53 protein-coding genes (1 of these 53 running past the window's edge) are annotated in these 57671 nt (G+C 39.1%); 40 read left to right on the top strand and 13 right to left on the bottom strand.

Annotated features, from left to right (window positions below; all coding sequences use genetic code 11):
* A partial coding sequence (locus tag BUB77_RS25375) for a transposase (protein WP_170866751.1) occupies nt 1–325 on the top strand: 325 nt, incomplete at its 5' end.
* Between the two features lie 60 nt (nt 326–385).
* On the opposite strand, the gene BUB77_RS25380 is transcribed toward BUB77_RS25375, so the two are convergent.
* Both BUB77_RS25380 and BUB77_RS25385 read right to left on the bottom strand, forming a co-directional pair.
* Nucleotides 386–1297, bottom strand: a complete 912-nt coding sequence (locus BUB77_RS25380) for an AraC family transcriptional regulator (protein ID WP_073279982.1) — start codon at nt 1295–1297, stop codon at nt 386–388.
* 68 nt (nt 1298–1365) lie between these two features.
* The gene (locus BUB77_RS25385; protein WP_073279983.1) at nt 1366–2526 is read right to left on the bottom strand and encodes a DJ-1/PfpI/YhbO family deglycase/protease; all 1161 of its coding nucleotides are present in this window, start codon (nt 2524–2526) and stop codon (nt 1366–1368) included.
* A gap of 334 nt (nt 2527–2860) precedes the next feature.
* Here BUB77_RS25385 and BUB77_RS25390 point away from each other — a divergent pair, with 334 nt between their 5' ends.
* A complete protein-coding gene (locus BUB77_RS25390) occupies nt 2861–3181 on the top strand; it encodes a DUF7716 domain-containing protein (protein WP_073279984.1) in 321 nt (106 codons plus the stop codon).
* A gap of 142 nt (nt 3182–3323) precedes the next feature.
* On the opposite strand, the gene BUB77_RS25395 is transcribed toward BUB77_RS25390, so the two are convergent.
* Nucleotides 3324–3749 carry a flavodoxin family protein gene (locus tag BUB77_RS25395; protein ID WP_073279985.1) on the bottom strand — a complete coding sequence of 142 codons (426 nt, stop codon included), beginning with the start codon at nt 3747–3749 and terminating at the stop codon, nt 3324–3326.
* A gap of 132 nt (nt 3750–3881) precedes the next feature.
* Here BUB77_RS25395 and BUB77_RS25400 point away from each other — a divergent pair, with 132 nt between their 5' ends.
* The 8 genes from BUB77_RS25400 (at nt 3882) to BUB77_RS25445 (ending at nt 11980) form a co-directional block, all read left to right on the top strand.
* Nucleotides 3882–4415 carry a TetR/AcrR family transcriptional regulator gene (locus BUB77_RS25400; protein ID WP_073279986.1) on the top strand — a complete coding sequence of 178 codons (534 nt, stop codon included), beginning with the start codon at nt 3882–3884 and terminating at the stop codon, nt 4413–4415.
* Nucleotides 4416–4773: 358 nt separating this feature from the next.
* Complete coding sequence (locus BUB77_RS25405) at nt 4774–5448, top strand: hypothetical protein (RefSeq protein ID WP_073279987.1); 675 nt, start codon at nt 4774–4776, stop codon at nt 5446–5448.
* Nucleotides 5449–5642: 194 nt separating this feature from the next.
* Nucleotides 5643–6104 (top strand): hypothetical protein, encoded by a 462-nt coding sequence (locus tag BUB77_RS25410; protein ID WP_073279988.1) that lies wholly within the window; start codon nt 5643–5645, stop codon nt 6102–6104.
* Nucleotides 6105–6199: 95 nt separating this feature from the next.
* Nucleotides 6200–7669 (top strand): SMI1/KNR4 family protein, encoded by a 1470-nt coding sequence (locus BUB77_RS25415; RefSeq protein ID WP_073279989.1) that lies wholly within the window; start codon nt 6200–6202, stop codon nt 7667–7669.
* 606 nt (nt 7670–8275) lie between these two features.
* Nucleotides 8276–9244 (top strand): hypothetical protein, encoded by a 969-nt coding sequence (locus BUB77_RS25430; RefSeq protein ID WP_073279991.1) that lies wholly within the window; start codon nt 8276–8278, stop codon nt 9242–9244.
* Nucleotides 9245–9490: 246 nt separating this feature from the next.
* Nucleotides 9491–9934 carry a GNAT family N-acetyltransferase gene (locus BUB77_RS25435; protein ID WP_073279992.1) on the top strand — a complete coding sequence of 148 codons (444 nt, stop codon included), beginning with the start codon at nt 9491–9493 and terminating at the stop codon, nt 9932–9934.
* Nucleotides 9935–10022: 88 nt separating this feature from the next.
* Nucleotides 10023–11552, top strand: coding sequence for a Y-family DNA polymerase (locus BUB77_RS25440; RefSeq protein ID WP_073280030.1), 1530 nt, complete (start codon nt 10023–10025; stop codon nt 11550–11552).
* Nucleotides 11549–11980 (top strand): YolD-like family protein, encoded by a 432-nt coding sequence (locus BUB77_RS25445; RefSeq protein ID WP_073279993.1) that lies wholly within the window; start codon nt 11549–11551, stop codon nt 11978–11980. The genes BUB77_RS25440 and BUB77_RS25445 overlap by 4 nt, the downstream gene beginning before the upstream one ends.
* Before the next feature lie 203 nt (nt 11981–12183).
* Here the strand turns inward: BUB77_RS25445 and BUB77_RS25450 are convergent, their stop codons facing one another.
* Nucleotides 12184–12780 carry a hypothetical protein gene (locus BUB77_RS25450; protein ID WP_073279994.1) on the bottom strand — a complete coding sequence of 199 codons (597 nt, stop codon included), beginning with the start codon at nt 12778–12780 and terminating at the stop codon, nt 12184–12186.
* A 263-nt stretch (nt 12781–13043) separates the two neighbouring features.
* Between BUB77_RS25450 and BUB77_RS25455 the strand changes: the two genes are divergently transcribed.
* The 13 genes from BUB77_RS25455 (at nt 13044) to BUB77_RS25515 (ending at nt 30163) form a co-directional block, all read left to right on the top strand.
* Complete coding sequence (locus BUB77_RS25455) at nt 13044–13802, top strand: SMI1/KNR4 family protein (RefSeq protein WP_073279995.1); 759 nt, start codon at nt 13044–13046, stop codon at nt 13800–13802.
* A 139-nt stretch (nt 13803–13941) separates the two neighbouring features.
* Complete coding sequence (locus BUB77_RS25460; protein WP_073279996.1) at nt 13942–14286, top strand: hypothetical protein; 345 nt, start codon at nt 13942–13944, stop codon at nt 14284–14286.
* 206 nt (nt 14287–14492) lie between these two features.
* Nucleotides 14493–16364, top strand: a complete 1872-nt coding sequence (locus BUB77_RS25465) for an alpha-glucosidase (protein ID WP_139241322.1) — start codon at nt 14493–14495, stop codon at nt 16362–16364.
* 282 nt (nt 16365–16646) lie between these two features.
* Nucleotides 16647–17825, top strand: a complete 1179-nt coding sequence (locus BUB77_RS25470; protein WP_073279997.1) for a pectin acetylesterase-family hydrolase — start codon at nt 16647–16649, stop codon at nt 17823–17825.
* Nucleotides 17826–18014: 189 nt separating this feature from the next.
* Nucleotides 18015–19349 carry an alpha/beta hydrolase family protein gene (locus BUB77_RS25475; protein WP_073279998.1) on the top strand — a complete coding sequence of 445 codons (1335 nt, stop codon included), beginning with the start codon at nt 18015–18017 and terminating at the stop codon, nt 19347–19349.
* Between the two features lie 236 nt (nt 19350–19585).
* Nucleotides 19586–20155, top strand: a complete 570-nt coding sequence (locus BUB77_RS25480) for a TetR/AcrR family transcriptional regulator (protein ID WP_278277754.1) — start codon at nt 19586–19588, stop codon at nt 20153–20155.
* 434 nt (nt 20156–20589) lie between these two features.
* Nucleotides 20590–21519 carry an AraC family transcriptional regulator gene (locus tag BUB77_RS25485; protein WP_073280000.1) on the top strand — a complete coding sequence of 310 codons (930 nt, stop codon included), beginning with the start codon at nt 20590–20592 and terminating at the stop codon, nt 21517–21519.
* 30 nt (nt 21520–21549) lie between these two features.
* On the top strand, nt 21550–23910 hold the full coding sequence (locus BUB77_RS25490; protein ID WP_073280001.1) for an excinuclease ABC subunit UvrA: 2361 nt from the start codon (nt 21550–21552) through the stop codon (nt 23908–23910).
* Complete coding sequence (locus BUB77_RS25495; RefSeq protein ID WP_073280002.1) at nt 23907–24887, top strand: serine hydrolase domain-containing protein; 981 nt, start codon at nt 23907–23909, stop codon at nt 24885–24887. The genes BUB77_RS25490 and BUB77_RS25495 overlap by 4 nt, the downstream gene beginning before the upstream one ends.
* A gap of 253 nt (nt 24888–25140) precedes the next feature.
* A complete protein-coding gene (locus BUB77_RS25500; protein ID WP_073280003.1) occupies nt 25141–26316 on the top strand; it encodes a helix-turn-helix domain-containing protein in 1176 nt (391 codons plus the stop codon).
* Nucleotides 26317–26318: 2 nt separating this feature from the next.
* Nucleotides 26319–28061: an ABC transporter ATP-binding protein gene (locus BUB77_RS25505; protein ID WP_073280004.1), complete on the top strand. Its 1743-nt coding sequence runs from the start codon at nt 26319–26321 to the stop codon at nt 28059–28061.
* Complete coding sequence (locus tag BUB77_RS25510; RefSeq protein WP_073280005.1) at nt 28054–29817, top strand: ABC transporter ATP-binding protein; 1764 nt, start codon at nt 28054–28056, stop codon at nt 29815–29817. The genes BUB77_RS25505 and BUB77_RS25510 overlap by 8 nt, the downstream gene beginning before the upstream one ends.
* Before the next feature lies 1 nt (nt 29818).
* Entirely contained in the window at nt 29819–30163 is a 345-nt protein-coding gene (locus tag BUB77_RS25515) for a putative ABC transporter permease (RefSeq protein ID WP_073280006.1), read from the top strand.
* Nucleotides 30164–30324: 161 nt separating this feature from the next.
* Here BUB77_RS25515 and BUB77_RS25520 read toward each other — a convergent pair whose 3' ends face one another.
* On the bottom strand, nt 30325–31575 hold the full coding sequence (locus BUB77_RS25520) for a cupin domain-containing protein (protein ID WP_073280007.1): 1251 nt from the start codon (nt 31573–31575) through the stop codon (nt 30325–30327).
* Between the two features lie 469 nt (nt 31576–32044).
* Here BUB77_RS25520 and BUB77_RS30160 point away from each other — a divergent pair, with 469 nt between their 5' ends.
* The 6 genes from BUB77_RS30160 (at nt 32045) to BUB77_RS25545 (ending at nt 36619) form a co-directional block, all read left to right on the top strand.
* A complete protein-coding gene (locus BUB77_RS30160; RefSeq protein ID WP_170866752.1) occupies nt 32045–32218 on the top strand; it encodes a hypothetical protein in 174 nt (57 codons plus the stop codon).
* 51 nt (nt 32219–32269) lie between these two features.
* Nucleotides 32270–32722 (top strand): chemotaxis protein CheX, encoded by a 453-nt coding sequence (locus BUB77_RS25525; RefSeq protein WP_073280008.1) that lies wholly within the window; start codon nt 32270–32272, stop codon nt 32720–32722.
* A gap of 563 nt (nt 32723–33285) precedes the next feature.
* Entirely contained in the window at nt 33286–33888 is a 603-nt protein-coding gene (locus BUB77_RS25530) for a TVP38/TMEM64 family protein (protein WP_073280009.1), read from the top strand.
* A 35-nt stretch (nt 33889–33923) separates the two neighbouring features.
* A complete protein-coding gene (locus BUB77_RS25535) occupies nt 33924–34574 on the top strand; it encodes a glycosyltransferase (protein ID WP_278277755.1) in 651 nt (216 codons plus the stop codon).
* A 19-nt stretch (nt 34575–34593) separates the two neighbouring features.
* Nucleotides 34594–35205: a DedA family protein gene (locus BUB77_RS25540; RefSeq protein ID WP_073280011.1), complete on the top strand. Its 612-nt coding sequence runs from the start codon at nt 34594–34596 to the stop codon at nt 35203–35205.
* Between the two features lie 208 nt (nt 35206–35413).
* Nucleotides 35414–36619: a COG4705 family protein gene (locus BUB77_RS25545; protein ID WP_073280012.1), complete on the top strand. Its 1206-nt coding sequence runs from the start codon at nt 35414–35416 to the stop codon at nt 36617–36619.
* Nucleotides 36620–36726: 107 nt separating this feature from the next.
* Here BUB77_RS25545 and BUB77_RS25550 read toward each other — a convergent pair whose 3' ends face one another.
* The gene (locus BUB77_RS25550) at nt 36727–38502 is read right to left on the bottom strand and encodes an oleate hydratase (protein WP_073280013.1); all 1776 of its coding nucleotides are present in this window, start codon (nt 38500–38502) and stop codon (nt 36727–36729) included.
* Nucleotides 38503–38637: 135 nt separating this feature from the next.
* Nucleotides 38638–39213: a TetR/AcrR family transcriptional regulator gene (locus BUB77_RS25555; RefSeq protein ID WP_073280032.1), complete on the bottom strand. Its 576-nt coding sequence runs from the start codon at nt 39211–39213 to the stop codon at nt 38638–38640.
* A 373-nt stretch (nt 39214–39586) separates the two neighbouring features.
* On the opposite strand from BUB77_RS25555, the gene BUB77_RS25560 reads away from it, so the two are divergent.
* The 7 genes from BUB77_RS25560 to BUB77_RS25590 all read left to right on the top strand — a co-directional run bounded on the left by BUB77_RS25560 (nt 39587) and on the right by BUB77_RS25590 (nt 45966).
* A complete protein-coding gene (locus BUB77_RS25560) occupies nt 39587–40090 on the top strand; it encodes a hypothetical protein (RefSeq protein ID WP_073280014.1) in 504 nt (167 codons plus the stop codon).
* Nucleotides 40091–40107: 17 nt separating this feature from the next.
* Nucleotides 40108–40959, top strand: coding sequence for a hypothetical protein (locus tag BUB77_RS25565; RefSeq protein ID WP_073280015.1), 852 nt, complete (start codon nt 40108–40110; stop codon nt 40957–40959).
* Between the two features lie 65 nt (nt 40960–41024).
* On the top strand, nt 41025–41729 hold the full coding sequence (locus BUB77_RS25570) for an SMI1/KNR4 family protein (RefSeq protein ID WP_073280016.1): 705 nt from the start codon (nt 41025–41027) through the stop codon (nt 41727–41729).
* A 95-nt stretch (nt 41730–41824) separates the two neighbouring features.
* Nucleotides 41825–43078 (top strand): glycosyltransferase, encoded by a 1254-nt coding sequence (locus BUB77_RS25575; protein ID WP_073280017.1) that lies wholly within the window; start codon nt 41825–41827, stop codon nt 43076–43078.
* 195 nt (nt 43079–43273) lie between these two features.
* Complete coding sequence (locus BUB77_RS25580) at nt 43274–43870, top strand: MarR family winged helix-turn-helix transcriptional regulator (RefSeq protein WP_073280018.1); 597 nt, start codon at nt 43274–43276, stop codon at nt 43868–43870.
* A 143-nt stretch (nt 43871–44013) separates the two neighbouring features.
* The gene (locus BUB77_RS25585) at nt 44014–45435 is read left to right on the top strand and encodes a DHA2 family efflux MFS transporter permease subunit (RefSeq protein ID WP_073280019.1); all 1422 of its coding nucleotides are present in this window, start codon (nt 44014–44016) and stop codon (nt 45433–45435) included.
* Nucleotides 45436–45510: 75 nt separating this feature from the next.
* Nucleotides 45511–45966, top strand: a complete 456-nt coding sequence (locus tag BUB77_RS25590) for a MarR family winged helix-turn-helix transcriptional regulator (RefSeq protein WP_073280033.1) — start codon at nt 45511–45513, stop codon at nt 45964–45966.
* Between the two features lie 295 nt (nt 45967–46261).
* On the opposite strand, the gene BUB77_RS25595 is transcribed toward BUB77_RS25590, so the two are convergent.
* The 5 genes from BUB77_RS25595 to BUB77_RS25615 are packed head-to-tail and all read right to left on the bottom strand — an operon-like array spanning nt 46262 to nt 51429.
* Entirely contained in the window at nt 46262–47089 is an 828-nt protein-coding gene (locus BUB77_RS25595) for a carbohydrate ABC transporter permease (RefSeq protein ID WP_073280020.1), read from the bottom strand.
* Nucleotide 47090: 1 nt separating this feature from the next.
* Nucleotides 47091–47969 (bottom strand): carbohydrate ABC transporter permease, encoded by an 879-nt coding sequence (locus BUB77_RS25600; RefSeq protein WP_073280034.1) that lies wholly within the window; start codon nt 47967–47969, stop codon nt 47091–47093.
* A 58-nt stretch (nt 47970–48027) separates the two neighbouring features.
* Nucleotides 48028–49101, bottom strand: coding sequence for an ABC transporter substrate-binding protein (locus tag BUB77_RS25605; RefSeq protein ID WP_073280021.1), 1074 nt, complete (start codon nt 49099–49101; stop codon nt 48028–48030).
* Entirely contained in the window at nt 49089–49670 is a 582-nt protein-coding gene (locus tag BUB77_RS25610; RefSeq protein WP_073280022.1) for a response regulator, read from the bottom strand. Before BUB77_RS25610 ends, BUB77_RS25605 begins: the two co-directional genes overlap by 13 nt.
* On the bottom strand, nt 49639–51429 hold the full coding sequence (locus BUB77_RS25615; protein ID WP_073280023.1) for a sensor histidine kinase: 1791 nt from the start codon (nt 51427–51429) through the stop codon (nt 49639–49641). The genes BUB77_RS25610 and BUB77_RS25615 overlap by 32 nt, the downstream gene beginning before the upstream one ends.
* A 522-nt stretch (nt 51430–51951) precedes the next feature.
* Between BUB77_RS25615 and BUB77_RS25620 the strand changes: the two genes are divergently transcribed.
* Nucleotides 51952–53556 carry a glycoside hydrolase family 5 protein gene (locus tag BUB77_RS25620; protein ID WP_073280024.1) on the top strand — a complete coding sequence of 535 codons (1605 nt, stop codon included), beginning with the start codon at nt 51952–51954 and terminating at the stop codon, nt 53554–53556.
* 164 nt (nt 53557–53720) lie between these two features.
* Nucleotides 53721–54827 (top strand): DUF5104 domain-containing protein, encoded by a 1107-nt coding sequence (locus tag BUB77_RS25625; protein WP_084124728.1) that lies wholly within the window; start codon nt 53721–53723, stop codon nt 54825–54827.
* Between the two features lie 142 nt (nt 54828–54969).
* Here BUB77_RS25625 and BUB77_RS25630 read toward each other — a convergent pair whose 3' ends face one another.
* Nucleotides 54970–56709 (bottom strand): ABC-F family ATP-binding cassette domain-containing protein, encoded by a 1740-nt coding sequence (locus tag BUB77_RS25630; RefSeq protein ID WP_073280026.1) that lies wholly within the window; start codon nt 56707–56709, stop codon nt 54970–54972.
* Nucleotides 56710–57119: 410 nt separating this feature from the next.
* On the opposite strand from BUB77_RS25630, the gene BUB77_RS30165 reads away from it, so the two are divergent.
* Nucleotides 57120–57293 (top strand): hypothetical protein, encoded by a 174-nt coding sequence (locus BUB77_RS30165; protein ID WP_170866753.1) that lies wholly within the window; start codon nt 57120–57122, stop codon nt 57291–57293.
* A 138-nt stretch (nt 57294–57431) separates the two neighbouring features.
* A protein-coding gene (locus BUB77_RS25635) for a MerR family transcriptional regulator (RefSeq protein WP_073280027.1) crosses the window boundary here: on the top strand, nt 57432–57671 show its 5' portion. 618 nt of this gene lie beyond the right edge of the window; only the first 240 of its 858 coding nucleotides appear in the window; the start codon lies at nt 57432–57434; its stop codon lies off the right edge, out of view.

Here is a 57671-nt window from a genome sequence, read left to right on the forward strand (position 1 = left end):
TCATACAAAAGCCTCTCTCTATCAAACATTTCCGGCAGAGGAGGCATTTGAGTTGGCAAAACGGCTGGAAATTCATTATACCCCAAAGCATGGAAGCTGGCTCAATATAGCTGAAATAGAACTGAATGTCATGACAAGGCAGTGTTTAAAACGGCGAATATCAAAGATTGAAAAACTAAGCCAGCAGCTATCTGCTTGGGAACAAGAGCGTAACAGTAGCAAAGCAACTGTACAATGGCAGTTTAAAACAACAGATGCAAGAATAAAGTTGGCATCTTTATATCCAAAGCTTATAAGACCAGTTATCGATTTGGCTTCACACTAGTTTTGGTACAATAACAATAAGAGCCCTCTGGGCGTGTTTGCATACATTGACATTTATAGTTTACAGCATGGTGCAATGGATAGATCTATATTCAGAAGGAGAATAGCCAAAGTTTTTTTTGAACATCCTTCCAAAGTGTGTTATATCAGAAAAGCCAACCCTCTCAATAATCTCAGAGACTGGTAATAGAGTTTCTTTGAGCATTTTCGACGCTAAATACAGTCTTAGCCTAATAAGATACTCCATTACTGGATAACCTGTAATCTCACGAAATCTTTCTGTTAACGTGGTTCTGTTGATAAGAAATTTATTGGTAAGCTCCTGTATGGTTATTTTATTCATATAATTTGTGTATAAATACAGAATTATCTCTTTGATTTCACCAGGATCTTTATCAAGTTCTACGCTTTCAAGGGTTTCATCAATAATTAGTAATCTTGATAGCAAAAAAAGCATTTCTATTAGATAGGTTCTGCTCCTGCAGGGCCAATCATTATCCTTTTGTATATCCAAGGCATCTTTTATATTGTCAATAATGTTACTGATTCTGTGTGCATTGCTCGGACCAAGGTGCAGCAGACCCATAGATTCATTTGTTTTTCTTAAAAACGGGTTTAACCAGTATAGATCTTGTATTTCATTTACAGATAGCTGATTATAAGATGCTTTAAGTACAGGAAAATCGAAATGTTGATTGATAATTTGTGGATGAAAGAGGATAGCTGTACACTGAAGAGATACCTCTGATTCCAAAAAAAATGTATCTGTCTCATTCAGGCAGAGGGCAGAAGGAGCTACGATGATTTGCTTACGATTATTAAGAGTAAGTATTCCGGTACCAGAGATAACAAAAATCATTTTATAATGATCTCGCTTATTTGCACCATCTGAGAAACAATTTTCATTTGTATGGTAGATAGGAAGCTGATAGCCCTGATAAAATTTCCTACCCTCTGTAAAGTACATACTCATACGACACCTCCTGAGCAATGATATTTTTAATTATATCACTGCTCAGGAAAAAAATACAGGAATTTCTATTATTTACCAAGTATTTTTAACTCTTCACACAGCTTTAATCCGAAAGCTACTGAAGCATCTGGATTTCTTCCTGTAACAATATTGCCGGATACAACAACCTCTTTATCAACATATTTAACACCATTGTTTGTTAATTCCTTAATACCATCACTCCAGGGGAACATGGTTGCTTTTTTATCCTTGAGAATACCAGCTCTTGCCAAAATCGGCGGTGCTGCACATATTGCTGCTATAATCTTTTTTTCCTTATTGGCATCCTTCAGCAGGTTCCTGAGATCTTTATCATCCCACAGACTACCGATTACTCCCGTGCCACCAACGATAACGATTGCATCATAATCCTTTGCTTTTGCATTGGAAATCATAATATCAGTGGTACAGGTTGATCCATTTAACCCAAGCGCTTTTGAGGTAGTGCTTGCTACAGTTATATTAGCTCCATTTATCTCAAGCAACGTTTTGGGAATGTAGAACTCTACATCCTCAAAATCCTTTGGGGTTACTATCATAAGCACGTTTTTAGAGAACTTTCTAATTTTTAAAGCATCACAGACAGCCAGTCCGAAGCTTTTTGACGCAGCTGGATTCTTACCTGTCACGATATTTCCGTCGGTAACAGTCTCCTCATTAACATATATGGCACCTCTTGTGGTAAGTTCCTTTATTCCATCCTCCCAAGGAAACATGGTAACAGTTTTACCCTTCAATATTCCGGCCTTAGCGAGAGTTGGGGGAGCTGCACACATAGCTGCCACTATTTTGCCTTGAGAATTAAATTGCTGAATCAGTGTTCTCAGTTCTTCATTATCCCATAAATTACTTATAACGCCTGTTCCCCCTGGTAAAACGATGGCATCGTAGTCATCAGCCTTTGCATTACTAATTTTGATATCTGGTGTTATTTTAAATCCATTAATACCAATCGCTGTGTCAGTTGTAGTGCTGGCTATTGTTACCTTTGCACCGTTAGCCTTTAAAATAGCCATAGGTTCAACAACTTCACAGTCTTCAAAATCCTTTGGCGCAATCACCATGAGCACCTTTTTTTGTGTGGATGCTTCCTTTGCACTGACGGTATTGATTGGGCCACATATAAAAGCTCCAAGTACCATAGATAAACTCATTGTAAAACAAATCACTTTTATTAATACTTTCTTCATTTCTATTACCTCCTTTTGATATCCATAGTTTAGCAAATATGAATTTGATCTGTAATAGCGAATTGTCAGTGCTTTTCGGTGTATTAACAGGAAAATAAACTTAAGATATCCAAGATAAAATAGATAACAAGGGTGGCTATGAGTTGCTTTTATTTTTAGTTGTTTTTTATTGCGTATAGAACATATGTTGGATATAATTCATAAATAGAATCATTTTATCTTTTTGAATTAGCCGGACAAATAAGTAGCTAATATATTAGATATTTACAATAAAATATTAGAGCCCTTAGTTGAGTCATTTTCTCAAATTACTTATTTAAAAACAGGAGGAATTATGGAAACCTTACTAATGAAAGATGTTTTAGCCAATATTGATAAATATGACTGGTCTTACGCTCTTTTTCTCCCAGAAGATGAAGAGTGGGAGATTCAAACAAAATGTGCTATTTTAGACCCTGATGATGTTGAGGATGATGCTGATGAGGCTCCCAGATATGCCATTGATAATAATCTGATTTACGCTTTATCTATCCAAGATATACAGGGAATTGTCGAAAATGCATATGAGCAGAAATCGAATTGCGATGTAAAAGATTTACTGGAAGCCTTTTTATACTATTTTGATAATGATGCATTTATCGAATTTACAGATTGATGCCTCCTAATAAAATATGTAAGTGTATTATCTATGCTGTAAAAAAACAAGAGGTATGAATGGATTTTTGCAAAAAATAGGGCCACGGTTGATTTGCCGTGGCCCTATGGCAGTATGAAATTCTTGTTGCTATGCAAAACTGTTATCCAATCACCTTTTTTACGAAGTCATTAACAGCGGCAAGCTGTTTTTCGGTTAATTCGATAAAACCTTTATGAACAAAATAACCATGATTGCGCACACCGAGTTTCATAGGCAGAGTTTCGCCATGCACAGGTATCCCTTTCTCCTTAACGATAGAAGCTATTCTTATTGCTCCATCCATAGCTCCGGCAGTGGAAAAAGCAGCCACGGCCTTGACTGTTGCCGCATCTAAATTTTTCAAAACCCCTTTTAGGGAATCGTCTAAACCATGCGCATAGACGCCTCCGCCGATAAATAAAAAGTCAACCGGCTCATTAAGCGGTACAGTAATCGGCTCTGCTTTGACACCTACTTTACCTGCGATAGCTTCCGCTACTGATTTCGTATTGCCTCCTTTGGACTGATACCTGACTGCTACTTTCATTTTTATCCTCCTCACATCTTGACTATAAGACAACGTGTTGTATAATGAATTATACGACTTTGTTTCAAATTCATCAACCAACAGATATATTTAGTTTGTGGGATGATTTTTTGCTTGGGAAAGGGATAAGAAATGAAAAAACAGCCTGAAATAACGAAAAAAACAAGACAATCACTTATCGACGTTTTTTGTGAACTTTATTGCCAAAAACCGATTGAGAAAATCACAGTACAGGAAATTGCAAACAAGTCTGGATATAACCGAAGTACCTTTTATCAGTATTTTACCGATGTTTACAATTTGCTTAGCTTCGTGGAAAACGATATATTGGATTATATCCGGGAGAAGATGAAAAACAAAGAGCAAGCTGATACACGGGATATACTCCTGCTTTTCGAGGAAAAAGGAGCATGCCTAAATGCTCTATTAGGTGATTACGGTAATATCCGCTTCATAGAAAAGTTGAAAGGTGAATTTTTTTCTGATGCACAGAAATATTGTTTCCCTAAAGATAATGAAGTAGCGCCATATTTATTAGAGTTTCAAGTCTCAACTGCATTTTCACTGCTTCGTCTTTGGCAGCGCAGGCAAAAAGATTTGCCCCCAGATGAATTATATAACTTGATAGATATGCTATTCACTTCGGGAATATCTTCTGTTATATAAAACTATTAGACTACAGGATAGATGTTTTGTAGTTAAAAATGCAATATTATAAATGAAAACATACTTTGACGTGAGAGGATACTTTCACGTCTTTTTTTTGGTAGAATATAGATGGGGTACTTAACTGATCCTTGTAATGATGTTTAGGGTGTTCGAAAGCATAGCAGGATGATATAATGGTTTTAATTGGTAATACAGTTTTCACATTTACTTAATTACTATTGAGGAAATTAACGGGAATTTGGCTCCAAATTACTGGGTAAATGCTTCAGGTAATCAGGAATAATTATATAAGATACCCTCATACCTTGATATACCAAGCAAAAAATACCACCATTTAAACCGAAAAGGAGATAAAATGAAACCTGTGATAATAAATAATCAATTGAATAAAAACATTATATGGAACGGCTGTATACTTGCATCTATAGCACATGCAATAATGGTTGCTCAATATCCGGAATTATCATACGAGCATTCATGGGATGGAGAAAACTATAATATTGTTGATGGTTCGGGAGGAAGAGGGACTATTACGTTTAAGGATAAATACTTAGTGGGGGCGTTTCGAAATGAAAACTTTACTCGGACAGATATCCCTGCAGCTATAGATTTATTTATGGGGGCACCAAAGGAAGTTCTTGAGATAGCTGAGAATGAAACTTTAGAATACCTTCTTGAAGAGGATGAAGATGGTACGGCCTCGCCATCTGCCACAACTGCATTTTGGGGTGATAATGATTCTATTACTTCAATTGATAGTATCGTAAAAATAGTGCAGGGTGGTGGTTATTTATTAGAGAGGCAGTTTATGGAGAGTGATTCTGCATTTGAATCTTGGCGGGATTATTATGAGATGACTTCTGAACAAGTAGAATTGTTAAAGTCCATATATGATAGGAAAGTGAATAATACTGATGAAAACATCACGTTAACAAAAAGAGAGATTGAAATAATAGGAAAAGAAAGTCCCGAAGATTTGAGTGAAAGTATGGCTTCGTTCGAAGAAATTGGAGTATACTGGAATAAATAAAGGGGTATTATGGTACCTGGTACCGAATGAACACAACATACAGCAAATGATATGTTTTCATAGTGCTGTGCTGGTAGCAGAGCGAACTTAAAATTCTAATCAATATCAGGGTAGTTGTTTAATGTGAAATGTACCCGCAGAAATCCTCCAAGGGCAGATGTAATTTAGGTAAAAGGGAAGGAGTAAAATGGATTATGAAAATATATTATTGTGACGAATGGTCAGATATCAAAAAGAAGCCATGGAATATTTTCGATGAACAGACAGCATGCCTGCACCATCAGAAAAAACAACCCTATACGGCAATATTAACTGAGGATGAGAAACCTGAATATATGGTGAATGTGACAAAAAAATGGGTCTCGGTGAGTTTTTATGATGAACGGACTCGTAAGTATCTGAATTATGATTTTGAAGTTGTGAGTGATGGTAAACTCTTTTTAAGAACAGCCATGCATTGGGAATATGATGAAACCGGCAAGGAATTAAACAGCTTGATTATAGGTTACCGAGAAGATGGCTATCTAGCAATGGAGAAGAGAGATTTTACAACGGGTTTCGTCGAGAAACGTGAGGCCATGGATAGTATTGAGAAAAATTGGGATGTTTACCCGGAGTTTGGTGAGTATCTTTTTTTGTGCCGAAAGGAAAGGTAATCAGCTTCAACCTCGGCAGCAAAAGCCATAAGCTTATAAAAATTTTAATTTGAATATAATCTGTCTATATAAAGGATTAATAAGGAGAAAATATTATGGGGTTACAAGTGAAGCAGCATCTTTTGATAGAATTATTAGAAAAGCATATGTCTGATGTAAAAGAAAAATTGAATGATGGCATCAATAGTTTACAAATGATAGAGGTAGAGAGTATTTGTGGGAAGCTGCTGCCGGATTCATTCGTAAAGCTGTATGAAGCTGCAAATGGTGAAAATACCTATATCGGCGTAATGTTAGGATTTGATTGGCTTAGTATTGAAGAAATAATTACTTCTCATAAGGCATTAATGGGCTCTGCTTATGAAATTCTGTCCGATAAACCGGATAAGATTAAAGAAGGTGCCTATAAAAAAGGATGGATACCTTTTGCACATGACGGTTCAGGCTCGTATCTTGTTATGGATTTGGATCCTGATAAGGATGGTATGGAAGGCCAGATTATCACCATTGACAGAGAGGATCCCAATTCCTATATTATAGCTGATGGAATGAATGAACTCATTACACTGATACAACAGAGTTTGGTAAAGGGGATGTTTTTTCTTAGCAACGAAGAGGAACCCCATTTCGAGTGGGAATCAGGACATTTATTTAACGATATCAGCAGGCTGGCAGATAATAATCAAGAAAATGCGGTGGTCGAAATAGATGAATACTTTGAGCAATTTTATAAAGGAAAAGTACATGACCATTTTATTGCCATAAGTGAATTGGAGAAAACAAAAAGCTTATTTTTAAAAGATCCAGATATGAAAGATAATAACATTTTTCTGGATATTTTTAAATATATGTCTAATTTAAAGGAATTAATTATACATATTACTAATATTGAAGATTTTAGCCCTTTCCTGCATCTTTCTTCTTTACGCAAATTAGTAATAGGCGTTGATACATTAACTTCAAGTGATTATAAATATTTCACAGGGCTGAACAGGCTAAAAGAATTAACGATTTGTAATATTTCTTTAGATAACATCAAAGAACTTGCAGGCTGTAAGGGACTCAGTTGTCTCAGATTGTACAAGGTAAGTGGTTTTGATTTTAACGAAATAGGTTGTTTTACAAAAATTACGGAATTGGAATTGGAAGCGGTTAGCTGCGAAGACCTCGAGTTTTTAAGCAAACTGAAAAAGTTACAAAAGTTATCCCTTAAGAGAATAGAAATTCCCAACCTGAACTTCCTGGATGAACTAACAAATTTAACATCATTTGAAACAGATGGAAAAGCAATAGATGAAAGCAATGTAATAGCTATCCATAGTTTAAGCAAGTTAACGGAGTTAAAATACCCGATCCGCGATTTGAACCTTATCAGACCTTGCAGTAATTTAGTTGAAATATGTATTGATGCAAGTAATTATATAGGGATTGAAATACTTGGACAGACCAAAATCAGACACGTCAGTTTATATGGTGCTACATCTGAAGAACATGCCGAAAGTACAATTAAAGCCATAGAGCAGTATTGTGATTTGGCATCTTACCAATGGGAAGAGACATGGTAAGAGATCTGATACCTTATCCGAATTTGACCGCTATGTTTTTGAAAACATTGTTGAAAAAGTTATCATAGGAGGGTATGATGAAGATGGAAACAAGGACCCGGTCCAGCTGACTTTTGTATATAAAACAGGATTAAAAACAACGTAGATGTAAAGTAAAGGAGAGAATCTATGGTCTTTGCAGATTCGAAGGATATTCGAAATTGTACTGAAATAGTTAAAAAAGAATTATTGAAGAATAATGTTAACGTCAATGATGATATTCTAAATAAGATTACGTTAGATGTCATGAACATTTTTTATTCAAAAGCGGAGATTATTCTGATAAGATTATACAAAGCTTTGCTGAGACATATGTTGAAGAAGGGTTTTATAAAAAAATTCATAGAATAGATAATTATTCAAATTTTGGAAACCTCCGCCAAGGAAGTTTCAGGTTCAACGGGCATCTTTATTGACAACTCAAGACAGGTTGGGACAAATTGACAATTAAGAATAATCCTTTTATAGATTAATAAATAAAATGGGAATTTATGGGATGGCCATGTAAATAGTCTACGATTTGAAAAAAACTTACCATGTGAAGGGTTACTTTAAGGAGGATTTGCTATGTCACGTAAACTGATTGACGAGTTTTATTGGTACGACATCGAAGGGCAAAAGGACGAGAAACTGACGGATGCCGAGAAATACAAAAGAATTGTTAGCTGGGCGGTTAAAGCAAGAGGACAAAATCCGGGCGTTTTTGATGTGTTGACCGAATGGGTGCTGGACGATTCAAAATGGAGTGACGATAAACTCGCCGAAAACGAGCAAATTTTGATACAGGGCGTGTTTGTACGGTTCAAAGAACAGAATGCACAGCTTCGGGCGTACTTGTCAGAATTAGAGCCGTCTGGTGTGGTTAACGCAGCAGTGTTCAAGGCGTTAGATCGTTTTGATGATGAACTGTCAGGGATGGTTCATGACAAGCTGTTACAGGAAGCCGTAGTCAAGGTATTTGCTGACTTTTCTGCCATGCGGGAGGGCAGCATACGCGAGCAAATTGCTGGAAATAAGACAGGCCCTGCAGGTACCAATAGTGTAGATTTATTTGGATATATTAATTGCTTGAAGGACAGTGATGCAGGAGTGCAGTGGGCGCTGTTCATGCCGGATGTGGCTGAGAGGCAGCAAAAGGGCTTCAAAGTGGACAGCTTTGATTATGATGTTTTGTTTATGCACCACTACGGGCTGGGCGTGGATGTCGGTCCGTGGCATGGCGTTTGGGGGAGGTTTATGAAGGCGGATACCCCAGTACCGGAAGGATTTCTCTATTTCGACTTCGTACCGTATAGCGATGGCAAGGCGGGCCCGCCATACTGTTCCCAGTTTGCATATGCCACTTTCTCCGGCGATGTTGACTCTATGCACGAACGTGAGGGATATGACAGCGATGCCATGTACGATGTCACCAGAAACATGATGCTTGGACAAGGCGTACCGATTCCGTATCCAGATAAGTATTGGACTGCTGAAGTATTTCTTGATGGGTGTGACAAGTACAGCACCGCTTATATGTTTAGCGCGGAACTGTAGGGGTGTGCGGCGCATTGAGCAAAAGAACAAGCGTTATTTACACGTATCTTAATTGGCCCGCCAGTAAGTAAAGACCGAGAAGTACATCTTCTGCATATAATGTCTCCGTACAAATTAGCCAGTTACCCCAGGAAGACATGGCTTTCTCCTTTCAAGGGGAGGCGATGACTTATTGTGCAGTTGAAGTATGCTGTTATTAGCTCATAATCCATCTCACAGATAAAGCAGAATTAGCAGAGGTATTTTATGAAAAACATAAACGTAAGAATTGCGAGAAAAGAAGACGCGGAAGCTCTTTTCCTTTTAAATAAAGAATTTAATGGGGAAGGACTTGCATCTGTTGAATTTATAAGAAAAGCACTTGAAGAAATTATGTGTGAAATTGTATTTGTAGTAGATTGGGATAATGTGATTGCGGGGTTTTGCTGTACGCATATTCTTAAATCTATGTGCTATGAATATAATCACGCTGAAATAGCAGAATTATATATAAAAGCAGAATATCGAAAAAAAGGACTAGCCACATGTCTTATTCAATTTTGTGAAACTTATTGCAGAGAAAATTGTAATGTAAATAAAATAGTTCTGTTAACAGGAAAGAACAATTTGCAAGCGCAGAAGTTTTATAAGTCTATTGGTTTCTCAAATGTAGATGATGAGGTGCTTTTTGCTAAATATATAAGATTTTGAGTTTATTGATGCTTTATAAGGAAAATTACAATGAAAAGATTGTTACTTATTTGCAGTGCAGAGAGTTTTTGAAGGAGGTGACTGGAAAATAAACAAGAAGAACAGAACCTATATCGCAATCGACTTAAAATCTTTCTACGCATCGGTCGAGTGTATAGAACGAGACCTGGATCCGCTGACCACTAACCTTGTTGTTGCTGACACAAGCCGCACTGAAAAAACCATCTGTCTCGCCGTCTCTCCCTCCCTCAAAGCATACGGCATTTCCGGTAGAGCGAGGCTGTTTGAGGTCGTGCAAAAGGTCAAGGAAGTAAATGCGGCAAGGCTATGCGAAGCACCAGGACGAGTTTTTTCCGGCGCTTCCTTCAATGATATTGAACTAAAAGCCTCACCGGGCATCTCACTGGACTATATTGCTGCTCCGCCCAGAATGGCGCATTATATAGAGTACAGCACGCGGATTTACAATATCTACCTGAAGTACATCGCACCGGAGGATATTCATGTCTACTCCATCGATGAGGTACTCATTGATGCCACCAATTATCTAAATACCTACAATCTTTCAGCCCGTGAGCTTGCCACGAAAATGATACAGGATGTTCTTAAAACAACCGGCATTACAGCAACAGCAGGAATTGGCACGAACCTGTATCTCAGCAAGATTGCTATGGATATTCAAGCAAAGCGTATTCTGGCTGATCAAAACGGTGTGCAGATTGCTGAATTGGACGAAATGAGCTACCGTCATTTAATGTGGTCACACAGACCTTTAACAGACTTTTGGCGCGTTGGCAGGGGATATGCCAGGAAGCTGGAGGAACAAGGGCTCTTAACCATGGGGGATATTGCAAGATGCTCTATCGGTAAGCCCACCGATTATTACAACGAGGATTTACTGTACAAGTTATTCGGCATCAATGCGGAGCTGTTGATAGACCATGCATGGGGATGGGAGCCATGCACCCTTGCCGACATTAAAGCGTATAAACCAAGCACAAACAGTATAGGCTCGGGGCAGGTATTGCATTCCGCCTATACCTTTGACAAAGCAAAACTGATCGTGCGGGAAATGACCGACCTGTTGGTACTTGATCTGGTGGATAAAAGGCTTGTGACCGACCAGCTTGTTTTGACGGTCGGATATGATATTGAAAATCTGACAAACCCGGAGATAAAGAAATCATATCACGGAGCAATCACCACTGACCACTATGGACGTTCCGTTCCGAAATCTGCGCATGGTACGACAAATCTCAGCAGGCAGACCTCCTCTACAAATCTAATTATGGATGCCGTCACAGAGTTATTTGAGCGTATTGTTGACAAAGCTCTCCTGATCAGAAGAGTCAACATTACAGCCAATCATGTTGTGGATGAAGCGGCCGTTCAAAAGACAGATACCTATGAACAGCTTGATCTCTTCACGGATTATGCTGCTGTGCAGGCGAAAAAAGAGGAGGAAGAAGCCGGGCTTGCAAGAGAAAAAAAGGTGCAAAAAGCAATGCTGGAGATAAAAAAGAAATATGGTAAGAACGCCATACTAAAAGGTATAAATCTGGAGGAAGGCGCTACAACAGTAGACCGGAATAAACAGATTGGAGGGCACAAAGCATGACGAGATCATATGATGACATTATCCGTCTGCCCCACCATGTTTCTTTGAAACATCCTCATATGACAAACATTGACCGGGCTGCTCAATTTTCCCCCTTCGCCGCACTGACCGGCTATGATGCCGCCATCAAAGAAACCGCAAGACTTACTGTCGAGAAAGTAGAATTGAACGAAGATATCAAGGACGCTTTGAGCGACAGGCTGCAAATCATAGCAGAGCGGATTAAAGAACATCCCGAAATCACAATTACCTACTTTCAGCCGGATGCGAAGAAGAATGGCGGTGCCTATGCGACTTCTATCGGTACGGTTCAAAAGATAGACGAATATGATCGGATTGTTGTTATGACCGATGGCATAGCAATCCCCATTGACGAAATCATCAGCATAGATGGGCCGATATTCGAAACTATGTATAATGGACAATAACGATATAATGAGAATTTTGTGGGTGTTAGCCCTTGATAAATAACAGGCAGACAAGTATTCTCCATAAAGCAGAGTGTATAATTAGATGATATTTTATAAATACAGCCGGAAATGTGCTAAACATCCCAGTCCGGCATATGAATTGCACCTTAAATTTGACATAATGACAAATTTAAGGTGTAATTCATTACAGGATAGAGATGTTAAATTACTTTTACACGATAGGCAGGACTTTGTGGTGGAATACTCATAGTTTGGAAATCCGCATGCTCCACAATTACCATCTGTCCAGGCTTAACTTGCCCTAGTGGAATTCTATTTCCATTTCGTCCAATTATAATTGTGTCATCTGAGATGATAAAACTTATTTGTTCAGAAAGATCAAATGGGTTTCCTGTTGTAAGAACACCGTTTACGGCATCATTGCTTACCACACGATCTGTTGTGACCATTGTATTAGATTCATCTCTGATAACAATTATACTATAAGCACTTGATTGAGGGGGAATACTGCTTGTTACAGCAGCCGAGAATTCAGCGTTAACACGCATTCCAACTTCCAAATTGCAAAGGCTTAGGGGGGCTCCATATTGACTTATAATTATGGTATATCGACTTACATTTAATCTTATTTGTTCATTTTGATTTCCGGAATTTGGAAGAGGTACAGTATAAGAAATCAATATATAGCCGGTTTCGCAAGTTTCAACGTTAACCTCTTCGATTACAGCATTTTCTACTCGTATAATATTACTACTCGGTTGTAAAAAATCTTGAAAAGGGGCTCCAAAATAATCCATCTAAATGCCTCTTAAATTATGAATTGTTATAATTACATTATATGTCAGAATCTATATAAGTTCCGTTAATAGATTACTTCTTAAAAAATGACCGCTGATGCTTGGGTTTACTTGCTCGGTGAACTACCCAGTAACGAACAGCGAATTCTGCTCAATATTGAAATGCATGCCGTAGATGCAATGCACTCCTCTTTAAGACTTTCTAAAACAAGCCGATACTTATAGTGAGTGATAGATAATTTATTATGTTGGAGGCGTGCAGCGTGAAAGAAACTTTTGAATTATTGGAAAATCTTTTATCTGCTCATTATGATGAAGGCTTTGGGAATTCAGAGAAGGAAATTGCGGAAAAAGAAGCTGGATTAGGAATTGAATTTCCTGAATTGCTCAGAGGTTATTATAAAAAATACGGGAGGTGCAACTATATAGCACAAGACTGCAATAATCAATACGAACCGCTGCTACTACAGGATTTTTTTATTCCGGGAGAGGACTTTTTTGCAGATGATAAGGATTATCTCGTATTTTATCAATGTAAAGAATCCGTGATATATTGTGGTATAAAATTGAGTGACCTTTGGATTGAAGACCCACCGATATATATATGTGTATGGGATAATCCTGGCTGGTATTTGGAGAACAGCTCACTCAGCAACTTTCTTGTCTGCAAGGCGCTAATACAGATAGCTTTGGATGGGAGACTCCCATATTGGGCGTTCTTTGGAGAAAGCATGTGGAAACTGTCGGATTACTGCAAAGCTTGGCAAATAAGTGATGATTGCATTGAGATTGAAGAAACCACACCAACGCCTGCGTGGAAAATATTTATCAAGGATGATGTCCTGATTGTGCTTGAATCTGCACTTGATGAAAATGAGGACTATATTCTAGGAGTGAGTTTGGCATCATTTGATAAGGCGAGTGTAAAAAAAATGCTGCTCATCAATACACAGGCAGGTGAACTACCGCATTATCAGACGAATTTACTGGCTGGTGCAGGTAGGAATGGAATTTATGAGTGATATATTTCGTATTACATAGGAATAATTATAGTAGCATATAGGAAGCTTACAAAGCGGATTTGGCGAAAGGTCGTGATGCATTTGATAAAGTACAAGTGCGTATGTAACAATTAATAGATATAAATATGGAGGTTCCAATATGGCACGTGATTTAAGTTTCTGGAAATATAAGGAGAAAAATAAAGGATTCGAGCATAGCAAAATATATGAGAAACTCTCAAATGCCGAATATGTTGAAGAAGTGGCTGAAATACCGGTAGATTTAGTGAAAGCAGAAATTGAAAAGGTTTATAACGGCTGGGAAAAAGAAGATGAAAATAACTATATATTGGGTTCGGAAGCATTTGAACTTATGCTGACCAATCAATTTGCACGTATTGATTGCTATGGAATGACAGAACAACATATGAATCAAATGATAGACGTGATGGATAAATTTGATTGTCCGTTGTATGATTCAGCAATAGATGTTAGATTTGAATGAGAATAGCTTATAGTATACCAGTAGATAAAAGTCTACTGGTATACTTTTAAGGAGGGTTATTTACCTTGGTCCGCCAATATATAAAGCAAGAAAAGAAAACGCCATTACAGATAAAATCAGACGCTTATTTATGGTCGAAACGGAAACAGCAGCAGGATTTTATGAAAAGATAGGATTTAAGCCTAATAAAGATGGAGTGATGTTCTATGCTAACAAAAAAAAGCCGTATCAAAGATGTGTATGCAAATCCAATTGGTCGGGACATTATTGACCGAGTGCTCTTACAAATGAATATAAGCAAAAAAGCAGTTAACAATCCAATTATAGGTAGTTTAAGGCTAAAGGTTTTACCGAAGCTGTTGAAAAGCCAGCTGGATGAAGGTTTCGTGGATACATTACTTACACTTTTAAACACGGAACATGAAACAGCAAAGGGCAATGATGAGATGATTCTAAAAGCTTGGTGGAAGGAAGCTGTATTCTATCAGATTTATACTAGAAGCTTTAAAGATAGCAATGGAGATGGCATTGGGGATCTGCAGGGTATCATAAGTAAATTGGATTACATAAAAGAGTTGGGTATCGATGCTATTTGGCTTTCACCAATTTATGATTCTCCTAATGATGATAATGGGTACGACATAAGAGATTATCATAAAATCATGGCTGAGTTTGGAACAATGGAGGACTTTAATCAGCTGTTAACTGAGGTTCATAACCGTGACATGAAGCTTATTATGGATCTTGTGGTAAACCATACCTCAGATGAACATAAGTGGTATCAGAAAGCCATTCAAGAACCGAATTCCAAGTATGGAGATTATTATATTTTTAAGGATCAGCCTAACAACTGGACATCATTTTTTAGTGGCAGTGCTTGGAACTATGTAGAAGAACGTGGGCAATATGCACTGCATTTATTCTCAAAGAAACAGATTGATTTAAACTGGGAAAATGAAACGCTGCGCCAGGAGATTCATGATATGATAAAATGGTGGCTGGAAAAGGGTATAGATGGATTTCGTTTGGATGTTATTAATTATATATCTAAGCGCAGTGGCTTGCCAGAAGCAAATGAAAGTATTGGCAAGCTTATGGAATATAAGGGGGTAGAACATTATTTCTATGGACCTCGTCTCCATGAGTATCTGCATGATATGAAAGAGAAGGTGTTTATCCCCTATAATGCTTTTTCGGTTGGAGAAACTCCCGGAATAGGAATGGAAATGAGCAAGCTATTGACTGCTGATTATCGAAAGGAGCTGGATATGGTATTCTCCTTTGATCATCTGGAAATGCCGGGGCGTACACGTTTTGATGATTATCATTATGATCTTAATTATTTAAAAAGCTTTATGATTAACTGGATGGAAAATTACGGGGAGCATTGTCAGCCATCACTGTTTTTTGAAAACCATGATAATCCACGCATGATTTCTAAAATAAATTCAGAGCGACAGTATCGGAATGTCCTGGGTAAGCTTTTAGCTGTAATACAGCTTACACTACGAGGCACGCCATTTATTTACCAGGGGCAAGAGCTTGGAATGATCAATCAAAACTTTCAATCTATTGAGGAGCTTCGTGATGTGGAGTCGTTGAATCTTTATGATGAGTTATGTAACACCATGAAAAAAGAAGAGGCATTTTCAAAGATATTAGCCGGTTCAAGAGATCATGCCAGAACACCAATGCAGTGGAATAATCAGCAATATGCAGGCTTTTCTACCGGGAAGCCGTGGATTATGATGGATGAGGACTATAAGATTTGCAATGTGGAGACGCAGTTTCAAGATGAGAACTCTATCCTTCGTTTTTTTCAGAACTTGATTACTTTGCGTAAGGAGCATAGGGTCATTTATTATGGAGAGGTACTATTTATCAATCAAAAAGAAAAAGATCTATTCGCCTATTATCGTAAGGATGGAACAGAAACGCTGTATATTGAGATAAATTTGAGTTCATCCAATAAGAAACGAACAAAATATCCGGAGGGGATTCGTTTGCTATCGAATTATGCGGAGGATTCATCGTCATTCCTACGGCCATATGAAGCAAGTATATGGAAATATAATTAGTTTTTATGTTTCCCCTGGAAAAATGTTTGATTGCAGCAATTACTCCAGATGATTTTGATGTTACTATTCAATGGACGCTGACATTATTTACTGAAAAAGCTAATCCACTATTTAAAGATAACGTCGATATAGAAGAAAAATATTCGTTATGAATATCCGCCGCATGTTGAGAGTATAGTTCTGATGATGAATTAAAATAATAAGCTTATATGATATTTAAGCAAAATTTGGAGCCTGTCCTAAACGTACTAATTTAGAATAAAACGATATAGTGGAGAATTTATGAAAATAAAAAATAAAATCCTGAAAAGAATATTGATAGTATTATCCGTATTTATAGCGTTCTTCTTAGTTTTAATAGCAATACTATTTATCTTCATCATTAAAAGACCAACACAAATCAATGACTTTAGTAAAACTGAATTAAATAAATGGAACAAAATTACGTTAGGCAGTTCGGTGAAATCAGGGGATGGTTCAGAGTATTACCTGCTGAGCAAAAGAGGCACCAGCAAGAACTGGATTATCTTTTTTTCAGGTGGTGGGATGAATTGGGATGATGCATCAACAGCTTCACCTATTACTATTTCCAGTGTGCTGCATGGAAAGGCCCTTACCTACTTTGCAAATATTCCGTTTTATAAGGTCAGCACAATGGGGGGAATTCTAGAAGCCGACAACAAAAGGAATCCATTCAATGACTGGAATTTTATCTATATTCCTTATAGCACTGGCGATTTTCATATTGGGAATAATTCCGTAACATATGAAAAAAATAATAAAACTTGTATCTCGTATCATAACGGCAAGACAAATGTCCTTGCATGCTTAAACTGGTTTATTAAAAATGCTACAGAGCCTGATAAAATATTCGTATGTGGTGAAAGTGCGGGAGGGTTTGGTGCAGCTTTCTGGACGCCATATATTGCTGAGCATGAAAACAATGCTCAAATCTTCGAATATTCCGACAGCTCCTATATTAATACCGATAGATGGGCAGACATTGTTGATTCCTACTGGAATGCGGATTTTGTAAACACCTTTGGCTATGAACCAAAATCAGATATTATTACTACGGCATTGTCTTACGATGCCGCTGCCTATCCTAATATAACTTTTTTACAGTCGAATACCCTTTATGACAACTTGCTTATAAATTTCCAAAAGAGATTGAATGGAGTTCAGATGGATGATTCGGAGTATAAATATATTTGGTCAGAACAAATGCTTAACTCCACGAAAAAATTATCGGCAAATTATCATAACTATTACTATTTTATATCGGATTATTCACTTGATTCTAAGAAAGGAACATCTCCGCATACTTTAAGTGTTGCAGGCAGCTTTTATGATGCAAACGAAGAAGATATCAGTCTTTGCAACTGGTTATTTGATTCAGTAGAGAATGGCTTGCGAAGGTGCGTAGGAACCAGATTTTTTAAGGAGTCTGCTGGATATTAATTTTTCAGGAGTCTCAACCTTTTTCCATTTATAGTAATATAACCTTATTTGAGAGATTTAGCGGCGGCTTTGCAATAATTGAAAAGCAAAGCCGCTATTATTTTAATAATAAGTTAATTTGGTTATTGACTGACTAACAGTCAGTGAGGTATAATAACAGCATCATAAATTATAAAGGAGATGGATATTATGAAGCTTGATTTCTTGGACATGGATATTGGGACACTCGCATTCAGATTTGTACGCTCACTGATGGTTGCAGGAACCGGAGGTGCTGAAATTAACGAGTGCCTTTTGGCTTTGGAGAGGGCTCAGGACGACAGCGACGAAACCTGGGTAGTTGAATGGGAAAAAATTGCGGAAAAGGTCTTTCATCATGCGGAACAAGCTGATAAATCCGGACAGGAGATTTCAGCCCGCAACGCATATTTCAGAGCGAGCAATTATTACAGGACGGCAATGTTTTCACTGCCGCCTACCGACGAACGCCTTTTCAAATACTTGACACTGAACCGTGAACTGTTCCATAAGGCATTAAAGTGCTGTGCATCAAGAGTCGAAATCGTGGGAATTCCTTTTGGCAAATCCACCCTTCCGGGATATTACATTTCAGCAGATCCGGCAGGCGCGGCTAAGAGACCCACATTGATAGCGCTTAATGGAGGCGACTCGTGCAATGAAGAGACATTTCACTGGATGGGATTCACTGCCGCGGAAAGGGGCTGGAATTGCCTTACGTTTGAAGGTCCCGGACAGTGGAGCGCATTGCAGCTGAACCCGGATTTGCCCCTGCATGTAGAATGGGAAGAAGAACTAAAAGCTGCAGTGGATTACCTTTTACAGCGCAATGACGTAGATCCCGATAATATATGCCTGATGGGATTTTCCTTATCAACTATGTTAGCATCGCGTGCAGTTGCATTTGAGAAAAGAATAAGAGCATGCGTACTCTCAGGAGGCCCGATTGTGGACGTGAACGAAGCCTATGAAGCTGTCCTGCCTCCGGATATTCAAAATGCCGCACCGGAAGTCAGAGATTCTATGTTTGCTATGATGGAAAAAGCTGAGCCAAGATTAGCTGCCTTTGCCAACCATTACAGATGGGTGTTTGGCATACCTGATGCAACAATAAGCCAGCTTATGAACGCATGGGAGCCTTTCAATATCAAGGAACTTTCCGATAAAATAGAATGCCCTGTGCTGTCGATTATGGGAGAAGCAGAAATCATGCAGACCGATTTGGTCACAACAGTCGGAATCATGCAGTTTATTAGCAAGCTAAGGTGTCCGTTTTCACTTAAGATATACGGCATTGAAGAAGACGGATGGGCGGCCAGTCATTGCCAGATGGGAGCTTTAAGCGATATGACAGACTTAGTGTTTGATTGGCTTGACAATGCTTCGAAGGACAAAAGCGGAATAATAAAATCCTATACAAAACCTGACTGGAGTCTTATTAAAAAGTATCATGACAGCAGAGAACTGGATGAAATTCTTCAGAATATCAGGCTTCACATCGTGTAAACTTAAATGAGTTATTTAAATATTTTCATTACTTCTTTAAGACCCGGGCTGCATTCTTGTTGCTCAGGTCTTTTTGATGATATCCCCGAAGCATTATATTGACAGCAGCTGTTGATTAAAAGTGTTGATTGACTGAATGCTAGTCAGAGAGTTACAATAAATTAATAAAATATTTTGTAGGAGGTTTTATTATAACAAGAATATCTAAATATCCCGAAGAGCGAAAGAACGAGTTAATAGACACAGCCCTCTTGTTATTTATGGAGAAAGGGTTTGACAATACTTCGGTAAATGATATCGTCAAAAAGGTTGGAGTTGCTCAGGGGCTCTTCTATTACTATTTCAGCTCAAAGTATGAAATGCTGAACGCAGTTGTTGAAAGATACCTGGACAGAATCGCTGTATCGCTTAATGAATTAATGGAAGACAATAGCCTCAATACTGAAAAAAAGCTGGTGCTATTTCTTGAATTCCTTTTAAAGTATGGAGAAAAAAATGAGAATTTTGCTGCTGACCTGCATAGAGATGAAAATGCAATAATACATCATAAACTTACAGATAAGGCCAATGAGCTCATTCCTCCTATATTTCTGAGATTGATTAATGAAGGTGTAGAAAAAGGCATCTGGAGCATGCCGTATTCCGGAGAAATGCTGGAAATACTTGTTTTAGGAATAGGAGATTATTTGCACAAATACTATTTCAGCCCAGATGCAGGAGTATTTGAAAATAAAATGAAAGTTCTGGAAAGGTTTATCGAGCAGATGCTGGGAGCGGAGGAAGGCAGCCTAAGCTTGGAGCTGTGATTTTTCATGGCGATGCTTATGCTTTCTTGTAATTGAAATTCTCTGCCGCCAAGAGGCTACCAGATACAAAGGTCATCTTTTTTGAACTTCCAAGGCATATCAAAACCCTGGTGCTGATACCAAAAAAGTGAGATTCTGGAAGAGTTGATGATACAGATTTGATAATGATGTAATATAAAAGTCGATAATTTGTCTTGATTTTACCCCTCGGTATGTGTTTGTGAGAACATATCGAGGGGTGATTTTTTGAAGTGAGGTTGCGTTGACAGGATATAGTTTGGTTATTTTGGAGAAGTTGGATGAGACAGGATTGATGCTGTAAAAAATGTAGTTAAAAGGCTGGTAAATTAGTAAATTAAGATTAATTAGTAAAGAATTAGCATTTCTGGTATACTGGTAGTAACAGTAACAGTAACAGTAACAGGAGGGGGCATATGACAAATCAGAAGTGTCAGATAGAGTACCTACGAAGAATTCATAAAGTGCAGGATTACATCGAGCAGCATTTAGGACAGTCCCTATCCATCACAGAGCTTGCTGATACTGCTGGATTTTCCAAATATCATTTCAGCCGTATTTTTCAGGGCATATTGCATGAGCCGTTAGCCCATTATGTGAATCGAATTCGAATGGAGAGGGCACTGTTTTTGCTGGCACACCGGACAGATAAGAATATGACGGATATTGCTTATGAACTTGGACTTTCGGATTCAGCCGTATTTTCCCGGGCATTTAAGAATTACTTTGGAGTCAGTCCAAGAGAATACCGGAAGGAATATAGCAAGAATCGCAAAGATTCTTATCTTTTGTCTGAGTACAATAAGAGTACAGCAAAGAAAGAATGGGCAGGCAATCCATATCCTGTTACCGGGCAGATTACGATAGAAAACCTGAAAGAGAAACAGGTTGCTTATGTCAGGCATACGGGCACTTATGAGACATTGGCAAAAGAGTATGTGCATCTGATGCAGGCGTTATTTGATTATGCGAAGGAACAACACCTTCTTGTTGAGGATAAGAACTGGGTCCTTGCCATGTATCATGACAACCCGGAATTCGGAGAAGAGAGCCAGTTTCGGACTAGTCTGTGTCTGACGGTGCCGGAAGACATCAAAGTTAAGGAAGACGGAATCCTTGGGAGGATGAATTTAGAAGGCGGTCTGTATGCGGTCGGACATTTTCAGATTAGGAAGGAGCAGTACAGTGATGCATGGAATTATATGTATCAGGAGTGGATTATGGGCAGCGGGTATGTTCCAAGAGACTACAATCCATTTGAAGTGTATCGAAACATTCCCTCTGAAGGTGAGAGTCCTATCCATGAGGTGGACATCTACGTCCCCATTGAGCCCATTCATTTCTAATATGCTGCAAATCAATTCAGAGGTGAGCATATGGAAGAAATCAAGATTCAAGGGGCACGAATCCATAATCTAAAAAATATCAATCTAACGATTCCTAAGCAACAATTAGTAATCATTACAGGTATCAGCGGGTCCGGAAAATCCAGTCTTGCATTTGATATTTTATTTGAAGAAGGCAAAAACCAATATCTACGCTCGATTGGCATTCTGGCTGGACTTGATAACGAAGATCGGTTCGACACGATAGAAGGAATTGGCCCAGCGGTGGCGGTGCACCAGAATACCATAAGACAGAGCAATCCCCGTTCTACAGTGGGCACAAAGACCGGAATACTAAATCAGCTGGCGCTCATTTATGCCAGTGATGGAAAAGCTTTGGAGGAGGAGAGGGAACATCTTTCCCCCAGTGCATTTCTCTATACAACGGCTGATGGCATGTGTATTAACTGCCAGGGAAGAGGTGCTTATTATGATATCAATCTGGAACAGTTAATCCCTGATAAAACAACAACGCTATTAGAGGTCTATGAAAACCTTAAAGTAACCGCCGGTTTCTTACGGATTCTAAAGAAGAAATATGATATGTATTTTGGGACCCCATTCTGGCAGCTTCCGGAAGATATTAGGGACGAAGTGGTCTATGGAACATATGACAACGGCAAACAAAGCTATTGTCTGGAGCGGATACTTAAGAATGCTTATGAAAAGGGCGAGGATGTAGAGGAAATCTATGCGAAGACAGAATGTCCGGATTGTCATGGGGAAAGGGTCAGTGATGATGCCAGAGAAGTCTTTCTTCATGGAAAGCAGATTGGTGAACTGGGACAGATGACACTGACAGGTCTTCTTGATTTTCTGGATGGGATATTGGACGAGGAACTATCCCAGTTTAGTAAGAACGTTGTAAAACATGTAAGGCGGAAAATAAAGCATCTGATTCAGTTTCGCTTGGGACATTTGACTCTTTACCGGGAGATGTCATCGTTAAGCGGCGGCGAGGTACAGCGCATCTTTCTCCATCTCCACCTGGAGTCAGGGCTGGATTCTCTGATCTATGTCTTTGATGAGCCGATGGCAGGACTACACCCGTCTGAGAAGCAAATCATGATCAAAGCGGTAAAGGAATTAAGGAACATTGGCAATACAGTGATTGTGGTAGAGCATGATAAAGAGATGATTTGTCAAGCGGACCATGTGATTGAGATTGGTCCTAAGGCTGGTGTAGAAGGAGGAACTGTAGTTTACCAGGGTGATTATGAAGAATACAGGAAAGCGGACACTCTGCTTAGTCAGTATCTTTCCGGTAAATGTTTAATGCCGGAACGGACGGTCAGAAAGCGTAGCTTTGATGAAGAAGACAGCCTGATTCTGGAACATGCAGGTACCCATTATTTAAAGAATTTAACAGTAGCATTCCCACTTCATGCTATGGTAGGGATTGCCGGGCTATCCGGGAGTGGTAAGAGTTCTCTGATTGAAGGGACACTATTAAAACGTCTTGCCAGCGCAAGCAAATTTAATAAAGCATTTGCAAGCAAATTTAATAAAGCATTTGCAAGCAAATTTGATAAAGCATTTCCTGGTAAATTAGGTCATGCAACCGGTATAGCAGGTGTAGAACGGATAAGTTGTTTTGTAAAGATATCCCAGGAACCGATTGGAAGAAGTGCCAGCTCTACGCCAGCCTCTTATATTGGAATCTGGGATAAGGTCAGGGAGCTTTTTGCTGCTCAGCCGGAGGCAAAGAGAAGGAACATGAGTGCCGGACATTTCTCGTTCCATTCAAAAGGAGCATGCCCGGACTGTGGTGGCAGCGGCTATGAAAGAATCTTCCTGACCGCTGATTTTTCTGTTGATAAGCAATGCCAGAGGTGTCACGGCAAACGGTTTCAGGAAGATAGCCTTTTCGTGGAATATAAGGGGAAAACGATTACTGATGTATTAGACATGAGTATTGCAGATGCGTGCTCCTTTTTTACAGATCAGTGCAGCATTGTAAAGCCTCTGCGTATCTTAGAGCAAATGGGCATGGGATACTTAACTCTTGGTCAGCCCACTTCTTCTTTAAGCGGTGGTGAGGCACAGAGAGTAAAGCTTGCCAAAGAGCTGGGCCGGCAGCGAGGGGGCAATGTGCTCTATGTGCTGGATGAACCAACAACCGGACTTAGCCTGTATGATACGGCATTGCTGCTAAAGCTATTAGATCAGCTGGTTACCAGTGGAAATTCAGTGATTGTCATTGAACACAATACAGAGGTCTTAAAGAACTGTGATTATATTATTGAACTTGGTCCGGAAGGCGGAGATAGGGGCGGTGAGATTATTGCGGAAGGAACACCGGAGCAGCTCATAGACAATCCTAATTCCAGGACAGGGAGGTATCTGAAATGACTTTAAAAACGCAGATGGAAAGGATAATAAATAAAAGCTACAACAATATCGGAGGCATTATTGTACTGAAAGGCGGTAAAACAGTATATGAAAACTATTTGAATGATTGCACTGCTGCCAGTACCTTACATGTTTTTTCAGTAACAAAAAGTATTATTTCCATATTAATTGGTATTGCAATAGACAAGGGTCATATAAAAAGCATCAACCAGAAAGTATTGGATTTTTTCCCGGATTATACAGTGAAAAGAGGAGAAAAAACGATACAGGATGTAACACTTAAGGATTTGCTCACAATGACAGCTCCATATAAATATAAAGCAGAACCCTACACAGAATATTTTACAAGCGATGACTGGGTAAAGAGTGCGCTTGATTTATTAGGAGGTAAGGGAAAGATAGGAGAATTTAGATATACTCCTCTTATAGGACCAGATATTTTGTCTGGTATTCTGGTAAAAACAACTGGGCGATCCGTAATTGATTTTGCGACAGAATACGTATTCTCACCATTAGGAATTAATGTTCCGGGCAATATAGTTTTTCGCAATGAGGAGGAACAGCTTGCCTGGTATAAAGAAAAAAATGTAAGAGGCTGGGTTGCCGACAGGAATGGAGTAAACACAGCGGGCTGGGGACTTTCGCTGACACCTATGGATATGGCAAAGATAGGCCAGCTATATTTAGATGGTGGAGTGTGGAAGGATAGACAAATGGTACCGGCATGGTGGATAGAAGAGAGTACAAAGGAACATAGCAGATGTAACCAGTATAAGCTGTCATATGGTTATCTGTGGTGGATTATTGATGATAAAGAACATATTTATGCTGCTATGGGAGATGGGGGGAATGTGATTTACGTCAATGCAAAGAAAAAAATGGTGGTTTCCATTGCTTCTCTTTCTATGCCACATGCGAAGGATAGGATTAAATTAATGAAAGAATATATTGAACCGGTGTTTGAAAATTATATATAGTGAATCCAATTTTTATGCTTTTGCTAAAAGTTACGGCTTTTAGGCAAAAGCATTTTTGATGTTTAGAGGTATCGTAACAAGATACAAAACAACTCAAAGTATCATATTAACCCATTGTATTATATTGTTACAAGTTGGTATGATAGTAGCAGGAATTGTAATTGATAATAGCAGTAATGGTAATTGAATGGTACTGAGCGGCCTGCATTTGCTATTTCTGAATGAAGGCATGAAGAATTAGGAGTGTACAAAGATGGATAAAATCAACATTTCAGAAAATATTGTTAGGTTAAGACGGGAAAAAAGAATAACGCAGGAGCAGCTTGCAGATTTTTTGGGAATTACGAAGGCTTCTGTATCGAAGTGGGAAATGAGTTATACCATGCCGGATATTCAGCTTTTACCACGGCTGGCTGCTTATTTTGATGTGACAATCGATGAACTGATGGGTTATGAACCTCAGCTTGATGAAAAACAAATACGTGCAATCTATGAAGAACTGGCCAGGGAATTTGTAGAAAAAGGCTTTAAAAGTACATTCGATAAAAGCGAGGAACTGGTAAAAGAGTATTATACCTGCTACCCCTTTTTATTGTATATGGCTGTATTATGGCAATCTCATATTTCACTTGCTCCGGATGAAGAAAGCCAGCTTGCAGCAGGTGAAAAGATTATTTCATTGTGTAATCATATTTTAGAAAACTGTCAGGATATGATTATCTGCGATAATGTGATTACGGTAAAAGAGATTACTGCGTTGATTACAGGAAAAGCAGCAGAGGTAATATCTGACCTGGAAGACAGCATAAAAAAATCTTCTTTTCAGAATAAGGGCTACTTATTGTCTCTCGCTTATATAGAGGTTGGGAATAAAGAAGAAGCAGATGCAACCTTACAGGTAGAGATGTATAAAAATATTATCATGCTGGTAAGTCATGGGATGAACTTCCTGCTTTTGCATTCGGAGGATTCAGAGCTGACTTTTGAAACCATTCATCGTTTGGATAGGGTGCTTGGATGTTTTGAAATAGAAAAAGTAAATCCGAAATTTGCATCCGGGTATTATTATTATGTTACTATCAGCTTATGTCTGCTTTTGAAAGAATGTAAAAATAATCAGGAAAAATATAAAAGTTTGAAGCCGGAAGAAATAGAAAAGGAAGCGTATAAATATATCAAAAAATTTATTCACAGTGAGCAGATTTCTATGAAGCAGGGTCTGGGACTGCAAGGAGATCAGTTTTTTACAAAATTGGAAGAGTGGGATTCAAAATCAGACATTGGGATCACAAATATCAAGAACAATCAGCAGCTGGAAAAGGATATCATAGAGATGCTGCATAATCCTATTTTTACAGAAGTGCTGGAGGCAGAGCGGCTGAAAGGCTATGAAAGAATGATTTTGGAATATGGGAAGGAGGCCAAGTAAACGTGATAAAGTTATTAAGGTATTTAGAAAAACGAGAGTACCTTTATATAATAGCATGTTTAGGTGCAATTATCCTTCAGGTGTGGTTTGACTTAAAGCTTCCTGATTATATGAGTGAAATCACAACCTTAGTGCAGCTTGAAAGTGATATCCAAAGAATCGTGATTGCCGGGATGAAGATGCTGCTGTGCGGAATGGGAAGCTTTGTGAGTGCTGCTTTGACTGCATGGTTTGCAGCTAGAATTTCTTCGGATTTGTCTGCCAATGTCAGACTGAAGCTGTTTGAGAAAGTGCAGTCTTTTTCCCTTACGGAAATCAATGGATTTACAGTCCCAAGCCTTATAACACGTTCCACAAATGATATTGCGCAGATTCAATCCTTTACAGTAATGGGCTTGCAGATGCTGTTTAAGGCACCGATCATGGCAGTATGGGCAATTGTAAAAATTCTGGATAAAAGCTGGCAGTGGTCTGTAGTTACAGGGATTGCAGTGGTCTTTATTATTATTGCTGTAGGAGTTCTTATTTTGCTGACAATTCCCAGATTTCAGTTTATTCAGGAGCTTACAGATGATTTGAATCGAGTTGCGAGAGAAAATTTGACAGGTCTTGAAGTGATAAGAAGCTATAATGCAGAAAACAGTCAGGAAGAAAAATTTGATGATATCAATCGGAAATTAACCAGGCATTCCTTGTTTGCTAACCGGATTTTGGGAATGCAGCTTCCGGTCATTACCATGACCATGAATTTTCTGGCTCTGACGGTATATGTGATCGGGGCAATGATGATACAAAGTGCCGCGAGTACAGATAAATTGCCATTGTTTTCTGATATGGTTGCTTTTTCTGCTTATGCGGCTCAATTATTGCTGGCTTTTGTGCTGCTAATTACCATATTCTTATTGCTCCCGGTTACCCAGGTTTCGGCAAAGCGAATTAATGCTGTCATAGAGAAGGAATTATCTTTGCAGAATGGAACAGAAAAGGAAGCGCCTATTGACAAAAAGGGCAAAGTAGAGTTCATAAATGTGGATTTCTGCTATCCGGGGACAGAGAAAAATGCCTTGGAAAACATATCCTTCAAAGCTGAAAAAGGGGAAACGGTAGCCATTATAGGAGCTACTGGAGCTGGTAAAACAACACTTGTAAATCTGATTCCAAGATTTTTTGATGTAACCGGAGGGAAGATTCTGGTGGATGGTATGGATGTGAAGAAATATGACGCAAATTCGCTGACTGAAAAAATCGGTTATGTCCTGCAAAAGGCGATGATATTTGAAGGGACTTTACGTTCCAATATTTCCTTTGGAAAAGAAGGGGCAGACGTGGAAAAAGCAGCAGGAATTGCACAGCTTACTGATTTTATAGAAACCTTGGAGGATAAAGCAGATTCCTATGTGGCTCAGAGCGGGGGGAATCTGTCTGGCGGGCAGAAACAACGGGTGGCAATTGCCAGGGCAGTTGCGAGAAAACCGGAAATCCTGATTTTTGATGATTCTTTTTCCGCACTGGACTATAAGACGGATCGGAAGCTGCGCGCTATGTTGGAGACAGAAATGGCAGATACGACGAAAATCATTGTAGCGCAGCGTATCAGTACAATCAGGAAAGCCAATCGAATTATCGCTCTGGAAAATGGAAGGATTGCCGGCTGCGGTACCCATGATGAGCTTATGAAAAGCTGTGAGGTCTATCAGGAATTTGCGCATTCACAATTATCACAGGAGGAATTAGCTTATGCCTAAAACAATAAAGGGCAGGAAGGAAAAACAACCATCACGGCTTTTTCAATATTGCATTCATTTTAAAGGAGCCTTTTTTATAATCATAGCTGTGTCGGCAATCAGCGCGTTTATGCAGTTGCTGGTACCGGATTGGATGGGAAGGATGACAGATATTATAGCGAAAGGCATCGCAGGAAATATTGATATGCGGGCGATGAAAACAACAGCTATTGTCCTTGCTGTTATTTATCTGATCAATATTCTGATGACTTTCGTACAGAATTTTGTCACGGTGACGATAAGTCAGAAAGTTACGCAGACTCTTCGAAGTGACAGCGTCCATAAATTGAACCGTCTGCCTCTGGGGTATTTTCATAAGAATACGGTCGGCGAGGTACTGTCGAAAATAACAAATGACACAAGTACGCTGGGGCAGGGGCTAAACCAGAGTATTGGTAATCTGGCCAGTGCCATAAGTCTGTTCATTGGTTGTCTGGTCATGATGTTTAGAAGTAATGTAATAATGAGTATAGTGGCTATTGTTACAACGATTGTGGGATTTGCCTTTACGGCGGTTATTACAGGGAACTCACAAAAATATTTTGACAGACAGCAGGAATATCTCGGAAAAATAAACGGGCATGTGGAAGAAGCATTTTCCGGTCATTTGACTGTGAAAGCTTATAATCATGCTGGTTATATGAAAGAACGTTTTAGCAAATATAATCGTGCTCTGCGTGAGAGCATGTACAAAGCCCAGTTTTTTTCAGGGTTAATGATGCCCCTTATGCTTTTTATGGGGAATATTGGTTATGCTGCGGTCTGCATTATAGGTGCTGTGCTGGTAATAAAGGGAGAGATTAGTTTTGGTCTGGTTATATCCTTTACGATGTATGTAAAGCTGTTTACCCAGCCTCTCTCACAGATTGCCCAAGCAGTGCAGAGTATGCAGTCAGCGGTTGCCTCTGGCAGAAGAATCTTTAATCTGATGGATGAGGAGGAAATGAAGAAAGAGGTAAACACAAAAGATTGTCTGAAGGCAGAGGGAAATGTGTGCTTCCGGAATGTAAGATTCCAGTATGATGATTCCGAGCATGCAGTCATAAAGGACTTTAGCCTGCAAGTGAAAAAAGGACAGAAGGTAGCGATTGTAGGCCCTACGGGTGCAGGGAAAACAACCCTTATCAAGCTGCTGATGCGGTTTTATGAAATCACAGCAGGAGACATTCTGCTGGATGATGTGTCCATTTATGATCTGACCAGGGCAGATGTTCATGAACAGTTTTGCATGGTTCCTCAGGATACGTGGCTTTTTGAAGATACGATTCGCAGAAATCTTATCTATACGGAAGAAAATATTTCAGAGGAAGAATTAGACAATGTGTGTAAAGCGGTGGGTATCTATCATTTTATCCAGTCACTGCCGGAAAAATATAATACTGTGCTGAATGAGCAGCTTTCGCTGTCCGTGGGTCAGAAGCAGCAGCTTACGATTGCAAGGGCAATGATAAAAAATGCACCAATACTCATCTTAGATGAGGCTACAAGTTCCGTGGATACAAAGACAGAGCTCTGGATTCAAAAAGCGATGGACAGACTGATGTCAGGAAGAACGTCATTTGTGATTGCACACAGGCTTTCCACCATTAAGAATGCAGATGTGGTACTGGTCTTGCAGGATGGGGATATTGTGGAAAGCGGTACACATACTTCGTTGATGGAAAGAAGAGGAATTTATGCGGAATTGTATAATAGCCAGTTTGAAGCAGCGATATAACATGTGTACTTTGATACTGGAGTTCTTTATCTTTTCTATTGCTGGCTGGGGATGGGAAGTCTTGCTTTATGGATATCAACACCATGCATTTATTAACAGGGGAGTATTACATGGACCATGGCTTCCTATTTATGGGAGCGGCAGTATGCTAATCCTTATTTTACTTGGAGGTTTGAGAAAAAGACCGGTAAAGCTTTTTCTTATTACTATGGTGCTTTGTGGTGTCATAGAATATGTTCCTTCTGTTTGGCAATATGTCCTTTGTATTTTACTTAGTATTGTTTTTGCGGCTGATATTATTTTTTCTCTACATAGGCCTAATGCAGGAATGGGGATTACTTTTTAAAATGGATGAGTATAAAGGGTCAGGCTGGCCAAATGTGCCGAAAGGTTACGGCCTCCGGCAGCTAAGCGGAAGCCATGAACATTGTCGGCGAGTATACAATTTCACTGAGCCAGAGCAGATGCAGTTAGAAAGCGATACTGAACAGTTCGGCAAGAAATAAGTTACGGATGCGTGAATCTGATTTTATTCTGTGGTGTGCCCTGTGCCGGAGGAAATTCAAAACCGGAATACTTTACAACCGGGGTACTTTTTTTATTTAGCTGATCAATGAAATCATCGGGAAGATTTAAGCAGGATTTCACCATCTCTTTAGGCGTCAGTGCGAGCCATTGGGCAAGGGAAACATCGGAATAGAAATCACTGTTGAAAAATTCCAGGAACCGCAGAGTCTCCGTTCCCACATTCTGTATATAATGGAACCCACCCATCGGGACATAGCCTACATCTCCGGCACGGTAGTTGAATGTCCTTGCTTTTGGTCCGGGCATGAATACGGTCATTCTTGCTTCGCCTGAGATGTAATACTGAAATTCGTCTTTATTTGTATGCCAGTGGATTTCGCGCATTCCTCCGGGTTCAACTTCCACGAGTACCGCAGCCACTGTTTTGCAAGCAGGGAAATTTTTCGAGTCCAGTATCCGTATTGTTCCTCCAGCAGATTCTATAGGCGGAACACTATTCAGTTGGTGCTTATAGGAGAACGGTACCTCCTCGTAAGGAGATTGAATCTTCTGCTGATTGATTGTGCCGGGATCTCCTCCCTCTACGATATATACTTCATTCTTTGGAATATTGGAGAAGGTACTTTCTGGGGTACCAAAGTTTGCTGAAAGTATATCCAGCGGCATATGGGCAAACAGATCGGAAACAGAAAAGGTGCTGCTCTCCGAGTAATACCCTTTGTCAAACAAGAGGATAAATTCTGTTCCCTCTTCCAAAGCCTGCAGAGAGTGTGGAATATTCGCAGGAAACAACCATCCTTCACCTGCACTGACATCATCAATGAAATTTCGTCCCATTTCATCTACGGACGTAACCCTAATGCTGCCCACCAGAACATATCCCCACTCGGACTGCTGATGGCTGTGCATTTCACGAATGCCGGGATCAAGACACATATTAATTAAGGCAAAAGTATCTGAAACGGGAAATTCCCGTTTTGTGATTTCTCGTGACCAGCCTCCGGGCTTCAAGGTCATGTGTGCATCCGCGAAGGAAAATTTAAGGTTAGGCAGCAGACCGAAATCTGTGGCCGGCGGCACCAACATATCTGGATTTTGTTTGTCACGTCCAATATTTCGCGGTCCTTTATCCAAAGCGCCGAAGCCATCGCTGCGTATGGGCTCTGGAATATTAGAAGCATTTAACGCTTCTATTTTTTTATTTAATTCTTCTTGTGTATTACGTTGCATATAATTACCTCCTTTAGGTTGTTCTTATTTTCTTTCAAGGGTGCGAAATATATTCAACGGAAATTCTACTGTATGGCATTTTACACTAAAAAAATAGCAGAGAACCGTGTCCATGCTATATTTCCGGAGGTTTTGTGGGGATGCGGGATATGGAAATAAATAAGATTGGAAATTGAGTTCAAATATTAACTATATTCCGGACAAAGTTTACCCAGTAAGGCATATTCAGAAAAAGGTTGTGTTTGCTTTGCTGGGTATATTATTAATCTGGAATAATAGCCGGAAGATACAAAAAAGTCCTAATTGGGAGTTGGATAAGAACGGAAAATCAGGTAGACATGAAGAATTATTAGTATTTATCCTTAGTTCTTTAAGCCTATTTTCATAGGTATTTAGTCTATGAGTTATAATATTAATCTTATGAAGTGTCGAAATTTAATAAATAAACAAAATGAGGAGTGAAAATTATATGAGTGAACAGACAATCAATGACTTACATATCGTATTGGATAATATTGATTCGAGAATCGAAAAAAGTGCTAATAATAATGAAGAGCTGCAGTACTTAACGTATCAAAAAATAAAGATATTACAGCTTATCGATGACTTTAATCAAAGAAAAGAATTTTTTGTTAATTATTAACCGTAAAAACCTTAGGGATGCGGCAGGCTAAAAGGAGATTTTGTGAGTATTATGGATGTTAAGTATATAAATACTATTTTAGAAACTTTCAATGTTACATTGGAACAATTCGGAGTAAATAATATTAAAAGGTGTAATATTCAAAAGAAAGACAAAATGTATTTGAATTTAGATTTATCGACAATAGTCTGCTTTCAAGGTGCGGTTCAGGGCGATGTAGCTCTTTCTATGCCTTTAGATACTGCAAAAAAATTAGCATCAATAATGATGATGGGGATGAGTATTACTTCCATCGATGATATGGCTAAAAGTGCAATAGGGGAATTATCCAGTATGATAGCGGGTTCTTCCGCAACAAAACTTTCTTCCTTTGGGTTATCAACAAAGATTAATCCTCCCAGAGTTATTTTAGAAAACGCTGAAATTAACAGTTTTGAGACTTTAGCGATTGATTTTGATACTGATCTGGGGAAAATAGAACTTAATATTGGACTGAATATATGAGTTGAGATTAATCTTACATCTGATGAAAACTGCAATTGACAGGAAAGAAATTGAGGTCATAAAAGTATAGAGCGATTTTACAGAGCCAGTTAGAGTGATAAATGTGTCACTCTAACTGGCTTATTCATATAAATGCGTCATCGAAAGGAAGCAATTGCTTCCTTTCTTTTTATGTTTATAAATAGTTTAAATCATGTTTTTTATAATTGACTTTGGCTGGATTATTTGGTTTTACAAGAGTGTATGGAGGGGCCCATTGTCCGTCAGATGTAAGGGGATGTGTTAGGCAGCGTCATTACAGGAATAGCATGGATGTTATTTGAATAGTATGGTGAATAACTCTTAGTAAGAATTAAAACAAGAAAAATTGTTTAGGAAATGTTTATAATTAATCGTCTTATTATTTATTTCTTAACTTTATCATATAAGCACAGGAAATTATGGAGGCGATTCCAATGAAGAAACCAACACATTTTTATAGAGCAGGATTATCAATAGAGAGAAATGGTCCAATATCTGTGTGATTATTGCTGCTATGCCCACACAGTAGGAAAGGAGGATTTATGGAGAAAAGAAGAATAAACGCCTTAGATAGTATAACCGTATTTGGACTGATAGTAACTATTACATTTATTTTTTATGGATATAAATCCGGATTATTTGTTTCTGCAGAAGCACTGCAAGGCTTCTTAGGCCGATTTGGTATATTGGCAGATATTATGTTCATCCTTATTCAGGCTGTCCAGGTCATTATTCCCGTCATACCCGGTGCACTGGGATGCCTGGCAGGGGTTGTTATTTTCGGAGCAGTAAAGGGCTTTCTATATAATTATATTGGAATCTGCTTAGGCTCAATCATTGCATTTCTTTTGTCCAGACGATACGGCATGTCATTTGTTGAGAAGGTTACAAAACCTAAATTAATGCAAAAGTATGGCTCCTGGTTAAACAGCGATAAATTCGATAAATGGTTTGCAATTGCGATATTTCTTCCGGTTGCCCCGGATGATTTTCTGTGCTACCTGGCGGGAATAACTAAAATTTCCGTTCGTAAGTTTATTACAATAATTCTTACGGGTAAACCTTTTGCAATAGCCGCCTATTCGCTGGGATTGAATTTAATTTTTACAAGGTTTATAGAAACAGTTATTCCTATGATGAAATAAGCTTATTTATTATATTCCTGACAAATGGGATCGACCTGGATTTTTATCAACGGGATGCCGAATCAAAAGCAACGTTTCGAGAGAAGTATCATTTTTCGAAGGACGATAAGATTATTATATCAGCAGGCCACTATATTGAGAGAAAGGGTATTGAAGATTTTGCAGAACTGGCTGCCAGAATGCCTGAATATCAATTTGTTTGGTTTGGCTATACGAACCTGAATCTGGTGCCGGATAAGATAAGAGGCATTGTTGAGACGAAGCTTCCAAATCTCCATTTTCCGGGCTACATCTCATCGGAAGAATTAAGGGAGGCATACAGCGGAAGCGATTTATTCTTATTTTTAACCCATGAAGAAACGGAGGGCATTGTTTTACTGGAAGCCCTGGCTATGAAAATTCCTCTCCTGATACGGGATATTCCGATATATAGAAGCTGGCTTATGGATAGAAAGCAGGTATATAAAGGAAATGAGTTACCGGAATTTGAAAGTCTAATACGTCAGATAGTGCAGGGACAAGCCCTTTCTCTGGCAGAAGAAGGTTATACAGTGGCAAAAGAACGGAGTATCAGCAATGTTGGTAATGTTCTGCTGGATATTTATATTAAATTGCTGCATGCTGATAATCCAGGTTATGAGGGGATGGTTAATAGAATAAAGCCTGCAAGAATCGCAAGGCAATGAAAAAATGAAGGAGATTGTAATGCAAAGTTGGATTATTGATGTTATGAATCAATTTGGGTATGTGGGAATCATATTTCTTATAGCGGTTGAAAATATATTTCCGCCAATACCTTCTGAAGTTATTCTTACCTTTGGCGGGTTTATGACAACCTATACGGATTTAAAAGTCTGGGGGGTGATTGCAGCTGCTACGGCAGGCTCTATATTAGGTGCAGTGGTATTGTATGAAGTCGGAAGATTTCTTTCACCGGAACGCCTTGGGATACTGCTTGACGGTAAAGTTGGAAAAATCCTGCATTTGAGTAAGAATGACGTTATGAAGACCTGTGACTGGTTTAATCATAAAGGCAAAGGTACAGTATTGTTCTGCCGTTGTATACCGGTAATAAGAAGTCTGATTTCCATTCCGGCGGGCATGGCGAAAATGAAGTTTGGTACTTTTATGTTGTTTACCGCTATCGGATCTGCAATTTGGAATATATTACTGGTCTATCTTGGAGTAATTGCAGGTGCTTCCTGGGAAAAGATTGTAACCGGGACAGATATCTATACCAGAGTAACGGTAGTTATCTTGGGTGTAATATTACTGGCTGGGGCTTTTGTGTTTTTCAAAAGGAAGTTAAAGAAATAATAGATAACAAAACTATGATATTCGATTAATCCAGGGAAGCTGAAGATACAGCTTCTCTTTTTTTATCGGTCTGTTTAAGAATCGTTAAGGATTTATTTAGAATCCCAATATAAGAAATTTATATCTTTATCATATCATTAGCTTATGCTGATAGGGAAGAAATTCTTATGGAGCAAAAATGCCCAATAATCTAAGGAGGTAATCATATATGAGTTCGGCTGAACAGAATAAAGCACAAATTATACTTAGCAAAGTACCAGAGGTCACTGTTTTTTTCTGGATAATCAAGATTCTATGTACAACGGTAGGGGAAACATTTTCTGATTTTATTAATGTTACTCTGGGGGTAGGGCTGGTACCAACTACTATCATTATGGGAATAGCATTTCTTATTGTTGGATATCTTCAGTTCCGGGCGGTAAAATACATACCCGGCTTATACTGGCTTACGGTTGTGCTGATCAGTGTGTTCGGAACCTTGGTTACGGATAACCTGACTGATGGGATGGGAATACCTCTTGAGGTAAGTACCATAGTATTCAGTATCTTGCTGCTGCTTACATTTCTTTTGTGGTACCTCAGTGAAAAGACCCTTTCAATACATTCCGTTTTTACAAGAAAACGAGAAGCCTTTTACTGGTCTACCATACTCTTTACCTTTGCACTTGGCACGGCAGTAGGGGATTTATACTCCGAGCAGCTGGGATTAGGTTATCTTCCGACCGGATTAATTGTTGCAGGTATAATCATAAGTGTGTTTCTGGCCTGGAAATTTTTAAAACTGGATGCCGTACTGGCATTTTGGGTCGCTTATGTTTTTACACGCCCTCTGGGAGCTTCGCTGGGAGATTATTTATCTCAGCCCATAAAATATGGCGGTCTGGGGTTAGGAGCAACCATAACCAGTGTGATATTCCTTCTGGCTATTTTGGGAATCATTGTTTATCTGGGGCTTACGAAGTATGATACGGTTAAGAAAAATGCTGCCCCTGTCAATAACCTAAATAATAAAAAGCAGAATGTATTCATTCAGACAATTGCGGTACTATTTCTATTTCTGGCTGCAGGCACCGGCAGCTATGCTATATGCAGCAATAATATTGCACAGCAGGCAGATTCCTCCCAAACCTCGTTAACAGGTCAGCTGTCGGACTTTGTTACCATTGAAAATGATATGTTAAATGCAGTAAATGCAAAGGATTTTGCTGCTGCCAAGACAAAAGCTGACGACCTGGAGCACAATTGGGATGTTGCCGCAGCCCGGTTAAAAAGCATCGATAAAACCGCCTGGACTGACATTGACGGAACGATAGACAGCGTACTGGCTGATGTACGTTCCGGTAATCAGGATGTTAATAAATGTGTATCCGCAATTAATGCTTCACTCAGTACATTAAACAGTACTAATAAATAGTGAAAGGATATATCTGACAACAGGCTGGCTCCCTTATTTTTGGAGCCAGCCTGTTCACGATAGTGGATACAAGTTCCCGTTATTTTTATGTTCTGCTGTTTGTATAGTTAAATCAACTGGTACTCTTTGAGCAGCTTTTCAATATCGGTGCCTGCAATCTTCTGGAATGCTTCTCCGAGCATGGCCTTTGCTTTCGGGTCTAAATCCAAATCTGTAATCTTTTTGCCATCACCCAGCTTTGCGGTGGCATTGAGCAAATCTCTTACATCGTAGGTGCTTCCCCAGACTTCAGGCACACCGCGGTCAATATTCAAGAGAGTATAGACACTCTCCATGGCGGTACGGACAGAATACTCAATGGTAAAGATTGTATCACGCTTTGTTTCTGCGAATTGGCCAAGGAAAGCAAAGTTTGCACTGCCCGCCGGAATGACGGCTGGGCGGTCGCCTGCTTCACGGGGCATAAAGAACGCGGTAATATAAGGCATCATGCAAGGCACGGTGTTGGCGCTGTTCTCTGCCATATTCTCAATTTCATTTTCAGGAACTCCGATATGGTACAGCCATTCCATGCAGATTTCCTTGCCGGTGCAATCACGCATGGGCTTTTTGACATAATTGCCGGGCTTGTCGGTAAATAGAGCATAAATCCAGCCAACCAGCTGGTCCTTGGGCTGATTGCGGAAATGAGGCTGGCGGTTAAAAGTCCAGCTTAGCAGCCAATTTGAATCCTTTGCAGTGACGATACCGCCGGTAACTACCTTGCCGCTGAAGGGATCACGCTTACAGATTTTCTGGATATAAGGAGGAATACGGTCGTCCAGAGTTGTCACCGTAGCTGACATCCAGTTGCTTTGCTCCGCATCATAGCAGAATTTATCCGGGTGGCCGAAGGAAGGATCCTGCACCGCAATTTTGCGCCACATATCCCAGCCGCCGCCTTTCTTGATTTCATAGTTGAACGCTGCGGGGGTGTTTTGATTGCCGATAGTGGAATTCTCAACACAGCCGCCGTTGGTGATAAACACCAGATCGTCTTCGGTCAGATCGATATGCTCCATTTGATTATTCCGTATAATATCAATACGTGTTGCTGCTTTCTTTGCTGTTTTCGTATCAAAAAGGATATTCTCCACCTTGGTGCCGTAATGGAACTGTACATTGTGAGCTTCCAGATATTTGACTAAGGGCAGGATCATAGATTCATACTGGTTGAGCTTTGTAAAACGAACCGCTGTGAAATCAGGCATACCGCCAATATGATGGATGAACCGTTTGATATACAGCTTCATTTCCAACGCACTGTGCCAATTTTCAAAAGCAAACATGGTGCGCCAGTACAGCCAGAAATTTGAATTCAGAACCTCTTCGCTGAATACTTCGGAAATGCGCCTGTTGTACAGAGCCTCATCCGGTGTGAAGAACAGCTTCATAAGCTCCTGTGTACCCTTGTTTGACAAAGTAAACTTACCGTCCGTGTGGGCATCTTCACCGCGGTTCACGGTTGCACGTGTGAGAGAGCTGTTGGGGTCATGCTTGTTGAGCCAATAGAACTCATCCAGTACACTGGCACCTTCGGTCTCCAGTGAAGGAATGGAATGGAATAAGTCCCATAAGCACTCATAGCGATTGTCCACCTCACGTCCGCCGCGGATTACAAATCCGGTATTGTCATATTCGTATCCGTCACAAGCACCGCCCGCAAGAGAATCCTTTTCTAAAATGTGGATTCTTTTACCTTCCATCTGTCCGTCACGGACAAGAAAGGCTGCAGCTGCAAGTGAAGCAAGACCTGAACCGATTAAATAAGCGGATTTACGCTCAACATCTTTGGGCTTTTCCGGACGGGCAAGTGACTCATAATTTCCTTTGGAATAATACATAGTAAATACCTCCATTTTTGTTTGATTAATTAACACTTTTCATTATATTGATTGTTGAAATTACTACAATAATCAATAAAATGACTTTGATAAGAATTAAATCATGTTGGTAATACTGTGTATTTTTTTATCATTTTAAGGAATTTGATTAGATTTGTTAATTTGATACTTGTTCAAGGCTCTTGATACTTCTCCTTGAATTAATGTGCTGACTTGATCAATAATTAATTGCGGGTCATCCTGCATATCCTTTTTGATCCAATCCAAAAGCAGGCCGACAAAGGCAAAATTATAAAAGTTCGCTATGAATTTTTTAGCTGCTTCCGAAACATTCATGCCGGTTGCTTTTTCCTCAACAACCCCGATCAGCAAATCATAAGTGATTGCATAAAAGTAGTCTTCAATTTTTTCCCTGCTGATAGAATGATAAACATTTGAAATAAATGGTTTGTTATCAAGAACCATTTGAAATGTTTGTAAAAAACCCTGCTGCCAGGTCTCATAGGTTTTTTTACCGTTAATTGCCCTTGCCGTTTCTTCCGTGCAGATCCATTCAATTAAATCATAAATATCCTTGAAATGATAATAAAAGGTCATGCGGTTAATTCCACAATCCTTTGTAATGTCCGAGATGGTGATTTTGCTAAGTGGCTTTTGCAGTAAAAGGTTTTTGAGCGAATCCTCCAAAGCCTTCTTTGTTATATATGACATTAAAAAAACCTCCTTAGTTGTGAGCTGATTTTTCATAATATAAATAATGATTAATTCAATTTTTTTATAGTTATCATACCATACATTGCAGTAATCTGCCACCAGCTTTACGCAAGCATGGGCTGGCCTGTTTTGGGATTGTGAAGTTATACTTTTGTGTATAAAAATAAGGCTGCAGATTTAGTGGAAACACAATAACTACTTAAAGAAGAAGGTGTAAATACGGCAGGCATGGCTGCTTAGTATGGGAGATAGAATTAAATTATTAGCCGGAATATTATGGAAATAAACTGCTTTAAAATTTATGTCAGACTATAACATATAAGTGTGATAAAATGTATGGTATGATATAGAAAAACGGGAGGTTAGATTAATGAGAGAATTTGCCGAAGCTTTAATATGTAAATCAAAAAGTAATAGCATACCGGATGCTTATAACTTCTTTGGACCATTGATAGGCGAATGGGATTTTGAATGGATTGACAACCACGGAACAGAGAAAGAAAGGCATATTAAGGGTGAATGGATTTTTTCATGGGTATTGGAAGGAACGGCCATTCAGGATGTCTTTATTTGTCCTTCCCGAGAGGAACGGATAAAAAGTAATCAACCCGATGCAGAATACGGTACGACAATTAGAATATATAACCCCAAGAACCAGGCATGGGATATTTTTTATGGATGTGCAGGTGAGGCAACCCGCCTTGAAGCAAGAGAAGTTGGAGAAACTATTGTTTTAACTGAAATTAACTCACAGGAAATGAAATGGGTATTTTCGGAGATTACTGAAAACTCTTTTCATTGGCGAAACATAAGAACACAGGATGGAACTACATGGAAAGTGCAAGGAGAGTTATTTGCCTCAAGAAGAAATTGAGTTGGAAGGAGAAATAATTGAAAAAATACTTTGAAGAAAAATCATTACCGGTTGATGTAAAAAAACACTATAAAGGAAACAAAAAGCTTCTTTCAAATGTACTTGATTATTTAAGGGATAAATATGATTTTGAACGGATAGAAGATATAAATTTTGCATTGTTTTACAGTTATATTGAAATAGAATGTGCGACCACAATCTATGTAGATGATGCCGGAGCAGCATTCCAAAAGGTTAGATGTAAAATAGATAAATTGCCAAAAACACAAAGTATTTTGTCATTTATAAAAGAATTAGAAAAGCTGGAGAGGCTTGAATTACGTAGACGTAAAAGATTAGAAAAATTAATGAATTTGGATTTTGATTCGCTGGAACTAAAAGAAAAAAAGGATGTTGCATATGAATTGTCAGATTCTAAGGACCTGACTAACAAAGGTGTTGCAGCGCGCTATTTTCTGAAAATATATAATGAAACGAAAGATATTCATTATTTTTGTAATTATGCATCAACATTATATAAATCAGGGAATAAAGAGAGGGCAATGGAAGAATATGATGAAATCATACAATTGTTTAAAACAGAGAAATATCCGGATAAGGGTTGGGTGATGGGCTGTATATATGCGGATAGAATGGATTACTACAAAAATGATAAAAAGAAATTCCGCGAGATATGGGATACTGCAAAAGCTGACCCTTATGTGAGAGAAGTACCTTTCGCTTTCCCTGGATATTTAGGCTATGTGATTGAGTTTACAGAAATAAGCTTTAATTACGGATATTTTGATATATGTGATGAGCTGCTGGATGAAATAAAAAACGAAAAATTACCAGTTCCGCAAAATATAAAAGAGCATTATGGGTTGTAACAGAATTACACTAAATTTCATTAACGAAGTTCCAGAATAAAACTATAAAGGAGATGGCTAATCCTATGGTACAAAAACTGGATTATTTAAGAATATATAATCAGGATATTCGATTGGTTTCCAGCAGTGAAGTCAGCAATATCGAAGCAGGCTTAATACCGGACATTTGGTTTGAATTATTCAAAGAGGAGAATATAAACGACAGAAAAGAAGCACTTTTAAATCTATGGAAGAAATATGTAGGTTATGAACTACGGAATACAATAGCCTATTTATCTGAATATCTTGAGGATATTGAAATTATAGAATGTGATAAGGTCTACTCTATTTTATATACAGTAAAAAATCCTGACGGCGATGTCTTATATTATGAAGGCCGAAATCCACAAGATGAATTTGAGAATAGTGAATTAGAGAAACACTGGGATAAGGTTCCGGTTTCACTTAAAAACTTCTACAAAAATGTTCACAATGGTTTTTATTATTATGCCAGTGAAGCAATGGGATTAGTACCTATCGCATCAGTTACATACCTGGGGGATGATGATCTGGAATGGAGTATTATTGATGAATTAAAGGAACCCTTACAAATTGAGCTGAACACATCTTTTGGCTTCTTTAGCAATGGAATGGGCTCATATGTAGTTATTGATACTGCCAACTGTGAAAATAATAATGCTACATTTTGGTCCGCCAAAGTTCAACCGAAATATAACATTAATTTTTGGAGCTATGTTGACGAATGGATTGTTATTGGATTTCAGGCATAACTAATGATAAAGCTAAAAGCAGCGGAGTTAAAAGAGAAACTTATTAGTGAATAACCCGGAAGAATGGATGCCTAATAAAAGGAGCTAAGATTGACATGAAGATTGTTATTTGTACAATGGGTTCCAGAGGTGATGTGGAACCATACCTTTCATTGGGTACAGAGTTAATGAATTTAGGACATGAGGTGTATATTTCAGCACCTGCCATATATAGAGAGCTGGTTGGAGAAACAGAATTGAGATATGTGGAAATGAATTCGGTTAATCCCCAGGATATGATGCAGATTCCAGATATTCAAGAAGCATTTAAATCGGGTAAAATGGTAAAATCGTTAGTATTGTTATTGAAAAAGTCGAAGTCGATAATAAAGGATTTTCTTAAGGAAATGTATAAAAATACACAGGGAATGGATGCGGTCATTACAACAATGATTCTTTATGGGGCATATGATGGAGCAGAAAAGCAAAAAGTGCCTTGCCTATATACACTGCTTAATCCGGCTATTCCAACTAGAGAATTTCCGACTGTCTTAGCTCCTCATATTCCGAGGTTTTTATATAAAATGTCACATAAGTGCCTTGATAAAGCATTTTGGTTTTGTTTTAAGAAACAGTGCAATTGGCTTCGCAAAAATGAATGGAACCTGCCGAAATTAAAGTCCTGCCCTATAGACCTGCTTAAAAATAAAAAAGTTCCAATTTTATTGGGCTATAGCAAAGAAGTTGTACCGGTTCCTGCTGATTGGAACGAAAATGTAATAGTTACGGGATATTGGCAGAGGAAATCGAAAAAAGACTATTTGCCTAATGAAGAAGTATTAAGATTTTTAGAAGCTTCAGATAAGCCGCCTGTGTATATTGGATTTGGAAGCATGCCTATAGGTGATCCAGAGAAAGTGGTTGCCATGCTTAATAAGGCATTAGTGCGAAGTAATGAGAGAGCAATTGTGTATTTGTCCTATAATAAGAATGGCCAATATGTAAATAATGACAGGGTGTTCTATACGAATTCTATATCACATGATTGGTTATTTCCTCGTGTTAGGGCAACTGTAATTCATGGTGGAGCGGGTACTTGTGCAGCCAGCCTGAAAGCTGGAAAGCCAACGATTGTAATTCCTTTTATGGGAGACCAGACTTTTTGGGGAGAACGGATTTATAAAATCGGAGCTGGACCCAAGCCGGTATTATTCAAAGATCTGACTGCCGAAAAACTCTCTGGATTAATTAAGGAGGCTGTTACAAACAAATCAATAGTAGAAAACGCTATTCGAATAGGAGAAGAGCTGCGGTCTGAAAATGGCAGTAAGGATGCTGCTGAAATAATTCATTCTTTCTTACATCGGTAAAATTGCTCTTTATTCCTTTGAGCTGTCAGGCAAGAGCAGTAATCTAAACCATGTGGTAAAGATTACCTTTCCATTCGTGCAGTTACATCCGAAAACAATAATGTAAGGTACCTTAAAAAAATCTTGACAATTACCAAACATGGGTTTATACTGTGGATTGTAAGGTACCTTAAAAAATGAAAGGAGTTGACATAAATGAATGATAACCTCTCCGATACACTGTTACAACAGATACGGAGCTGCACAAATCTGGTTCACAGGCTAATTCACAGCGAGCACCATATGAAGGCTCAGGATGCCCGGCATACTGTTGGACGCGCACAAGGGATTGTCCTGAAAATCTTAGCGGAAAAGGATGGACTGACACAAACAGAAATTACGGAAAAGTTGGATATCCGCCCTTCTTCTCTTGGAGAACTTGTTGTGAAGCTTGAAAAAAATGGTTATGTGGAACGCCGTCAAAACGAAAATGACAAGCGGGTCATTAATGTATTTCTAACGGAAAAAGGACGGGAGCTGGAAAAAGAATTCATCAATCCGAGACAGAAGGCAGCCGAATCTTGGTGCGCGGGTCTGTCTGAAGAAGATAAAACACAGCTTTCTGAGCTTTTGAACAAGCTGATTCTCTCCATGGAAGACGTTCTCTCAAAAAATGAGGAAGGATTTTCAGAAAGAGAGATGCCTTTTGGGGCAGGTTTCCCTGATATGGATTCCGAAGGGTTTTCGCATCATGACCTTATGGGCAGACGGCGTGGAGGCCCGAGGGGAGAATGGCGAAATGGCTTCCGATAAACTTTATTCTCATCTTTTTACAAAGCATTTGCTGAGCATTGTTTGTACCAATTAAGATACTATTCATTATTTTAATTGGTACAATATTCAACCTAAATAGGTAGAAATCTACTTAAATAATTTTTTAATCACAGGAGGACTTTATGGCAAAATCAAACTCTTTAAAAGCTTCTGATCCATCGCGTTTGACACCCCGCCTAAGAATGATCTTAATGGTCGTTATCATTGCGGATGTTCTTGACCTGATGGATTCCACCATTACCAATATAGCTGCCCCATCCATCGTACAAAGTATTGGCGGCGGGGAGTTACTGATTAAATGGCTTACTGCGGCTTACGCTCTGGCTATGGGAGTGTTACTGGTTATCGGAGGGCGTATGGGCGACCGGTATGGAAAGCGGCGTTTATACCTGATAGGAATTGCCGGCTTTACGCTGGCATCTGCTTTTTGCGGATTATCCGTTAATCCTGCGATGATAATCATAGGGCGGCTGATTCAGGGAGGTTTTGGCGCGTTGCTGATTCCGCAGGGGATGAGCATCCTAATGGCAACATTTTCTCGTGAACAGTTTCCCCGGGCTGTCAGTGTATTTGGACCGATCATGAGCATATCCTCTGTTTTTGGTCCTATTCTGGCTGGATTTATCATTCAGGCAAACATTGGTGGCCTTGGCTGGCGTCCTATGTTTCTTATTAACATTATTCTCGGTCTTATAGGCTTGGCTGCTGCAATTAAATTATTACCGCACGATCAGCCAAATTCAGAGGAAAAGTTGGATGGTATTGGGACCCTATTGCTCGGAATTTCTATGCTGGGATTGATTTATGGATTGAACGAGGGACCAGTGGCAGGCTGGACGATTGTCCCTGTCATAAGCCTGATAGCAGGAATCATTTTTCTGGGTGCATTTGCATTTAGACAGATACATGCCGCCAATCCGCTCATTAAGCCGGCACTTTTCAAGAATAAGGGATTTACCTCTGGTATGCTGCTGGGCCTTGCTTTTTTCGCGGCGGTAAGTGGTCTGTCCTATGTTATTTCTCTGTTTTTCCAAATGGTACTGCATTTGTCTGCTTATGATGCTGCGTTGGGTCTTTGCCCAATGGCTATTGGTATTGTTATCTCTTCGACCGTTTGCCGGCCGCTTTTAAATAAAATGGGGCGTAAAATTGTCGTGATTGGGCTTGGCGTAACACTGCTTGGTGCCTTTGTACTCTGGCTCACCCTCTTTTTGAAGGGTACCGCGGCTACGGCACTACTGATGGCGCCCGCTATTCTGATAATTGGTGCGGGCATGGGAGCTTGTTTCAGCAGTATTTACGACGTAGCTCTGGGAGAGCTTGCTCAGGACGAAGCTGGCAGTGCGAGTGGTTCATTGAGCGCCATTCAGCAATTGGCTTCGGCAATCGGCTCCGCAGTCGTTGTAACTATTTTCTTTCATCTGCAGAGTACAGTTGGTGATGCCAGGGCTATGGAATACTGCGTACTGATCGTAGCTGCAATTGTTGTGGTTGGCCTTTGTCTAGTGTGGCTTATGCCGAAATCAGCCCCTTCTGATGAATAAGTAAAAGCGTTGACATTATAATTCCTTTTGGGATACAATAAGTAGAGACAAACCTAATTGAAAGGCGATGTAGCTATGGAGAATGACCCACGCATCCCAAGTCACGATTTTTATATAAAGAATATTGCTCACGTTTTACGATACCAAATTGATCAAAAGCTCGCTGCTTATCATGTCACGGAACCCCAAGTCCGTCTTTTGGGACATATACAAGGAGGACAAATGGCAGGTCACGAAATCAGCCGAAAGTATTTGAGCGAGGCAATGCAGATTTCTGGGCCCTCTGTTACCAGTCTCCTGAACAGTCTGGAAAAGAATGGATTTATCATACGGAGTTCAGGGCTTGAGGATGGCCGGACCATGCAGATTGACCTTACTGAAAAGGCCTCCGATGTGATGAAAGATACAATGGATATGTTGTATGAGATTTCAGATGCCTTGCTAGCTGGTTTTTCTGAAGGTGAAAAATGTATCTTTTTAGAATTACTGAAAAGAGTTTATGAAAATGTCGGCCAGGGTTCACATATCTAGAGGCAGATATTTTGTTCATAAATAGTGGGGGCTGCCTGACCGCTGCAAAGCAGCGGCCAGGTATAATAAAGCAGAAATCACTTTGGTTGCACTGGAGCGTTGGAACTGGAAGGCTCAATGCGACGAGTAAACAAAGGCATATGCCATATGTCGCACTATTATGTGTGTGTACGTGCATATACCAAATCTGACACAGCAGACTTAAATGGAAGCTGGGGTTCTGCAAGAAAGTCGCAGTTGCTGCCCAAAATAATCAGTCAAGAGGCTAACCATCCTTTAGAAAGGCAAATCATATTCACCCCTTAACAGCTCCTTCTGCAATCCCTTTTAAAATCTGTTTCTGAAATATAGCATAAAAAATAATGACCGGTATTGCCGCTAAAATAAGGGCGCTTAAGATGGCAGTCCAATCACTGCTGTACTGCCCGAACAAGGTATTGGTCGACAGCAGGAGGCTGTATTTTTTATTATCCGATATGTTGATTAAAGGTAAAAGGAAATCATTCCATATCCATAGGACATTGGTAATGCAAATCGTTGCCGTTATGGGCTTTAGCATGGGAAATACAATATGGCCGAAGGTTTTCAGATTGTTACAGCCGTCAATGGCAGCCGCTTCCTCCAGGTCTATTGGGATTCCTTTTACAAAGCCATGATAAAGAAAAATTGCCATACTGACTCCCAGACCGGAATAAACAAAGGAAAGTCCTATTAAGGAATTCTTAATATGAAAGGCCAGTACAACCCGGTATAAAGGTATCATAATAGAACTAAAGGGTATCAGCATGGAAAAAACAAATAAGCTGAAAATAGCAGCTGACAGCTTTGTTTTGGTACGGCACAGTTTCCAACCGGCTAAGGCTGAAAATAGCACAATCAAAAACACACTAAGGAAGGATAAAAGAACGGTATTGCCAAAGCTTCGGATATAATGCATCTTTTCGATGGTGCGGATGTAATTCTTTAAGTTGAGTGTCTTTGGTAAGGACACCACATTAGTCAGCAGCTCTCCATTTGTCTTAAAGGAATTCATAAATGCCATAATAAGCGGAAACAGCCAGAAAATTGCTGCTAATGCCAGCAGAAGATATATCATAAAATGAAGGAATTTTTTTCTTAACATATTAGAGTTCCTGTTCCTTTCCTTTCATAGCCCTTAACTGGACAATGGTAATCAAAAGTATAATCAAAAAGAGTACCGAGGATTTTGCCGTTGCATAGCCATACCGTATATTTCCTGAGAAAGCCTCCTCATAGATGTTAATGGCAACAGACTGTGTCATCCTTCCCGGTCCGCCGCCTGTCAAGGAATATATGACATCAAAGACCTGAAAGGCTGTGTTTAAAGTCCAGAAAATACAGATAGTAAGGGCTGGCTGAATCATGGGAAAAGTAATCTTCCAAAACTTATGCCAGGCATTGGCACCGTCCAGACTGGCAGACTCTTTCAGGTATTCCGGTACTCCCTGCAGTGCTGCCATATATATAATCATAAGATAACCCGCAGCTCCCCATACGGAGACAATGATAATAGCAATAAATGCATATTTGGGGTCTCCAATCCAGGATTTATCCAGGAATTTGATTCCCCAATTATCCGCCAGGTAGTACAGCACCTTTGTAAAGATAAAGGACCACATATAACCGCCGATAATCATACTGATCATATTTGGCATATAAAAGAGTGTCCGGAAGATTCCCCTTGCCTTTCCCCTGCTCTCAATCGCTACAGCAAGCAAAAGGGCGGTAACATTAGCTGCAATCAGCATTATGACCACATACTTCGTTGTAAATAAAAGAGATTTCCAGTAATCCACATCCTTTAATACCTCTTTAAAATTATTTATCCCCACAAAATGGTAGCTCTTATACAGGCCGTTCCAATCCGTTAAGGCGTAAAACATGCCTGCTATGGCAGGATAAAGCTTAAATATAATATATACAATCAAAGCCGGTGCCGCAAAGAGCATTAACGTCAGGTTTTCCCGTTTCTTACTATGCATGTTGTCTCTCCCTATTCTGATAACAAAGGAGCAGGCATTTGCCGGCTCCTTATCTAATTTATTGATTAAAGCTATTTGCCTGTTTAAAAGTCTCATCCAGTTTCTTGATAATTTCTTCTTTCGTGACTGCGCCTACACAATATTCCTGCAGCAATTTTCCCTGCTCATCCGTAACGGAAGAAGGCATTACCAGATCTTGATAGGAGCGCCCTTCCTCAACATACTTTGAAGCTTCCGTAACCCAGGGTGAGGATTCATAATTGTGCACAGTTGCCAGCGGATTAAAGGAGCAGGCCTTAAAAAGTGCAGAAGAATCCTTATCATCCAATACGTAATTTGCAAATTCAAGGGCAATGTCCAGATTCTTGCTGTTAGGATACACACCTAAGGTTGTGGAAGTAGAAAGATTTACAAGGGTACAGTCCTTATTGTTATTAATTGGAAGAGGAAATACGCCCATCTTCAAATTGGGGTTTGTGCTCATAATGGTCTGGGCTGCCCAGGTTCCCTGTACATACATGGCTGCCTTACCGCCCGCAAAGTCTGCGCTTCCGGCTTCGCTGCCTTCTTCCATGGGTCTTTCCGTGCCATTCTGGAGGATAACGTCAATTGGGTCAAAGATATCCTTGATATCTTCATAGGAAGCCTGATTCTTATACATATTTTCCAGCCAATCCTTTGCCTCTCCGGAGGTCTTTCCTCCGATGGTAAGTGCCGTCATAAGCTGAGGCACCCACTGCTCCTGGAAAGCAAGCATAAAGGGAACGTATCCGTTATCCTTTAAAACCTTGCAAACATTCTTTAAGTCCTCCAGTGTATCGGGAGCTTTCAATTTACATTTATCAAAAATGTCTTTATTGTATAAGACGCCCCATGCCTGGCTCTCAATGGGTACTGCCATTACCTTGCCGTCCACAGTGACCGTGTTCCTTACATTTTCATAGATCTTACCGGCAAGAGGCTGTTCTGTAAGGTCAGCCAGATTTCCTGCCTTGTTGTATACTGCAATATTATTGCTGTGCAGCGTATAAAGGTCCGGCGCATCATCCCCGGAGATTCTGGCCTGCAATACGCTCTCGTACTGGTCAGAGCTTGGCATCTCCAGATTCACCTTTACCTTTATATCATGCATCCTTTGGGAACAGCTCCTGCTTCATTTTTTACTATCAGTTCATAAATGTCATTAAGCAAATTCCTCATTACCTGCATATCACTGGTAATCATAGTATCTGCCAGGCAGTCTCTAAGCTTGTAATAGCTGCCGGCCCAGGCGGTATCCAAAAAACTTCCCACCAAATTTTCTTCTTTTACGTCCTTTTTCTCCCGGAGGGTTTGAATACATTTACTTAGCAGCTGGTTCAACTCTTCCTGCTTCAGGGGCTTTAAGAGGTAATCCAGCGCCCCGAGCTTCATGGCACTGCGGACAAATTCATAATTATCATACCCGCTGACAAAGATAACGCAGGCATCATTGCCTTCCCTTCGAAGCGCAGCAACCAAATCGGTGCCATTTAACAGAGGCATATTCACATCCACCAGAATAATCTCCGGATTCGTGTGATGTATTAGTTCCAGGCCGTATTCACCGTCTGAGGCTTCACCTACAATCTGTATGCCTAATTCCTCCCAGTGGCCCAATTGTCTGATAACCTTTCTGGTCCAGGTCTCATCATCGATAATCACAGCTTTCGCCAAAATCATTTTTATTCTCCTTCTCCGCCTTGGTCAGTACACAGACTGTTGTTCCCTCTCCTGACTGGCTTTCAATGGTTACCCCGTATTTTGAATCAGCATATTTTAGTCTGATTCGTGAATGCACGTTTCCGAGCCCAATATGGGAGCTTGTTTTTAGTGCGTTTCCTGCATCTTCCTCCAGTATTTCCTTAATCTGTGCCAGCCGCTCTTTTGATAAGCCGATACCATTATCGCTGATTTGAAGCAGCAGGTCATTCGTGGTTGTCAGCATGGCCTTTAGCTGGATATTCCACATTCCTGCTTTATTGATGAGCCCGTGTTCCAGGCTATTCTCCAGTATTGGCTGTAAAATAAGCTTGGGAACCACATATTCCATCAGCTCTTTTTTCACCTGAACTTCAAATTCAATCCGGTTATCAAATCTTTCATTCTGAATATTCAGATACTCCTGCAGGTAGTGTATTTCTTCCCTAAGACACACCATCTCTCTTGTAAAATTCAAGGAGTAACGCATGATATCACTCAAAGAGGTGGTCATGTCATAAATTTTTGAAACATTTCTTTCTAAGGCAATTCCTCCTATCGTCTGCAGGGTATTATTCATAAAATGAGGATTTATCTGTGCCTGCAGCGCCCTGACCTGTGCCTCTCTTTTCTCTATCTTGCTCTGGTATTCCTGCTTTATCAGTCTTTGGTTACGCTCCATCATCAGATTAAAGCTGTTTTGGAGTATACCGATTTCATCTTTTCTGTCAGCAGGTACTTTTTCGGAATAGTTATTAATCATTGCTGTCTGCATCTTCCCGGCAAGTGCAATAATCGGCTTGCTTAAGATTCCTGAATATAACACGGAACCGGCAATGGAGATAATCACCGCAATGCCGGCAATCATCAATCCCGCAATCAGCATTTGCCTCATGGCATTTGTGATTACAAAGCCCGGAACTGCAAAAAGAATTACCAGCTTTCCCCCGTTTACACTCCTGTAGAACCAGAAATTATCTTTATAATAGAATTCCTGCTCCTTGCTTTCCTGAAACTTTCTGGTGATTTCAGCCAGGTCCATTGTCTGTATTTGGGAATCACTCTTGCTGTAGTCTGCTTCTATCAGTTCTCCTTCATCATTAAAAAGCATAACAGATTCGTTTTCCGTTGTTTTAATATTTTCCAGGATGTCCTGAATTTCATATGGTCTTATCTTCATGGTTATGAGTGCCACCGGTACATTCTCATAAAAGTCGTAAATCTGATGGGCAATCATAATCTCTTTCCCTTCCCGCTTAAACATAATGTTTGTCTGAAGAGCTTTATCCCTTTCTTCCCAAAATTTTAGTTTCTCTTCGGACTCCTCCATATCCGCTCCGGAACGTCTGGCCACTAACACCTGGTCTGTTTTCAGATTAAACAATTCAATGGAATTAATATTACTGTCCATGCTTATTACGGTATTCATGGCTGAAATAAGCTGCAGTTTAGAAGCAAAATTCAGACTTTTGCCGTTCTTGCACCAATCCATGATGATGCTTTTGATTTCCTTATTTACTTCAAAATTATAGAATTGATTCACATAGTCTTTCGTCTCTAGAGCTAACCGGTCCTGCAGCCAGCCGATACTCATTTTTCTGTCATAAATTAATTGGCTCTTTAATGTATTGCGGGATATCTGCACTGTGATTGCAGTGGTAGAACCAACTAAAAGCAGAGAAAATGCCAGAATTGTTAAGAGTATTTTTTTACGGATAGATAAATTACGATACCTTCCCATCAACTTAAGTTCCCCCCTGTAATATTACTTTGACAGTTTTAAAAGCCGGGCTGTGCAGCCTGGCTTTAATACCTTGTACGTATTGTATTATATAAATTATAACATGGATTTCCGGTATTTGATATTTGGCCTTATGAATATATTTAGTTTTATTTATTGTATTTTTTTAAGGTATCATCTTTTAAGCTGTTTTTTAAATATGCAGCTGCAATGAACAGCCTAATTTTATGCCTATTGAAAATGTTTTCTTGTGAATGAGAGACAGGTCATTCACAAATAATACGTTAATTACGGAACCGCTATTATAATGCCCGCATGTAAATGTTTGGGCTTGAGAGAGCTTAGCTTAGACTAATTAATATTGAACAATAAAACAACCTAAAAAAGTATAATGCCCAAAAGGCACCTTTCCTATATAGTAATATTAGATGAAGCAGAAGACAGAGATTAGTAATGAAATGAGGAGTATTCCTCATAGATTGATTCAGTCAAAGGTTATGAGAAATAAGGAGGTAGAATGCATTGGCTATTAAGGGATTCCTGCATACAAAGGGCGGTAATATATATAATGCTGAAGGCGAGAAGATACTTTTAAAAGGTCTAGGTCTAGGTAATTGGCTTTTGCCGGAAGGATACATGTGGAAATTTTATAAATCCTGTGACAGGCCAAGAAGGATTGAAGAATTGATTCAAAAGCTGGTTGGAGAAAAAAAGGCAAATCAATTCTGGGAGCAATTCAGGGAAAATTATATAAGGGAAGCAGATATTGAATGTATCGCAAAGGAAGGATTTAATTCTATAAGGCTGCCGGTTAATTACAGGGTAATTCAGGATGAAAAAACGGGGAATTTACTCGAGGATGGAATTACTCATATAGACAAGGTCATAAATTGGTGTACCAGATACGGCTTATATGTAATTCTGGATTTACATGGTGCGCCTGGCGGACAAACCGGTACCAATATTGATGACAGTGAAAATGATTTACCGGAGCTTTTTATGAAGGAGAGCAATCAGGCAAGAACCATACTATTATGGTATCAGCTGGCAAAACGTTATAAGGATAATGAAACCATCGGTGGGTTTGATTTATTAAATGAGCCGTTACCCCAGTGGTTCAGTCAATACAATGACGGGGTGCTGCCTCTTTATAGGGAAATAACAACCGCAATCAGACAAGTGGATAAAAACCACATGATAATCCTGGAAGGGGTTCATTGGAGCACGGATTGGAGCATTTTTAACGAATTATCCTTAAAAAACTTTGATGACAATTATATGCTGCAATTTCACAAATATTGGAGCAATCCTGATGAGGAAAGCATAAAACCTTACCTGGACATGGGAGAGAAACTTAATATCCCCATATTTATGGGAGAAGGGGGAGAAAATAACAAAGATTGGTATACCGGTGTCTTTCAGCTGTATGAGGACTTTAATATTTCCTGGAACTTTTGGGTATGGAAGAAGTTGGACACGAACAATTCTCCCTGCTCCATAAAATTGCCGAATGACTGGCAGCGGATCATTGATTATTTAGAGAGCAACATTTCTCTTGACAGAAATGCAGCCTGGCGGATATTGAGTGAATATCTTGAAAATATTCCTTTTGAAAAATGCCATTATAACAAAGCGGCAGTAAACTCAATTCTAAGAAGAATACCTTTTAAAATTCCGGCTGAATATTATGGATATAAAGGGGAAAACGTGGATTTCCATGTGGAAAAACCGGTTGAAAATTCTGTGGGTTTTCGGAAAGAAGATAAGAGCAGAATTCAATTTGTAAAGGGAGAAGGAATACTTAACTTTAAGCATTATGGCGGGGAAGAAAAAAGGGAGGAGGAAGAATTATATTTAGAAATAAGAAAGGGAGAGTGGTTCTACTATACATTCCATAGTGAAAAAAATTCTCTGAGCAAGATAGTGCTTAAGGTTTTGGCGCTGGAATCGGATACAAAACTAAAGATTTCCATCAATGACGCTGCCACTATTGAAAGGGTCATTGACGGTATGGAAATTTATGAAGAAATGATAGATAAAAAAATCATGCTTGAAGACTATTCTAACCGGATGAAGATTTCATGTGAAGAAGGCAGTCTGAAATTATTTTGGATTAACCTTATGTAATCCAGACTCGGGATAAACCTTGGTGGCCGGCTCATGCAGGAATATCCATATTGATGTATCTGAGGCTATTTGACTATATGGGAAATAATTGATATTATGTTGTATAGCAGTATAATGTGATGAAGAACTGATGATTTATAAATCTACAATTGTGGTGATATAATATGAAAAAACGCTTAGTTGTTATTTCGTTTTTGCTTTTTATAACAGTGTATTTGACCTCCTGTTCAAGGATTGCCATGCTTAATTTTACGACAAGTCGTGACAATAAGCAGTATCGTGAAATGGTGGATAAAGTTTTCGTTGCATTGGATAGCGAAAACAAGGAAGAACTAAAAAAGCTTTTTGCAGAGAGTGTCATCAAAACAGACTCAGATATTGATAGTCAGATAAATGCTTTATTCGAATATTATAAAGGACCCAAGGAAAGTGATGAAGGGGTAGAAGCTACTCAGACAAATGAAGATGTTGAGCATGGTAAAAGGAAAATAGAGCTCAATGGCTCGTTCTCCGTACAAGCTTCAGGGGTTAAGCACAACGTGTATTTATCCATTCAATCCGTCAACGACTTTGACAAGAGCGAGGTAGGCATACATAAGCTCGAATTTGATTCAGACGAGGCGATAAACGGTAAATACTTCATGCACTATACACAGGATGGAGTACATATTCAAACCTCATCCCAAAAACGCAGCGATGTCACGAAGGTTGATTCCTGGATGTTGGATTATACCTTTGTTGACCGTGATTTAACATCGGACGATTATATAGCCTTGGTAAAGAAAGATAACGATTTTGAGCATTTTACAGCATCTGCAGGTGTGGCAAACTGTTCAAACAGCACATATGACAGGTATTATTATGAGCTTGAAAATAAATTATTTTTAGTTTGTGTCGTTGAATCAGGGAAAATAGAGTTCATAAAGCTGGCAAATGAGGATGAGATTTTTTCTACACTCTGGATTGCCGCCGACAGAATCATGGTAGAAGGCGAATATAGGCAATACACGACCATAGACCGACGAACAGCTTTGAATGAGGAGGTCTTTAAGAAATTCTTTTTGCGAAGCAGCAAGTTAAAGGAGCTTATTAAGGAAGCCGGGCTGCCAAACGGTGATAAAAACAATGTATTTTACACTTATTATAAGCTCTCTGACAATCGTTTCGTCGTGTGCGAGTGTACAGCAGATGGTAAGAATATCGTGAGTTCTTATGTCGCCGATTCTGATCATAAGCTCTTCTTAATCTGGGAACAAGACGACAGCAAATAAAAATGTCTTCAAAAATCAGAAGGAGTATTCTGCATAGCCGTTGCTAGCTGCGCACAGATATCTAATATTATTATGAAAATCCGCTATACTCCATTAACTGGGATAGCGGATTCTGTATCAATATAATTTTCAATATTCAAATTTAAAGTAACTTAATCAGCTCTTCTAATTCTTCGGATAAAATTTTCGCAAGCTCAAAATCGGTATCTTTTAAAGCTAATTCTATCTTGGTTTCCAGTGCTTTTTTCTTTTGTTCAATTTCTAAATAGTCTCTGTCGAAATGATTTGCATAAGTCATCTTTCTGAATTTTCGCATACTCATTTTTCGAATTGTTTTATCTTCAATGATTAAAACATAATCCATACAGTTTACGATAGAATAGAAGTCATGTGAAATCATCAGAATCGCACCATTATAGTTTTCGATGGCTTTTTCCAGGGCTATTTGTGAATAGGTGTCCAGATGACTTGTGGGTTCATCAAGAAGCAGCAGGTTTGCTTTACCGGCAGAAATTTTAGCTATTTGGAGTATGTTTTTTTCTCCGCCGGATAGAGCTCCTACCTTCTGAGGAAGGACTTCCTCGTCAAAACCATAGCTTGAGAGATACAATCTAATCTCATCATTCGTTTTGAACCCCACATGAAAGAACTCTTCCAATACTGTATCAGACTCATTTAGCATTTCGCCTTGAAGCTGAGATAAAAAAGCCATTTTTACATTTTCATTTATTTCAATAGAATTATGATTATTTTTAAAGATTTCCCGGAGTAAAGTCGTTTTCCCGGTACCATTTGAACCAATCAGGGCCACTTTATCAGTAGATTTGAGCTCAAAGTTAACATTTTCTAAAAGAGTGTCATCAAAGGCAACACTGTAATCTTTGACGCTCAAGGCAATGGTTTCTTCCAGTTTATTATCTGTATCAAAGCTGATTTCCGGTTGTTTAATATCTACAAAGGGAGCTTTAATTCTACGAGCTTCTAAGCGTTCCTGGATTTTAATTCTGGCGTTAAGGGATTTCCCTCTGGAAGCTTCCGTATGAATGGTCGCGACAGATCTTAGTTTATCAATTATGAGCTCATTCCTCTTGATTTCTTCCGTATCAGCAGCAGCCAGTTCCTGCAGCTCAATTTTACTTTGAAGCAAGGAGAAGTTATAATCAATATAACGTCCATTAAATTCTTGAAGCAGCTTATTTTCAAGATGTATAATTTTGTTAAAACAATGATTCAGCAGATATCTGTTGTGGGTAATGACCAGCATACTTCCTTTGTGTGAATTAATTAGGTTTTTAAGAGAATTAAGGTTTTCAAAATCTAAAAATACATCTGGCTCGTCCATGATCATTAAGTCTGGACCGGTCAGCATTTCCTTAATTACCTGAATTAGTTTGAATTCCCCGCCGCTGAGTTTAGATACCGGCAGGCCTTCATGCCTGCTTAGGTTTGCCAGAGTTAGCTGCTTATTCATGTTGCTTTCGAAATCCTCTCCGCCAATTGCTTGAAATGCATCCAAAGCTTGCTGATACTTTTCCAGCAGGGAATCAATATCCGAAGCTGTTTCCATTTCGGTGCAAATGGAGGTTATTTCATTTTGCAGCTTAATAAATTCCTCCCCAATATATTCAAAAACAGTTATTTCTTTTGTTTTGTCCAGCTGTGAGAACTGGCTCACATACCCAATTCTGCAATTGGAGGATATCTCCAGCTTCCCCTCGAACATATATCTATCCGGGTCCATAAGGATATCGATCAGTGTACTTTTACCGCTTCCGCTTGTTCCTATGAAGGCACAATGCTGACCTTCTTCTAATGTGAATGAGATTTTATTATATAGCTCCTTTTGAGGAAATGAGTAGGATAAGTTATCAATTTTTATCATAGTAGCTCCTTTCGTGAATATCAGCTCTTTGATTTGATATTCCTGAATAGTAGTTGAAAAATATTTTTATTTTTCAATACCTTTCTTTATCAGTAAAAAAGAGCCTATCAAAATAAGCTCCTTGCCATATTATTTTCCCAATCGATGCCTTACGATGAATTTGATTTAGCAGAGGCATTCATATGAATTTACCATTGGTAGCATAACACTTTTTGCGAATGATTTCAATCATTTCATATGAAAGCTGTTTGTGTAGTTGGAAGATTTGACACCTTCATGGAAAGGTAAAGATGTTATAAGGCTCCCTCTCAAGGCACCGCAGCGTCAGTTCCTTTCCCGATGGACAAAAATCAGAGAGCTCATCACCCTCTGCACCCTAAAAATTCTAGACACATTTTAACAGCGGGACTTTGGAAAATATGGTCATTGAAGACAACATAATTAATGGCTGCGGAACGTATGGTATTGAAGCGGCAAAAGAGGTAAAGGGGAGTGTAACAATTAAGGAAAATAAAATTACAAATATAAAATTGGATAAAATCCAAAATAATGCATCGAAAAATTTGAAATTTTCTGCGAAATGAAGTAAGTTGATACTTATGATAAGCCAATAACCGACAGATAGCCCATGAGAGTATAAAAAGTAAATTTATCAGGTTCCTTACATATTATCTTGCTTTGGGATATAGATTTAAAACAGTAGAGAAGAGAGATTGTGAAAAATGGACAATAGTATTTTATTAAGTATTGGTCAGTTAGCAAAAATATGTAATGTTTCACATAAAACATTGAGATATTATGATAATTTAGGCCTTTTAAAGCCAACAATGGTAAATCAGGAAAATGGTTATCGGTTTTATTCAAAATGGCATGTAGCAAGAATTATGACTATAAAACAATTACAGGATATAGGTGTTTCTTTGACAGAAATCAAAAGCTTTTTGCAAAAGGATGGCAGTGCA

The sequence above is a fragment of the Anaerocolumna jejuensis DSM 15929 genome (assembly GCF_900142215.1).
In the GTDB taxonomy this organism is placed as follows: domain Bacteria; phylum Bacillota; class Clostridia; order Lachnospirales; family Lachnospiraceae; genus Anaerocolumna; species Anaerocolumna jejuensis.

Excerpts from the sequence above, each read along its gene's own strand:
- BUB77_RS25570 (WP_073280016.1), top strand. The coding sequence starts at position 41,025 with ATGGTACAAAAACTGGATTATTTAAGAATATATAATCAGGATATTCGA.
- BUB77_RS25605 (WP_073280021.1), bottom strand. The coding sequence starts at position 49,101 with ATGCATGATATAAAGGTAAAGGTGAATCTGGAGATGCCAAGCTCTGAC.
- BUB77_RS25520 (WP_073280007.1), bottom strand. The coding sequence starts at position 31,575 with ATGCAACGTAATACACAAGAAGAATTAAATAAAAAAATAGAAGCGTTA.
- BUB77_RS25475 (WP_073279998.1), top strand. The coding sequence starts at position 18,015 with ATGAAGCTTGATTTCTTGGACATGGATATTGGGACACTCGCATTCAGA.
- BUB77_RS25555 (WP_073280032.1), bottom strand. The coding sequence starts at position 39,213 with ATGTCATATATAACAAAGAAGGCTTTGGAGGATTCGCTCAAAAACCTT.
- BUB77_RS25575 (WP_073280017.1), top strand. The coding sequence starts at position 41,825 with ATGAAGATTGTTATTTGTACAATGGGTTCCAGAGGTGATGTGGAACCA.
- BUB77_RS25410 (WP_073279988.1), top strand. The coding sequence starts at position 5,643 with ATGAAAATATATTATTGTGACGAATGGTCAGATATCAAAAAGAAGCCA.
- BUB77_RS25470 (WP_073279997.1), top strand. The coding sequence starts at position 16,647 with ATGAAAATAAAAAATAAAATCCTGAAAAGAATATTGATAGTATTATCC.
- BUB77_RS25390 (WP_073279984.1), top strand. The coding sequence starts at position 2,861 with ATGGAAACCTTACTAATGAAAGATGTTTTAGCCAATATTGATAAATAT.
- BUB77_RS25600 (WP_073280034.1), bottom strand. The coding sequence starts at position 47,969 with ATGCATAGTAAGAAACGGGAAAACCTGACGTTAATGCTCTTTGCGGCA.
- BUB77_RS25485 (WP_073280000.1), top strand. The coding sequence starts at position 20,590 with ATGACAAATCAGAAGTGTCAGATAGAGTACCTACGAAGAATTCATAAA.
- BUB77_RS25445 (WP_073279993.1), top strand. The coding sequence starts at position 11,549 with ATGACGAGATCATATGATGACATTATCCGTCTGCCCCACCATGTTTCT.
- BUB77_RS25385 (WP_073279983.1), bottom strand. The coding sequence starts at position 2,526 with ATGAAGAAAGTATTAATAAAAGTGATTTGTTTTACAATGAGTTTATCT.
- BUB77_RS25435 (WP_073279992.1), top strand. The coding sequence starts at position 9,491 with ATGAAAAACATAAACGTAAGAATTGCGAGAAAAGAAGACGCGGAAGCT.
- BUB77_RS25415 (WP_073279989.1), top strand. The coding sequence starts at position 6,200 with ATGGGGTTACAAGTGAAGCAGCATCTTTTGATAGAATTATTAGAAAAG.
- BUB77_RS25580 (WP_073280018.1), top strand. The coding sequence starts at position 43,274 with ATGAATGATAACCTCTCCGATACACTGTTACAACAGATACGGAGCTGC.
- BUB77_RS25615 (WP_073280023.1), bottom strand. The coding sequence starts at position 51,429 with ATGGGAAGGTATCGTAATTTATCTATCCGTAAAAAAATACTCTTAACA.
- BUB77_RS25450 (WP_073279994.1), bottom strand. The coding sequence starts at position 12,780 with ATGGATTATTTTGGAGCCCCTTTTCAAGATTTTTTACAACCGAGTAGT.
- BUB77_RS25500 (WP_073280003.1), top strand. The coding sequence starts at position 25,141 with ATGGATAAAATCAACATTTCAGAAAATATTGTTAGGTTAAGACGGGAA.
- BUB77_RS25545 (WP_073280012.1), top strand. The coding sequence starts at position 35,414 with ATGAGTTCGGCTGAACAGAATAAAGCACAAATTATACTTAGCAAAGTA.
- BUB77_RS25530 (WP_073280009.1), top strand. The coding sequence starts at position 33,286 with ATGGAGAAAAGAAGAATAAACGCCTTAGATAGTATAACCGTATTTGGA.
- BUB77_RS25460 (WP_073279996.1), top strand. The coding sequence starts at position 13,942 with ATGGCACGTGATTTAAGTTTCTGGAAATATAAGGAGAAAAATAAAGGA.
- BUB77_RS25395 (WP_073279985.1), bottom strand. The coding sequence starts at position 3,749 with ATGAAAGTAGCAGTCAGGTATCAGTCCAAAGGAGGCAATACGAAATCA.
- BUB77_RS25490 (WP_073280001.1), top strand. The coding sequence starts at position 21,550 with ATGGAAGAAATCAAGATTCAAGGGGCACGAATCCATAATCTAAAAAAT.
- BUB77_RS25590 (WP_073280033.1), top strand. The coding sequence starts at position 45,511 with ATGGAGAATGACCCACGCATCCCAAGTCACGATTTTTATATAAAGAAT.
- BUB77_RS25525 (WP_073280008.1), top strand. The coding sequence starts at position 32,270 with ATGGATGTTAAGTATATAAATACTATTTTAGAAACTTTCAATGTTACA.
- BUB77_RS25560 (WP_073280014.1), top strand. The coding sequence starts at position 39,587 with ATGAGAGAATTTGCCGAAGCTTTAATATGTAAATCAAAAAGTAATAGC.
- BUB77_RS25380 (WP_073279982.1), bottom strand. The coding sequence starts at position 1,297 with ATGAGTATGTACTTTACAGAGGGTAGGAAATTTTATCAGGGCTATCAG.
- BUB77_RS25465 (WP_139241322.1), top strand. The coding sequence starts at position 14,493 with ATGCTAACAAAAAAAAGCCGTATCAAAGATGTGTATGCAAATCCAATT.
- BUB77_RS25400 (WP_073279986.1), top strand. The coding sequence starts at position 3,882 with ATGAAAAAACAGCCTGAAATAACGAAAAAAACAAGACAATCACTTATC.
- BUB77_RS25630 (WP_073280026.1), bottom strand. The coding sequence starts at position 56,709 with ATGATAAAAATTGATAACTTATCCTACTCATTTCCTCAAAAGGAGCTA.
- BUB77_RS25540 (WP_073280011.1), top strand. The coding sequence starts at position 34,594 with ATGCAAAGTTGGATTATTGATGTTATGAATCAATTTGGGTATGTGGGA.
- BUB77_RS25515 (WP_073280006.1), top strand. The coding sequence starts at position 29,819 with ATGTGTACTTTGATACTGGAGTTCTTTATCTTTTCTATTGCTGGCTGG.
- BUB77_RS25405 (WP_073279987.1), top strand. The coding sequence starts at position 4,774 with ATGAAACCTGTGATAATAAATAATCAATTGAATAAAAACATTATATGG.
- BUB77_RS30160 (WP_170866752.1), top strand. The coding sequence starts at position 32,045 with ATGAGTGAACAGACAATCAATGACTTACATATCGTATTGGATAATATT.
- BUB77_RS25625 (WP_084124728.1), top strand. The coding sequence starts at position 53,721 with ATGAAAAAACGCTTAGTTGTTATTTCGTTTTTGCTTTTTATAACAGTG.
- BUB77_RS25585 (WP_073280019.1), top strand. The coding sequence starts at position 44,014 with ATGGCAAAATCAAACTCTTTAAAAGCTTCTGATCCATCGCGTTTGACA.
- BUB77_RS25550 (WP_073280013.1), bottom strand. The coding sequence starts at position 38,502 with ATGTATTATTCCAAAGGAAATTATGAGTCACTTGCCCGTCCGGAAAAG.
- BUB77_RS25495 (WP_073280002.1), top strand. The coding sequence starts at position 23,907 with ATGACTTTAAAAACGCAGATGGAAAGGATAATAAATAAAAGCTACAAC.
- BUB77_RS25430 (WP_073279991.1), top strand. The coding sequence starts at position 8,276 with ATGTCACGTAAACTGATTGACGAGTTTTATTGGTACGACATCGAAGGG.
- BUB77_RS25610 (WP_073280022.1), bottom strand. The coding sequence starts at position 49,670 with ATGATTTTGGCGAAAGCTGTGATTATCGATGATGAGACCTGGACCAGA.
- BUB77_RS25510 (WP_073280005.1), top strand. The coding sequence starts at position 28,054 with ATGCCTAAAACAATAAAGGGCAGGAAGGAAAAACAACCATCACGGCTT.
- BUB77_RS25595 (WP_073280020.1), bottom strand. The coding sequence starts at position 47,089 with ATGTTAAGAAAAAAATTCCTTCATTTTATGATATATCTTCTGCTGGCA.